This window comes from Gammaproteobacteria bacterium, from assembly GCA_030680605.1.
Classification (GTDB): Bacteria; Pseudomonadota; Gammaproteobacteria; order SURF-13; family SURF-13; genus JAQBXX01.
The window spans coordinates 57,672-115,342 of record JAUXUQ010000001.1 but is presented as its reverse complement, the minus strand read 5'-3'; the positions used below and the strand labels follow the sequence as shown (position 1 = coordinate 115,342).

Annotated in this window: 53 protein-coding genes and 1 other RNA gene (1 of these 54 only partly in view); 14 read left to right on the top strand and 40 right to left on the bottom strand. The window is 59.3% G+C overall.

Features of this window, described 5'->3' with window-relative positions; translation table 11 throughout:
- A protein-coding gene (locus Q8L89_00560) for an outer membrane protein assembly factor BamE (GenBank protein MDP1707561.1) crosses the window boundary here: on the top strand, positions 1–328 show its 3' portion. It extends 62 nt beyond the left edge of the window; 328 of the gene's 390 nt are visible here — the last part of the coding sequence; its start codon lies beyond the left edge, outside the window; the stop codon is at positions 326–328.
- Here the strand turns inward: Q8L89_00560 and Q8L89_00555 are convergent.
- On the bottom strand, positions 325–660 hold the full coding sequence (locus Q8L89_00555) for an RnfH family protein (GenBank protein MDP1707560.1): 336 nt from the start codon (positions 658–660) through the stop codon (positions 325–327). The two genes, Q8L89_00560 and Q8L89_00555, sit on opposite strands and share 4 nt — an antisense overlap.
- Complete coding sequence (locus tag Q8L89_00550; protein MDP1707559.1) at positions 647–1,084, bottom strand: type II toxin-antitoxin system RatA family toxin; 438 nt, start codon at positions 1,082–1,084, stop codon at positions 647–649. Before Q8L89_00550 ends, Q8L89_00555 begins: the two co-directional genes overlap by 14 nt.
- Positions 1,085–1,159: 75 nt before the next feature.
- Between Q8L89_00550 and smpB the strand changes: the two genes are divergently transcribed.
- From smpB to Q8L89_00535, 3 genes are all read left to right on the top strand, one after another.
- Positions 1,160–1,639 carry an SsrA-binding protein SmpB gene (gene smpB / locus Q8L89_00545; protein ID MDP1707558.1) on the top strand — a complete coding sequence of 160 codons (480 nt, stop codon included), beginning with the start codon at positions 1,160–1,162 and terminating at the stop codon, positions 1,637–1,639.
- Positions 1,640–1,691: 52 nt separating this feature from the next.
- Positions 1,692–2,062: a transfer-messenger RNA gene (gene ssrA, locus Q8L89_00540) on the top strand.
- A gap of 362 nt (positions 2,063–2,424) precedes the next feature.
- Positions 2,425–2,763, top strand: coding sequence for a hypothetical protein (locus Q8L89_00535; GenBank protein MDP1707557.1), 339 nt, complete (start codon positions 2,425–2,427; stop codon positions 2,761–2,763).
- A gap of 312 nt (positions 2,764–3,075) precedes the next feature.
- On the opposite strand, the gene Q8L89_00530 is transcribed toward Q8L89_00535, so the two are convergent.
- The 9 genes from Q8L89_00530 to Q8L89_00490 all read right to left on the bottom strand — a co-directional run bounded on the left by Q8L89_00530 (position 3,076) and on the right by Q8L89_00490 (position 14,898).
- On the bottom strand, positions 3,076–5,643 hold the full coding sequence (locus Q8L89_00530; protein MDP1707556.1) for a Mur ligase family protein: 2,568 nt from the start codon (positions 5,641–5,643) through the stop codon (positions 3,076–3,078).
- A gap of 250 nt (positions 5,644–5,893) precedes the next feature.
- Positions 5,894–7,231, bottom strand: coding sequence for a YhjD/YihY/BrkB family envelope integrity protein (locus Q8L89_00525; protein ID MDP1707555.1), 1,338 nt, complete (start codon positions 7,229–7,231; stop codon positions 5,894–5,896).
- 79 nt (positions 7,232–7,310) lie between these two features.
- Positions 7,311–7,871: a SprT-like domain-containing protein gene (locus Q8L89_00520; GenBank protein ID MDP1707554.1), complete on the bottom strand. Its 561-nt coding sequence runs from the start codon at positions 7,869–7,871 to the stop codon at positions 7,311–7,313.
- 368 nt (positions 7,872–8,239) lie between these two features.
- Positions 8,240–8,563: a type II toxin-antitoxin system PemK/MazF family toxin gene (locus tag Q8L89_00515; GenBank protein ID MDP1707553.1), complete on the bottom strand. Its 324-nt coding sequence runs from the start codon at positions 8,561–8,563 to the stop codon at positions 8,240–8,242.
- Positions 8,560–8,772: an antitoxin MazE family protein gene (locus Q8L89_00510; GenBank protein ID MDP1707552.1), complete on the bottom strand. Its 213-nt coding sequence runs from the start codon at positions 8,770–8,772 to the stop codon at positions 8,560–8,562. The genes Q8L89_00515 and Q8L89_00510 overlap by 4 nt, the downstream gene beginning before the upstream one ends.
- Before the next feature lie 109 nt (positions 8,773–8,881).
- Entirely contained in the window at positions 8,882–9,142 is a 261-nt protein-coding gene (locus Q8L89_00505) for a hypothetical protein (GenBank protein MDP1707551.1), read from the bottom strand.
- A 59-nt stretch (positions 9,143–9,201) separates the two neighbouring features.
- Positions 9,202–10,086 (bottom strand): nuclease-related domain-containing protein, encoded by an 885-nt coding sequence (locus Q8L89_00500; protein ID MDP1707550.1) that lies wholly within the window; start codon positions 10,084–10,086, stop codon positions 9,202–9,204.
- A 93-nt stretch (positions 10,087–10,179) separates the two neighbouring features.
- Positions 10,180–12,762: a DEAD/DEAH box helicase family protein gene (locus Q8L89_00495; GenBank protein MDP1707549.1), complete on the bottom strand. Its 2,583-nt coding sequence runs from the start codon at positions 12,760–12,762 to the stop codon at positions 10,180–10,182.
- Positions 12,763–12,765: 3 nt separating this feature from the next.
- The gene (locus Q8L89_00490; GenBank protein ID MDP1707548.1) at positions 12,766–14,898 is read right to left on the bottom strand and encodes a DNA methyltransferase; all 2,133 of its coding nucleotides are present in this window, start codon (positions 14,896–14,898) and stop codon (positions 12,766–12,768) included.
- A 486-nt stretch (positions 14,899–15,384) separates the two neighbouring features.
- Here Q8L89_00490 and Q8L89_00485 point away from each other — a divergent pair, with 486 nt between their 5' ends.
- Together Q8L89_00485 and Q8L89_00480 are read left to right on the top strand one after the other, a co-directional pair.
- Positions 15,385–16,392: a Fic family protein gene (locus Q8L89_00485; protein ID MDP1707547.1), complete on the top strand. Its 1,008-nt coding sequence runs from the start codon at positions 15,385–15,387 to the stop codon at positions 16,390–16,392.
- A gap of 201 nt (positions 16,393–16,593) precedes the next feature.
- Entirely contained in the window at positions 16,594–17,805 is a 1,212-nt protein-coding gene (locus Q8L89_00480; protein MDP1707546.1) for an NAD(P)/FAD-dependent oxidoreductase, read from the top strand.
- Between the two features lie 7 nt (positions 17,806–17,812).
- On the opposite strand, the gene Q8L89_00475 is transcribed toward Q8L89_00480, so the two are convergent.
- From Q8L89_00475 to nirB, 5 genes are read right to left on the bottom strand one after another with little or no spacing between them, the layout of a single operon-like run.
- Positions 17,813–19,489, bottom strand: a complete 1,677-nt coding sequence (locus Q8L89_00475) for a bifunctional protein-serine/threonine kinase/phosphatase (protein ID MDP1707545.1) — start codon at positions 19,487–19,489, stop codon at positions 17,813–17,815.
- Positions 19,490–19,495: 6 nt separating this feature from the next.
- Positions 19,496–20,782 carry a nitrate/nitrite transporter gene (locus Q8L89_00470; GenBank protein MDP1707544.1) on the bottom strand — a complete coding sequence of 429 codons (1,287 nt, stop codon included), beginning with the start codon at positions 20,780–20,782 and terminating at the stop codon, positions 19,496–19,498.
- Between the two features lie 3 nt (positions 20,783–20,785).
- Positions 20,786–23,518: a molybdopterin-dependent oxidoreductase gene (locus Q8L89_00465; GenBank protein ID MDP1707543.1), complete on the bottom strand. Its 2,733-nt coding sequence runs from the start codon at positions 23,516–23,518 to the stop codon at positions 20,786–20,788.
- Positions 23,511–23,849, bottom strand: a complete 339-nt coding sequence (gene nirD, locus Q8L89_00460; GenBank protein MDP1707542.1) for a nitrite reductase small subunit NirD — start codon at positions 23,847–23,849, stop codon at positions 23,511–23,513. Before nirD ends, Q8L89_00465 begins: the two co-directional genes overlap by 8 nt.
- Positions 23,849–26,290, bottom strand: a complete 2,442-nt coding sequence (gene nirB, locus Q8L89_00455) for a nitrite reductase large subunit NirB (protein MDP1707541.1) — start codon at positions 26,288–26,290, stop codon at positions 23,849–23,851. Before nirB ends, nirD begins: the two co-directional genes overlap by 1 nt.
- Before the next feature lie 193 nt (positions 26,291–26,483).
- On the opposite strand from nirB, the gene mobA reads away from it, so the two are divergent.
- From mobA to Q8L89_00440, 3 genes are read left to right on the top strand one after another with little or no spacing between them, the layout of a single operon-like run.
- Complete coding sequence (gene mobA / locus Q8L89_00450; protein ID MDP1707540.1) at positions 26,484–27,170, top strand: molybdenum cofactor guanylyltransferase MobA; 687 nt, start codon at positions 26,484–26,486, stop codon at positions 27,168–27,170.
- Complete coding sequence (gene mobB, locus Q8L89_00445; GenBank protein ID MDP1707539.1) at positions 27,164–27,691, top strand: molybdopterin-guanine dinucleotide biosynthesis protein B; 528 nt, start codon at positions 27,164–27,166, stop codon at positions 27,689–27,691. Before mobA ends, mobB begins: the two co-directional genes overlap by 7 nt.
- On the top strand, positions 27,688–28,911 hold the full coding sequence (locus Q8L89_00440; GenBank protein MDP1707538.1) for a molybdopterin molybdotransferase MoeA: 1,224 nt from the start codon (positions 27,688–27,690) through the stop codon (positions 28,909–28,911). Before mobB ends, Q8L89_00440 begins: the two co-directional genes overlap by 4 nt.
- Before the next feature lie 94 nt (positions 28,912–29,005).
- Here the strand turns inward: Q8L89_00440 and Q8L89_00435 are convergent, their stop codons facing one another.
- The 13 genes from Q8L89_00435 to Q8L89_00375 form a co-directional block, all read right to left on the bottom strand.
- Positions 29,006–29,422 (bottom strand): hypothetical protein, encoded by a 417-nt coding sequence (locus Q8L89_00435; GenBank protein MDP1707537.1) that lies wholly within the window; start codon positions 29,420–29,422, stop codon positions 29,006–29,008.
- A 180-nt stretch (positions 29,423–29,602) separates the two neighbouring features.
- Entirely contained in the window at positions 29,603–30,712 is a 1,110-nt protein-coding gene (gene hemH, locus Q8L89_00430) for a ferrochelatase (GenBank protein ID MDP1707536.1), read from the bottom strand.
- Entirely contained in the window at positions 30,709–31,602 is an 894-nt protein-coding gene (gene galU / locus Q8L89_00425; GenBank protein ID MDP1707535.1) for a UTP--glucose-1-phosphate uridylyltransferase GalU, read from the bottom strand. Before galU ends, hemH begins: the two co-directional genes overlap by 4 nt.
- Entirely contained in the window at positions 31,599–31,790 is a 192-nt protein-coding gene (locus Q8L89_00420; protein ID MDP1707534.1) for a hypothetical protein, read from the bottom strand. Before Q8L89_00420 ends, galU begins: the two co-directional genes overlap by 4 nt.
- A 303-nt stretch (positions 31,791–32,093) precedes the next feature.
- Positions 32,094–33,431 (bottom strand): FAD-dependent oxidoreductase, encoded by a 1,338-nt coding sequence (locus Q8L89_00415; protein ID MDP1707533.1) that lies wholly within the window; start codon positions 33,429–33,431, stop codon positions 32,094–32,096.
- An 89-nt stretch (positions 33,432–33,520) separates the two neighbouring features.
- Entirely contained in the window at positions 33,521–34,168 is a 648-nt protein-coding gene (locus Q8L89_00410; protein MDP1707532.1) for an endonuclease, read from the bottom strand.
- A 12-nt stretch (positions 34,169–34,180) separates the two neighbouring features.
- A complete protein-coding gene (gene rluB / locus Q8L89_00405; protein MDP1707531.1) occupies positions 34,181–35,020 on the bottom strand; it encodes a 23S rRNA pseudouridine(2605) synthase RluB in 840 nt (279 codons plus the stop codon).
- A complete protein-coding gene (scpB, locus tag Q8L89_00400; GenBank protein MDP1707530.1) occupies positions 35,013–35,654 on the bottom strand; it encodes an SMC-Scp complex subunit ScpB in 642 nt (213 codons plus the stop codon). Before scpB ends, rluB begins: the two co-directional genes overlap by 8 nt.
- The gene (locus Q8L89_00395) at positions 35,651–36,472 is read right to left on the bottom strand and encodes a ScpA family protein (protein ID MDP1707529.1); all 822 of its coding nucleotides are present in this window, start codon (positions 36,470–36,472) and stop codon (positions 35,651–35,653) included. Before Q8L89_00395 ends, scpB begins: the two co-directional genes overlap by 4 nt.
- Positions 36,473–36,482: 10 nt before the next feature.
- Complete coding sequence (locus Q8L89_00390; GenBank protein ID MDP1707528.1) at positions 36,483–37,700, bottom strand: tryptophan--tRNA ligase; 1,218 nt, start codon at positions 37,698–37,700, stop codon at positions 36,483–36,485.
- 12 nt (positions 37,701–37,712) lie between these two features.
- Positions 37,713–38,369 carry a site-2 protease family protein gene (locus Q8L89_00385; protein ID MDP1707527.1) on the bottom strand — a complete coding sequence of 219 codons (657 nt, stop codon included), beginning with the start codon at positions 38,367–38,369 and terminating at the stop codon, positions 37,713–37,715.
- A gap of 53 nt (positions 38,370–38,422) precedes the next feature.
- On the bottom strand, positions 38,423–39,046 hold the full coding sequence (locus tag Q8L89_00380; protein MDP1707526.1) for an L-threonylcarbamoyladenylate synthase: 624 nt from the start codon (positions 39,044–39,046) through the stop codon (positions 38,423–38,425).
- Between the two features lie 24 nt (positions 39,047–39,070).
- Positions 39,071–39,916, bottom strand: a complete 846-nt coding sequence (locus tag Q8L89_00375) for a PHP domain-containing protein (GenBank protein MDP1707525.1) — start codon at positions 39,914–39,916, stop codon at positions 39,071–39,073.
- A gap of 141 nt (positions 39,917–40,057) precedes the next feature.
- On the opposite strand from Q8L89_00375, the gene Q8L89_00370 reads away from it, so the two are divergent.
- The 3 genes from Q8L89_00370 to Q8L89_00360 all read left to right on the top strand — a co-directional run bounded on the left by Q8L89_00370 (position 40,058) and on the right by Q8L89_00360 (position 46,797).
- Positions 40,058–40,381 (top strand): ferredoxin family protein, encoded by a 324-nt coding sequence (locus tag Q8L89_00370; protein ID MDP1707524.1) that lies wholly within the window; start codon positions 40,058–40,060, stop codon positions 40,379–40,381.
- A gap of 117 nt (positions 40,382–40,498) precedes the next feature.
- Positions 40,499–43,435 carry a PD-(D/E)XK nuclease family protein gene (locus Q8L89_00365; GenBank protein ID MDP1707523.1) on the top strand — a complete coding sequence of 979 codons (2,937 nt, stop codon included), beginning with the start codon at positions 40,499–40,501 and terminating at the stop codon, positions 43,433–43,435.
- Positions 43,432–46,797: a UvrD-helicase domain-containing protein gene (locus tag Q8L89_00360; protein MDP1707522.1), complete on the top strand. Its 3,366-nt coding sequence runs from the start codon at positions 43,432–43,434 to the stop codon at positions 46,795–46,797. Before Q8L89_00365 ends, Q8L89_00360 begins: the two co-directional genes overlap by 4 nt.
- A gap of 26 nt (positions 46,798–46,823) precedes the next feature.
- Here the strand turns inward: Q8L89_00360 and Q8L89_00355 are convergent, their stop codons facing one another.
- Genes Q8L89_00355 through Q8L89_00345 form a run of 3 tightly spaced genes read right to left on the bottom strand, consistent with a single transcriptional unit; the run spans position 46,824 to position 48,195 of the window.
- Positions 46,824–47,222, bottom strand: coding sequence for a DUF3106 domain-containing protein (locus Q8L89_00355; protein MDP1707521.1), 399 nt, complete (start codon positions 47,220–47,222; stop codon positions 46,824–46,826).
- Positions 47,219–47,608 carry a hypothetical protein gene (locus Q8L89_00350; protein MDP1707520.1) on the bottom strand — a complete coding sequence of 130 codons (390 nt, stop codon included), beginning with the start codon at positions 47,606–47,608 and terminating at the stop codon, positions 47,219–47,221. Before Q8L89_00350 ends, Q8L89_00355 begins: the two co-directional genes overlap by 4 nt.
- Positions 47,605–48,195, bottom strand: a complete 591-nt coding sequence (locus Q8L89_00345) for an RNA polymerase sigma factor (GenBank protein MDP1707519.1) — start codon at positions 48,193–48,195, stop codon at positions 47,605–47,607. The genes Q8L89_00350 and Q8L89_00345 overlap by 4 nt, the downstream gene beginning before the upstream one ends.
- A 664-nt stretch (positions 48,196–48,859) precedes the next feature.
- Here Q8L89_00345 and Q8L89_00340 point away from each other — a divergent pair.
- Entirely contained in the window at positions 48,860–49,225 is a 366-nt protein-coding gene (locus tag Q8L89_00340) for a PilZ domain-containing protein (protein MDP1707518.1), read from the top strand.
- 6 nt (positions 49,226–49,231) lie between these two features.
- Here Q8L89_00340 and radA read toward each other — a convergent pair whose 3' ends face one another.
- The 8 genes from radA to Q8L89_00300 all read right to left on the bottom strand — a co-directional run bounded on the left by radA (position 49,232) and on the right by Q8L89_00300 (position 56,140).
- Entirely contained in the window at positions 49,232–50,590 is a 1,359-nt protein-coding gene (gene radA / locus Q8L89_00335; GenBank protein MDP1707517.1) for a DNA repair protein RadA, read from the bottom strand.
- Between the two features lie 130 nt (positions 50,591–50,720).
- Positions 50,721–51,797: an alanine racemase gene (gene alr / locus Q8L89_00330; GenBank protein MDP1707516.1), complete on the bottom strand. Its 1,077-nt coding sequence runs from the start codon at positions 51,795–51,797 to the stop codon at positions 50,721–50,723.
- Positions 51,794–53,200, bottom strand: a complete 1,407-nt coding sequence (gene dnaB / locus Q8L89_00325; protein ID MDP1707515.1) for a replicative DNA helicase — start codon at positions 53,198–53,200, stop codon at positions 51,794–51,796. Before dnaB ends, alr begins: the two co-directional genes overlap by 4 nt.
- 68 nt (positions 53,201–53,268) lie before the next feature.
- The gene (rplI, locus tag Q8L89_00320; GenBank protein MDP1707514.1) at positions 53,269–53,721 is read right to left on the bottom strand and encodes a 50S ribosomal protein L9; all 453 of its coding nucleotides are present in this window, start codon (positions 53,719–53,721) and stop codon (positions 53,269–53,271) included.
- Between the two features lie 49 nt (positions 53,722–53,770).
- Positions 53,771–54,703: a DUF2232 domain-containing protein gene (locus Q8L89_00315; GenBank protein ID MDP1707513.1), complete on the bottom strand. Its 933-nt coding sequence runs from the start codon at positions 54,701–54,703 to the stop codon at positions 53,771–53,773.
- Between the two features lie 39 nt (positions 54,704–54,742).
- A complete protein-coding gene (gene rpsR, locus Q8L89_00310; GenBank protein ID MDP1707512.1) occupies positions 54,743–54,973 on the bottom strand; it encodes a 30S ribosomal protein S18 in 231 nt (76 codons plus the stop codon).
- Positions 54,974–54,999: 26 nt separating this feature from the next.
- Positions 55,000–55,455: a 30S ribosomal protein S6 gene (gene rpsF / locus Q8L89_00305; GenBank protein ID MDP1707511.1), complete on the bottom strand. Its 456-nt coding sequence runs from the start codon at positions 55,453–55,455 to the stop codon at positions 55,000–55,002.
- A 172-nt stretch (positions 55,456–55,627) separates the two neighbouring features.
- On the bottom strand, positions 55,628–56,140 hold the full coding sequence (locus Q8L89_00300) for a TIGR00645 family protein (GenBank protein ID MDP1707510.1): 513 nt from the start codon (positions 56,138–56,140) through the stop codon (positions 55,628–55,630).
- A 106-nt stretch (positions 56,141–56,246) separates the two neighbouring features.
- Between Q8L89_00300 and Q8L89_00295 the strand changes: the two genes are divergently transcribed.
- The gene (locus Q8L89_00295) at positions 56,247–57,275 is read left to right on the top strand and encodes a sodium:calcium antiporter (protein MDP1707509.1); all 1,029 of its coding nucleotides are present in this window, start codon (positions 56,247–56,249) and stop codon (positions 57,273–57,275) included.
- Positions 57,276–57,671: the final 396 nt, after the last annotated feature.

Below are 57,671 nucleotides of genomic sequence, written 5' to 3'. Positions count from 1 at the left end.
CGCAAGCCTGATTTTGGCCGGCTGCTCCTCGGTCAGCATTCCCGGGGCCTACAAGATCGATATTCAGCAGGGCAATGTCATCACCCAGGAGATGGTCGAAAAGCTCAAGCACGGCATGAGCAAGAATCAGGTGCGCTTTGCGCTGGGCACGCCGCTGCTGATCGACGTGTTTCACCAGGACCGCTGGGATTATGTCTACAGCATCCAGAAGGGAGGCCAAGACCGCCAGCAACGGCGACTGGCACTCTTTTTTGAAAATGACCAGCTGATCCGCATCGAGGGTGATGTGGCGCCTGCACAGGGCGAGCCGGCAGCGCCAGAATCCTAGCCCTTGTCCTCGGCGGCCGGGGCCGCTGCTTCCGCCGCACGACGTTTTCGCACCTGCTTCGGGTCTGCGATCAGAGGCCGCAGGATCTCCGCCCGCTCACCGGCGCGCAGCACATGATCGAGCTTGCTCAGCTTGCCGAACACCGCCACCCGGCTGTGCGCCAGATCGATCTCGGGAAAGCGCTCAAGTATCAGCGAGGCATGAATCGCCTGCTCGATGGTTGATCCGGGCACCACCTCCACCGGTACAATCACCTGCACGTCAGGGCGGGCGTAGGCCACCTCGACCTTGATTAACGGTATCGGTGCCGGTGCCGCGTCAGCGTCTTCCATACACCTCTACCGCACGCTGACAGAAGGCATCCACCAGCGTGTTGGCCACGTGATTGAACACCGGACCAAAGGCCAGCGCCACCAGCTTGTTGCTGAACTCGAAGTCCATATCCAGCCGCACCTTGCAGGCGTTTTCCGCCAGCGACTCAAAGCGCCAGAAGCCCTCCAGATGGCGGAACGGACCCTCCACCAGTCGTATTTCGATCATCTTGTTTTTTTGCAAACGGTTACAGGTCGTGAAGCACTTGTGCAGGCCGCTATGCGTCAATTCCAGCACTCCGCGCACCTCCTCCGCTGTGCGCGACCGCACGCACGATGACGTACACCAGGGCAGAAATGCCTGATACGACTCGATATCATCCACCAGGGCATACATCTCCGCTGCCGAGTAAGGCACAAGCGCGCTTTTGCTGATCGTGGTCACAATGCGGAAGAATTATACGCCAGACAGCGGCTGAAGGGGTCCAACCCTGCCAGATCGGGCCTGTTATACTGGCGCATGGCCCAGGCTAAGGCATCCGCACACTCCACCAGCCGCAATATTGCGCTGAACAAAAAGGCGCGCCACGAATATTTTCTCGAAGATCGCTTTGAGGCCGGCCTTGCCCTGGAGGGCTGGGAGGTCAAAAGCCTGCGCGCCGGGCGCATCCAGCTGAAGGAGAGCTATGTGCTGCTGAAAGACGGCGAGGCCTGGCTGTTCGGCGCCCACATCTCGCCGCTGCCCACCGCCTCCACCCATATCCACCCCGACCCGTTGCGTACCCGCAAACTGCTGCTGCATGCCGATGAGATCAAGAAACTCATCGGTGCGGTCGAACGCAAGGGCTACACCCTGGTGCCCCTGTCCATCTACTGGAAGAAAGGCCGCGCCAAACTCGAAATCAGCCTCGCCAAGGGCAAGCAGGAGCACGACAAGCGCGACGTCGAGCGCGACCGTGACTGGGGGCGCGAAAAGCAGCGCCTGCTCAAATCGCGCTAAGGCTGCCTTGGGAACTCCGGTTGCGCTATACTGTCTATTGTTGTATCTCCATGGGGGCGACCTGGCTTCGACGCGGATTACAAAACCCGAGGGGCATGCCGAGGTGCAGTTCACCTCGTAAATCAAACTGCAAAAAACATAGTTGCCAACGACGACAACTACGCCTTAGCGGCTTAATCCCCGCTAACCTCTGACTGGAGCCGTGCTTGTGCGTTCAGCGTCCGCAAGGGCATTCAGGGGTCGACTCTCACAAGATCGCGCTGCGGCTCGTCCAGGGTCAATGCGCTAAATCCTTACTGGACTCGCTTGCTGTGTTCCCTGCCTGTCGGGTAACAGCCGGCTAAACCCAAAGACCAGGCTACGCATGTAGAACCAACGGTAGCGGATTTGCGGACGCGGGTTCGATTCCCGCCGCCTCCACCATTAGATCGTCCAAAGCAGTCCAAGAAAGTCCACCAAACCCGCATTCCCAAAGGCTTGCGGGTTTTTTCTTGTCCGAACCCCTCCCACCCGTTCCATTGGAATATACCAACAGTCGTCGAGGCTCCAGTTGCCTACCCCGCACTGCCGCTCCATAGCCTCCGGTGGTCAAGGGGCATGCTGATGACTGTTTCAGGTGAGAATTACAATGGAAATTGAAGGATCTTGCAACGAACCAGACTACGGCGTAGTTTAGTGGTGTAAATACCCGATCGTACAATCGGGCAATATGGGCAATCCAGCATGTAATGGGTTCGCCGTCGCGCAGACCCATTACCTGATCATCGTGTTAGGAGGGACTGACTATGAACCTCAGCAATTATCTTGTTAACGCCAGCACCGTGTGCAAGTGGGATGGCGAGAATCAGCTGGCTGCGGACAACCTCAATCGCATTTATCATGCACTGGATATGCGACTCAACCCGATCCTTATCATGGGGGGAGAGCCGCAATGGGATCCTAATCTCTACAGTGAAATTATGGACCATGTACGCGACCATTGGATGTGCAAAAGAGACATGCTGCTCAAGCTCACGGATGAGCAAATTGCAGACTATGTGGAGTCCCAGGCGGAGATCTACCATATCCCGCCGGTTCCACCCCATGCAGTGGACAATGTCGAGATCCTGAGAGCATCACAATAAGGCGATCTCTCACGCTGCGAGCCAAGGCGAGCGAAGCGAGGGCGAGTAGTCCGCGGTAGACTCGGGCGTGGCGAGAACGTAGCAGCCGCCAGCCCATCGCGCCGCTGGAACCGTTGTGTTTGACGGAGACCGGAGGGAGGCTGTGGCGTCCCGGAGCGGAGGGATAACGCTGCGCCGAGGCCGTGGGCGCGCCGGAGACTTGTTCCGCCGCGCTTGTTGAGGGCCGGCGCGCAATCAAACTGCAGAGACAACCTAAAAAAGCCAAGGGGCAACCCCCTTGGCTTTCTTTTTGTTTATCAGCGCTGGATCGGGTTAGCCGCTGGCAAGGGCTTGCGCCTTTTGCCAGGCTTTTACCCCGCTGAAAGTCACCATGACGAGCAGGTCATCCGCTGACGAGCGCGCCAAGGCCAGATCGAGCGCCTCGTCATGGGAGGCTGCAAGATTAATGTGCTCGTCAGTCACCCCGACTTCCCGCAGGCCCCGCGCAAGCAATCCAGCCGCCTCCCCGGCCGGCCGTCCACGCAAATCCTCCCAATCGGAACAGATATACTCTGTGAAAGCACCGGCAACCACTGTTGCCGTGTCCACTATGAACGAATCCGGGCGATTGCCCATCGCACAGAGCATCAGGCGCTTTTCCCCTGAAACCTTCAGCCCGTTAATAAAGTGGGCCAACTCTCTCATTGCCACAGGCCCATCAGCCCAAGTGATACAGACTTGATAAGGCAGGTTTTCGACAAAATTCATCCGCCCAGGGTTGGTGGCGTGAGTGGATTGGAAGCTGCCGAGTGCGGCCCGGATGGCGTCAAACGCGGCCCCGGTTCCATGCGCAATCGCCATGGCAAATAATGCGTTGATCATGCCTGGGCGATATCGTCCGCCCCAGGCAGCAGGAATCTCAGCACCGGGCATGCTGCCGACGCAGTGCTGCCCTTCGTACAATCTCAGTTCGCAGCTTGCACCCGACCCATCAAGATAAGCGACCACCCCTCCCGCCTCTTGATGGGTCTGTACTGCCGGATTCTCTGAAACCGCGCTCACCAGACACAACGTGGGCGCAGTAACGAACTCGCGCATGGCCAGGCACAGGGGGTCATCGGCGTTCAACACCGCCAGCCTGCGCGCTCTTTCAACCACAAGCCGCTTGACGCGGGCCAGGTCTTCCCGGCTTCTGGCACCATCCAGACCAATATGATTGTCATAAACATTCAGCACCGCACCCACGTCCAACGCATCGAGCGTCATCCCTTTCTTGATAAGCCCGCCACGCGATAATTCGAAAACACCTGCTTCGACGCGGGGGTCAAACAGCAGGGTGCTTGCGATGCCTCCTCCTGCGGCATCCCCGAGCCTGATGGTATCTTCACCCACCCAAGCCCCTTGTGTGGTCGAGAGCGCCACACACTTTCCCGATGCGGACAGTATGCTGGCGACCATCCTGCATGTAGTCGTCTTGCCGACGCTACCAGTAATGCCTGCGGTAGGCACCCTGCCATCCGAGCGCGCAGGAAAAAGATGCTCCACGATGGGCCCCACTACATCGCGCCGGGGATTGGAGGCCATGTGTGGCCGCAGCCCCGGTGTCGCGTTGACCTCCAGAATGGCGCAGGGAATATCGCGCCAGGACTGGCTGATATCCGGCGTGAGAAAATCGATACCCGTCACGTTCAGCCCAATCAGCCGGGCAGCTCGTTCCGCCAACAGGCGGTTATCCGGATGGATATGCTCGGTGACATCAATGGCTGTCCCGCCGCGCGCTAAATTCGCCACACCCCTGAGGCGGATACTCAGTCCCGCAGCCGGGATAGAATCAGGTGTCAGCCCGGCATCAGCCAGGAATTTCATGACTTCCTGGTCGATATCGACTTTTTCGAGCAAACGCTCAAAGGGTGCCACGCCCCGACGCGGATCGCGGTTAAGTTCTGCAACCAATTGGCTTACGGTGTGCTGGCCATCACCGGTGATTTCCGCCGGAAGGCGTTTCGCAGCAGCAATCAAGCGCCCGGCGACCACGAGCAGCCGGTGGTCATCACCCTTGATGTATCGTTCAACTATGATGCCACTTTTGTACACCGCTGCGGCCCGAATGGCAGTCATTAACTCCGCTTCATTGGTGATATTTACAGTGACTCCCTTGCCTTTGCCAGAAGCCTTGGGTTTGACCACAACGGGAAACCCCAGCTGCTTCGCCGCCTGCAGCGCTTCCTCAGTGGTAGACACCAATTGCGTGTGGGGAGTTGGCATGCCTTGAGCGCGCAGCAAGGAAGCCGTCTTGAATTTGTCCCTGGAAATTATAACTGCAACGTTGCTGGTATTATCTGTCGCCGTTTCCATCACGCGCTTGCGGTACCGTCCTTGCCCCAACTGAAGAAGCTGGCCGGGTATGTTGATTCGATAGTGCGGAATACCGCGCTGGAGCGCCGACCTTGCCAGCGCCAGCGTCGATTGGTTCAGGCCGAAATGATATGCAGTCTGACGTGCATCTCGGTAATGCGCTTTGAGGTGTGCGAGAAGCTGGCTTTGGTTGAGCTCTGAGAACGATGGGATGACTTGGGCAACCTCCATTGATAGAGTCCACGCCGCCATCCCAATAGCAGGTTCATCGCAAGGCAGAAAAAAGCGCATCTGCCTTTCATCGGAAACCAGCAGGCGACCCAGGCGCGGCTGCGTACAAAAATCACGCATGATGATTTCGGCAGTCGCCAGCACCAGCGCTACGATGGGTACCTTCGATTTACAGATATAGTCAGGTGATGAAAGCTCTATCGACTCCGATACAACCGGAAAAGCCTCACGCAGCAACCAGAGGGTGGGGGCAAGATCAGACGCAGCAGGCCGCCAGGCAAGCGATTCTGCTCCTTTAGCGTCGTAATCAACCACCAGTAACAGCCCCGATGCAGGGCATATGAGATTAGGGCCGCGAAGAAAATGGTGGTGCAAGATTCTTAACATGCGTGTTTTATTCTTCTATGAAAATCTTATGGTATTTGGGTGGCTATAAGCATGCGCCGATGCAAATCATGGCCAAAAAATAGGGGGCTGTTTTGGCATAACTAGTCCTGCATTTCTATCTTCTCCCATTAAGGCCAGGATCACTGGTCTTGGCTTATTTATTTTTATCACCCTCTTGTCAGACCTTAATCTCGCCAGTGCCAGTAAGCTCGCGCAGGGTTTGCTTGCCGAGAGCATCGTCGATCGCGGTGTCGATGCGCGCAATCACGGCATCAACCGCTGGTTCATGCGGCAGGCCATCGGTCACCAGCTGTGTTTCCTCGCCACTGCTGCGCACCGTCTCAAGCAATTCACGCAGCGTCACCGTCTCCAGCGCCCGTGCGGGCAAATAGCACGGCGGCACCTGCGCGGTCTCGGTCAGCAGGCCCCGGCGCGTGAGTGCCGTGAGGAGAGTACCCACCGGGACCAAAGGCACATTAAGCCTGCTTGCCAGCCCTTCCTGCGACCATGCGGGCTGCTGGGTGTGGAAGTGACGGCCGATCAGCGTCATGATCAGCAGCGCCAGCTTTTCCTTCACCCGGTTACTGAGGACCGCCTCGCGCTCACGCGTGGTGAGTTGGGCGGGATACTGGGCGTAAAAGGCGATACTGGCGCCGATGAGCACAATCAACCAGTTGAGATAAAGCCAGATCATCGACACGATCACAATCGCAAAACTGGCATAAATCGCCGTGTATTGGGTCGAGGTACTGATAAAGACGGCGAAGCCCCAGCCAAGGCTCTGCCACAGCACGCCGGCGACGGTAGCGCCGGTCAGTGCCGCGCTGAAACGTACACGGGTATTGGGCATCAACAGATAGAGCATGGCAAAGGCCGCGATCACCAGCAGGTAAGGCAGCAGTCGCGCCGTAATTTCGATCAGCGTGCCAAAGGGTTCGATGGCAAGCAGTGTCTGCATCACCCCTGAGTTCATGAGCGCTGCGGTGATACCGAGCGCCGAGAACACCAGCAACGGGCCGACGGTGAGTACGCTCAGATACTGGCTGAAGCGCTGCGACAAAGGCCGCAGGTGCTTGACCCGCCAGACGTAATTAAACGTAAGCTCGATCTTCTGCAGCAAGGCGGTTACGGTGTACAGCAACAACCCGAGGCCGATGGCGCCGAGTACGCCGACCTGGATATTGCTGACAAACCCGAGCATCTGCTCGGTGATCTCCGCCCCCTTGTCACCCAGCGGGGCGAGAAAGGCCAGCAGTGTCGGGCGAATCTGGTTGTGCACCCCGAAGGCCTTTAACACTGAAAACGACAAGGCCAGCAGCGGCACCAGTGACAACAGCGTGGTGTACACCAGACTCATGGCGCGCAGCGTGAGCTGGCCCTCGCCCAGATCGCGAACCACGGCAGAGAACAGGCGCAGCATGCGCACCAGCCGCGCACGCCAGGGCGTAAGCGCGCTCAGCGCCTCGCCCCATACCAGGTGCTGGAAATTCGTCTTGAGATCTGTCAGCCGTTGCATGCCCTGCCCTCGCTGGTTCAGGCTACATCATACGCAGACTCTTACGGGCATCGCCAGCCCGGCGCCGTATGGCGGGATGTCAGCGACCCGGCTCGCCGCTAAATGCCAGCGGCGCACGGCAGAGCTTGCAGGCATAGCGCCTGCCCTGCTGCTGGCGCTTGTGCAGCGTGCTGGATAGCTGGTGCGTGCGACAGGCGCAGCGGTAACTGTGGCGCTGCTGCCGCCGTACCGGCACGCCGCTGAGGCTGTAGTGTCCGGTGGCCTTCGGGATCACGCCGAGCGCCCGCATCACCTGCTTCCATTCCGGGCCATGGGGTCGGGTGCGGGCGCCATACAGACGATGCACCAGATAATGCGCCACTTCATGTGCCACGGTGTTGGTGAGGTGATGCTCAAAATCGGCCGCGAACACCCAGGGGTTATACCGAATCACACACGGCCGCCACAGCCCCTGCCAGCGGAACTGCCCCGCCGCTACCCCGCTGAGATCAAACCGTATTGGAATAAAGGAAAACTGGCGCTGATACAGCGCAGCGGCTTGCAGAATGCACGTATGCGTACGGTCAACAACGTGCTGTTGCCGTGAGGCGGTGAGGGGCGTTTCGTCGCCGTCAGTGACTTGTTCTGGTTGCAGGATCACGTTGGCCTATGCAGTTTTGGCTTGCCGATGCGTGGGAATCGAACTGGTCACGACGACGCAATGCTCCGCTCGATAATCCCCGCAAACAACACGGGACTCCGAAGAGCCCCATCGTCGTGCAGGACGTCGAATGTGTTGATGCAAGACCCGACCCCGCGCATCACGACCCCGCGCATCACATGTCTGTAACCATTGAGGATATTTAAGCGTGCTTCGCGTAACCAAATGAAGGCCTTTGGATTCTGCTGCTTGTTTCGCTCGATCGGCAGCTACCCTATGAGAAAATGCACCGGGCATATCTTTGCCCCCTTCTATTTTTTCAACTGGTTGCAAGGCTCGTGGCTCATCCCAATAGACCGGTCCTATGGTCAGGCAAATCCCAGAAAAACCGCCAGCGCCCGATTCACCGCCAGCATCGCCTCATCGTCCAGACGGCCAATCACCGCACCGACTTTTTCGCGCGCGACCGATTGTGGCTTATCCACCATCACCTGCGAAGGCTTGGTCAGGCCGTTCAGTTCATTCGGATTTACGGAAATGCGAAATAGCGGTGCGTCGCGCAACTCACCAGTCACTGGCAAAATCGTTACGGAAGGATGTATATCGAACAGATCGGACTGGATTACCAGTGCCGGGCACGGCTTGCCGAGATCACCCTGCAAGGCTACCGTCACCAGATCGCCACGCCTCATTGCCAGCCTTCGCGGTCGGCTGCCGCCTCCAGCCAATCGGCGGTTTCCCGTTCATGCGCATCGCCTTGCAACAACCGCGACTGGCGGCGGCACTCCTCGGCGAAGCCCGCGCGTCGCGTATCCGGCACCCAAATCTGCACCGGGCGCAACCCGGCTTCCCGCAATGCCGCACGATGCTTCTGCACCCGCGCCGATATGTTTGACCTCATAACTACCTCCAATACGCACCGTTACATGAAACGCATGGTAACCAGCTTTTTTGTTACATGCAACGGATATTTGGTGAACTTCCTTTCTGTCTGCAAAGAAACACAGGGATCAGGCCTTACCATTTATATCCATGTCAAATGTAAGGCCTGATCCCTGCTTGTGCTTATCATGCTCGGTGATGCCGCCAAGGGCATGGCGCAATTCGGGGTCGACTTTGTCCGGTTCCGTCCGCTCTGGATTCAGTAAGACCCGCTCCACCCACGCAGCAGGAATCTTGCGCCCGGCCATTATCCCTTTTAATCCCCTCTCCCTCTGGGAGAGGGCCAGGGTGAGGGCAGGTGTCAACTCGTAGCGAATTTTATCTTGCATGTTGTTTGGTTAAGTTGATGCAAGACTTGATCACAGCCCTCGAGTCTCTTCAAGCACGCTTAAACTTCTTGCGCCTTAACGTCACGACAGTGATGCTCCAGAGCCGATGTAATATGGCGCACTTGATCTTCAGATAGAGGCGATTTACCTGCATGAGTGAGGAGTCGCGGATTGCGCGGATTAAACACGAAGACATCGCTCGGCTTCGTAACCTCAACATACCAGCCAGGCAACGCCAAGACAGCTTTTACGTCTATCCGCTCACCCGTGGCGTCTTTCAGCCAGTTCGCCAACCATTGCGCCTGTCGCCGCGCCTGTTCTACCCAGCGTGTTTCCGTCCAGTTGGGGAACAGTAACTTATCGCCATCCACCTTGACGCCTGCACCCGCTTTGCCGCGGTCTGTTTGAAGCTTCGCACGAGCCTTGGTTTCCACAGCAAACACGCCAGCCGATCCGATGACAACATGGTCAATATTGAATCGCTCACACTGAACATCATGGAAAACTGACATGCCATCTTTAAGCAGCTCCGTAAGCTCCTGCCCGGTTGCAAGCTCGCCATCCAGCCCTTGCCTCAGGTAACGGCGCCTGTTCCCGATAGTGATAAGTTTATACAAACACACGAAAAACGCGACGATAGCGACAATGCCATATATCCAAGGTGATGCGCGAACACCCGCCAGATAGAGCTGGGAAAGATACATTGCGTAGAACAGCAAGGGCATCGCCATCAAGACGGCCAGCCACGCCGCGATATCCCATGTTAAGTCGTCAATCTGCTGGCGTAATGATTCGCCGGGGCTTCGTAATAATGCTCGCGTCAAAGGGGAACGACGGGGCTTTCGCTTCCGATACCAATGCCAAATTTGCAGGCATGCGGCGGCTACCAGGAGTGGGATTATGAAGACTACGGACGTAACCAAGGTGGCTGCATACTTTTCCATGAGTCATTTTCTCCGAGCAATTAACCCAATACGAGTGATGTTGCTTTACAGGATATTACCCAAAATATTACAGTCCCATAGATGCTAGTAAGATCAGTAATCTCTCGCTAATCCTCCAGCAAAGAGACTTGCCGCATCCTTCGCAGCGGCAATGCCTTTGCGTACATCTTCGTTAGTCAAATCAAGCACGCGTAGCTTTCCCAACGCCTCTGCAACAGATACGATACGGCGGTAAACCTTGGCGTGCGCCTCGGCGTACAAGGCAAGCCCTTGCAGCTTGGGGAGTGCATCGGCCAAATGGAGGCTGTGCGGGTCAACGATGTCAGCCACTAGCGTTCCATCCGCTTGCGTAGCGAAGAAGATGAAGTCCGGGCGAAGAATGCCATATTGCTCACCAGAGAGGTAAGCAATGCCGAGCGATGATTGCCCCGGCTGTTGCGGATTACGATACCAGAAGCTGAAGTCTTTTCGCTTCATCTCGTTCTTAATGACTTCCACTTCCCAAGTATTCAGTTCTGCAGGGTAATTGCCCTGCACATCACAAAGCAGATGGCTCTTGTAGGTCGGAAGCGCCGCTTCAATGTCATTCACACGTGCCTTTGTTAGCTCGAACTTAGCCTCCGGCTTAACCAGATCAACATCCTGTGGTTCGGTACTCATCTCCCTGATCTGGCGATAAGACTCCTGCCGATCGTGCGATAAGCCCTTAATGACTGCGCTGTATTTCTCCAGCCAAGCCTTGGCCAGCTTGTCCGCCTCGGCATCAAAATAGGGTTGCACTTCCGTCACCAGGCCAAGAGCAGCAGTGGAAACCCGCGCGTCGACAAGCGCTTCCTCGAATTCATCCGCATCATCCGGGTCTGCAACCCTGTAAGCGAGGAAATCGACGTAGGTACGGGAAATGTCGGGGCTGAAGATGCGGGCAGCACGGCGGTAAGCGTCATCAATTACCGCCATGTCGGCGTCTTCAAGAAACTGGTTGAAGGTCTTGGTCCTGCTCTGAAGGTCGGCCACTATAGTCTGGCCGTCAACCGTCATCACGGCTTTACGCTTGGCTTCAATATGCGCCTTGTGGTTCTTCTGTGCAGCATCGAGTACCTTGTGCATTTCGGCATGGGCTAACTTGCCAGCGCCAGGCAGAATATCATCAGAGGCCAGCTCATGCGCCAGTGCGGTCAAGCGCTTGGCTGGTTTGGCGCCACGTTGTGGGCGGGTCTGCGATGGCAGTGATTCGAACTTATCCCATACAGCCTGCGAGGCCGCAGGATTGGGCTTCATTTCCTCCGGATTGATAAGCACACGTCCGCTGGGCGGTGGCAGGGTATCGTCACCCCTCATCAATGCATCGACGACATCTTCAACTGTCTGGACATTGAATTTCGGCAACAGGCAGTCAACAGAATTGAGGCGGTCATTGCCGGGGATGCGGCGCGCCAAGGGCGAGCGCACCATACGGCCCAATAATTGGGTAATATGGGTACGATCTACCGCCGCGCGAAAAGACACCATTACTTCAGCACGCGGGCAGTCCCAGCCCGTGCTGATGGCGTCCTTCGCAATCAGCACACGTACCCAAGTTGAATCCTGCACGTGCTCCGGCGAAATGTAAGGCACGTTGCGATTGCCGAACTGCTGGGTAGTGTGATCACCCAACACATGCGCCACGCTACCACTTGGCAACTCAGGCCATTGCTGATAAATAGTGTCCAAGGCGCGGCCAATGTCGTTCGGATCGGGTGTGTTGGGCACTTGCAGCACCATCAGCGGAATGACGGTATGCGCTTCATCCTGCTGCTTGGCGTACTCGGCCCAGGCATCGGTCGATGCTTTCAGTTTATCGGTCGCACGGCGCACTAGTACGGTATCGAAATCACCGACATCATCAGGGATGTCGAGGATGATGGTGTCCTTGATGAGGCCCGACTCCTGCACCCTGGCCGAGTCCACCACCACATCTGGCAGGGTGATACGATTTTGCGCACCTTCCATAGCCTTTCTGAAGCGCTCCACCGTGGCCGAAATACCCCACACCACCGGGATGCCCGGTACGCCGCTGACGCCATTGATGAGTCGCTGGACGATAGTACTTTTGTCTCTTTGTGCGGCATTGGTGAGATTACCCATGCCTCGATGCGCCTCATCCAGCACCAGATACAGGGTCAACTCCGGGTCTTCGATGGTGTTGCGAATCGTGTCCCAGATCGTGTGCGATCTGAGATCGGGGCGGGTTTCCGGAAACAGGCCACCATCGCCCTCACCTTCGAAGCCACGCACCAGCAGGCTGTTCTTCCCCAGTTTCTGTGTATTCAGAAAATAGATTTTCTTGGCCTCAAACTTGGCCCGATTAAAGGTGTTTTCCACCACCACCATATCCGTATGGCGGATACGGTCAGAAGCTTCCATCAGGCGGAAACGGGTCTGCTCGTTCAAGGAGGGGTCATCACTGAACCAGATCACGACCGCGCCGGGGTCGGCATCAAATTCGTACTCGTCATCCCCGTGGAAAAGCGCCTCGAAAGCGGCAGCAGCCATTACCGTCTTACCTGAGCCAGTCACGGCGGTCAGTGAAAAGGCGTGCTTGTCCGCATCCTCGTGCCAGCGTTTACGGGCTTTCTTCAATCTGGACAAGGCTTCACGCACTGCATCAGCCTGATAATCCTTAAGCGTGAATTTCATCCGCTATTCCCCGTTGGAAAAACTGAAATTGGTTAAATACGACTCGTACAAGCGTATCGGCTCTACGCCATCCGGCAGGCGACGCGCTATGGCCTGAAATCGGCGGTCATCGTCGGTGACGATAAAGGCTATGCACAGGCCTTTGGCTTTGCTCACCGATTTAATGAACGGCGTGGCACGATCCACATCTACCAGCAAACCATAGGCATCTACCACTTGCCAACCGGCTGGCGGTAGTTTGTCGATGCGCCGCCCTCGACTCCCTGCGCGCAGCCACAGCAGCGGCGCAATACGGGAAAATGCACGATTGTGGTTGACGGAAACTGGAGTTTCATAGGTCAGGGTAAAGAATTCGGCGTTTTCCTCGAAGCCTTCAGCCATTGGAAATTCATCGGTGAACTTGTAGGCACCCTTGATAGATTCGCCATCGGGAGTTTTTCCAGTGATCGCAGCTTGCACGCGTGGCTTTGTGATGTAGTCGCAAATGCCGTGTTGTTCCCATTCGGCATCACCAGGTCGTAAGCCTTTCTTGCGTAACGCATCTTGTTCGGCTGCAGCGACTTCGTTGTTGGTGACGGAAATACACTGGCGATTGCCGCCATGCTGCCGATTCAGGCGCATGACTGCGTGCGCAGTGGTTCCAGACCCAGCGAAGAAGTCCAGAACGATTGCATCAGGTTTCTTTGCGACAAAAAATCTCAGTGCATCTTCAACGGCATACAGGGCTTTCGGAAATGGGAATTTCCGCTTGGGTAACATCTCAAAGACCAGCTTGCTCCCATACTCACCAGCATTGTGGGAGGCCATCTTCCATACAGTCTTTGGTTGCGTAACTTTCGTGTTTTCCGGATAGCGAACGATCAACGTTCCATCTGGCTTTCTTCCTACGGTTTCGATCTCACCTGATTCAACGCTGGCCATGATCCCCGAAGAAAGATAGGACAAAGGGAACTTCCCTGATTCGGTATCGATATTGCCAAGCCGCAATGCGCCCTTTAACAAAAGTTCCTTTGCCTTATCTGGGCCTATCCCCCAACGCCCTTCAACGCCGCTGGGGTGGTTTGGAGGCCACACTGACACAGTGCCTTTCGGTGCTTTAACGGATTCCCTTGATTGTTCCCACGGTAGAGCCTCGCCGAAAGAGTGAATCCTAGAATTTTCACAGTCGATAAACACCGGGTAGAAAGCACCTGGACTATCTGTCCTTACGCCCTGCGCCCCCCCGCGAATCAAGCTCGACCATTTCACGCTTTGGCTGGCGGCTTCGTTCTTGCCTTCATCAAGCATATCTCTTACTTCAGCAACAACTCGCGCACCGAAATAAATGACAAATAAATGCTCTTCCACGCGAGAGAAGTCACCTCCTAAAGAAGCCCCTTTTGGATTGATAACTGTTGTTATCATCTGGATACGATTTCCCTGGAACACTTGCTCCAGAAGAAGCGCCAAACGATGGGCTTCATCCTCGTCAATGGTGCAAATGAGCACCGAATCAGATGGATTTAGTAATTCTTTTGCAAGCAGCAAACGACGTTCCATAAAGGCCAGCCATTTGCTGTGCCGGTACAGATCATCTCCCTCGACGTAATCGTTGTTGTATTTCCAGTCCTTCGCCCCCGTGTTGTACGGCGGGTCAATATAGATGGCATCCACCTTGCCACGGTGCGTATAAGTCAACGCCTTCAAGACGTGGTAGTTCTCGCCATTGATGACCGTGTGAAATGGCTTGTCACCACCTCGCTGCACCTTGCCGGTACTGACCAGGCCCGGATAGATGATGTCGCGGAATTCGGCTACGACCACCAAGTCATCCAGCGCCACAGTCTGCGTCTGCGCTTCTTCCGCGCCCAGCAGTTCCAGCTCAGCCACCTTGCCGTTACCGGTCTTGTGGATGGCCTTCACCTGCCAAAGCCGCTGGTCGCCCTTCTTGGTTGAGCCGCGCTCCGGCAGCACGCGTACCTTGTCGCCTTTGCGGATGGTGCGCTGCGGCAGTTCCACGGCCTCCGGGCGGTGACGCTCGAAATTCAGGCCAAAAGACAAGCGCGAAGACAGCACCTTGTACTCGCGCTCCAGGTCTGCCCCCATCTGCGGGTCCTTAGCCTTGGCTTGGGCAATGAGATCTGTAAGCCGTGACACTGGATATCCTCAGCGGTGAAAGGTGTAGACGATGGTGGTCGCTTCCTGCACCCTGCCACTAGCGGCATAGCAAACCGACCCGCCTGTTTGTTTCAGCATGTGCTTAGGACTCCCCTTGGCTTTGATTCTTTTGTCATTTTTAGCCTGATTTCAAGCGATTGTAGCGTAATTCTGCCCAGCCACAATTATAATGGAGGCTTATTTCAGGGTATTTTCCGGCATTGAACGGGCCTCGGGCCGGAATCCGCGCCCAGGCACGCCTGCGGCTACCCTGCCCTGCCGTTTAACAACGGCCTGAAACCTCCGACTCATGGACGCTTACCCCATGCGCTTTGATGTGATCGTGATTGGCGCCGGCGCTGCCGGCATGATGTGCGCAAGCGGAACCTTTTGAATTAAACATCTGCAGCACGCCCTCTGTGATCAGCAGGGTGGCGGCTTGACACATGACTTGACTTATACTTGACTATGAATTAGTCTTTTTTCATGGTTTATATTCCTCAGTTCACCATCACCCCTGCCCTGCTTGCCGAAGTTGAGCAGATTGCGGCGCTGCGCGAGCGTATTCAAAGTGCCGTAGTGGATATTGCGTGGATACCTGCGCTCCAGAAAGATACCCGCACACGCAACGTGCATGCCTCGACGGCTATCGAAGGGAATCCACTGACTCTCGAACAGGTGCGCGCCCTCGAGGAAGGGCGCGCGCTTTCCGGGTCGGACGCACGCTCCAAGCGGGAGGTGCTGAACTATTTTGCCGGGCTGCGCTATGTGGAAAAGAATGCTGTCAAAAGAAAAATTGGGCACGCGGATATTCTGCAGTTGCACCGGATACTGGCCGGGGAGGTCATGGATCAAGGCGAGGCCGGAAAATACCGGATGATCGCCGTCAGGGTTGGCCAGTATCGCCCTCCTCCGGCGAATGCCGTTTCGGGCCTGATGTTCGAGTTGCTGGAGTGGTGGAACACGGCTGCTAAAAACCTCTCTCCGATTCTCAGCTCGGCGATTCTGCATTACCGCTTCGAGGCCATACATCCGTTCGCTGACGGCAACGGTCGTACCGGTCGTGCGCTCGCTTTGTGGGAGTTATACCGGCGCGGTTTTGATACGCATCACATTTTTTCGGTAGACGAACATTACTGGGAAGATCGGCCAAAATACTACGCCGCGCTGCAAGGTGTGCGCGAGGCTGGTGATGATATGAGTGCCTGGCTGGAATACTGTGCAGCGGGCCTGCGGGAAACTTTGGAGCGGGTATGGCTGCGAATACAAACCTTACAGGTAAAATCTGTGCAGAAACTTGTTTTGCGCCCGCGGCAAGAACAGCTTCTGCATCTGCTGCGCGATCATGGCGGTATGGCACCCGCAGAGATATGGGGGAAATTGAGAGTATCCCGTCAGGGTGCGATGGATTTACTGCGCCCGCTGCTGGATGCGGGCGTGGTTGAGAAGGTCGGCGGAAACAAGACCGGCCGGTATGTCTTGAAAAACTCATGAACGAAGCCGAAACACGCGCTGCATACATCGCTCTCGGCAGGCCAGAAGAGATTGGTAAGGTGTTTTCCGGTTGCCGGAAGCATCTTCGTCAGCAGTGGGTCATAATCTGATCCTTGGCCATCGTCCACGGTTTGGGGTGCGATCGCCCTGCCCTACCGTTTAACAACGGCCTGAAACCTCCGACGCTTAGACACCTACCCCATGCGCTTTGATGTGATTGTAATTGGTGCCGGTGCCGCCGGCATGATGTGCGCTGCCCAGGCCGGGGCCCGTGGGCGGCGGGTGTTGCTGATTGATCACGTGGAGAAACTCGGCGAGCGCATCCGCATTTCCGGCGGCGGGCGCTGCAATTTCACCAACCGCAACGTCAGCGCGGAGAATTTCCTCTCGCAGAATCCGCATTTCTGCCGCTCGGCGCTCGCCCGCTATTCGCAGCGTGACTTTATTGCACTGGTGGAGCGTTATCGCATCGCGTATCACGAGCGCGAGCACGGCCAGCTTTTCTGCGATGATTCGGCGCAGGCCATTATCGCTATGCTCAAGGCCGAGTGCGACGCGGGTGGCGTACAGTGGATGCTTCCATGCGCGGTGCAGTGCATCGAACCCATCACAAGTGACGACGGCATGCGCTTTGCGCTCGCCACCAGCCGTGGCGGCTTCCACTGCCGGTCGCTGGTGATTGCCTGCGGCGGCCTCGCGGTGCCGAAGCTGGGCGCTACGCCTTTCGGCTACAAGATTGCCGAACAGTTTGGTCTGCGCATCGTGCCGCCCAAGCCTGCCTTGGTGCCGCTCGCCCTCGCGCCAGAGGTGCTCACGCCGTTGCAGCCGCTTTCCGGAGTGGCGTTTGAGGCCGTCACACGTTGTGACAGTGTGCAATTCCACGAGAACGTGCTCATCACGCATCGCGGGCTTTCCGGCCCAGCCATTTTGCAGATTTCAAGTTACTGGCAGATGCAGGACTATCGGGAGATGCGCGATATCAAGAAACAGCCGATCACCATCGACCTGTTGCCCGGCACTGATGCCGCCGCCTGGCTGGCAGAACACCGCCACAGCAAGGTGCTGTTACACACGCTGCTCGCCGAACGCCTGCCGCGCCGCTTCGCGCAGGAATGGTGTGCCCTGCTCGGCTGGGAAAAACCCCTGAATGAATGCTCCAGGCGCGAGCTCGACGCCATGGCGCAGGCACTCAAGCATTGGACGCTGTTGCCTGCGGGCACGCTGGGCTATGCCAAGGCCGAGGTCACACTGGGTGGGGTGGATACCCATGCGCTTTCCTCCAAGACCATGGAGGCCACCGCGGCGCCGGGGCTGTATTTTATTGGTGAAGTGGTGGACGTGACTGGCTGGCTGGGCGGCTATAACTTTCAGTGGGCCTGGTCGTCGGGCTGGGTGGCGGGGCAGACTGTCTGAGCGGCAGCTATTGCAACAACACAAACAGCAGCAGCAGATTCAACAGCAGCGAGATGACAAACAGCGTTTTCCAGTGCTCGGGCCGGATGCGTTGCAGCAACGGCGGTTTGCGCTGTGCGGTGCGGGGCTGACGTGGCTGTGACAAGGCGACAGCAAAATCGGCCGCGTGCGGGTAGCGCTGGGTGGGGTCGGGTGTACAGGCCTGCCGCAGCACGTCTGACAGCCAGGCCGGGATATCGGGGTTATAGCGCTCGGGGGGCGTAAAGCGGCTGTAGCTGGGGTGGGTGAACGGCTCGATCTCGCCGTAGGGAAATTTCCCGGTGAGCATTTCGTAGAGGGTGACGGCGGCGGAATAGACGTCGGCGCGCTCGTCGGCATCGTGACCGGCGATCAGCTCCGGGGCCATGTAGCTGGGCGTGCCGATGGGTGCGGCCGATGTCGGGCTGTCCACCCGCTCGATGCGGCTGACGCCGAGGTCGAGCAGGCGCACCTGCTGGTTTTCATCGATCAGGATATTCTCGGGCTTGATGTCGCGGTGAATCACGCCCTTGCGGTGCAGGTGATCGAGACCGGTGAGCATCTGTTGCGCGATACTCAAGGCGTCGGTGACGCTGAGGCCGCTCTTGCGTTTGATGCGCGCGGCCAGTGTTTCACCTTTGTGCAGCATCATCACCGAATACAATGCACTGCGCCGCCCCGGCGGCACCGGGAGGATTTTTACGATGTAGGGACTGTCGATGCGCCGCCCTATCCACTCCTCGCGCATGAAGTAGTCCACAAACGCGGCATCCTCGGCATAGCGCGGGTTGGGAAACTTGAGCGCCACGGCCTGCTGGTTTTCGCTGTCCTCTGCGGCGAACAGGGTGGACATGCGGCCATGATGCAGGCGCTCGCCGATGACAAAGCCGTCCACCACGTCACCGGCCCTGGGCAACGGACGCATGGGCAGCGCAGTCACGTTGGCGCCGATATCGGTCACGGTTTCGGCGGGCAGTTTTACAACCCGGGCGATACTGATGCTGACGTTGTCGTTGCTGCCCTCTGCCAACGCCTGCCGGGTAATGGATTCGGCGATTTCCTGCATGCTGTGGGGGCTGTTTTGCAGCAGTGCCGTCAGTGCCTGAGGCGTCAGGGTTTCGTGCACGCCATCGCTGGTGATGAGAAAAATATCACTCTCGACCAGTTCCCCGCTGCCGCTGTCGCTGTTGAGCACGACATCGAGGCCGCAGGCACGAATGACGACAGAGCCCACATCGACGTGCGAGCGGCTGTGATCGGTCGTCAACTGCTGGAGCTGCTGATTGCGATACAGCCAGATGCGGGTATCGCCCGCATGCGCGAATGTCCAGCGCCGGGAGCGCAGCACCAGTGCCGAGAGCGTGGTCGCCCGCCCCTTGGGCTCGCCTTGCAGCACCGCACGATTGACGGCGGCAAAGCAGTCGGTCAGCGCGCGTTGCAGGTTCCAGGTTTCCGGCGTGGCGTAATAGGCGTCACGCAGCGTATTGACGGCGCACTCAGAGGCCTGCGCGCCACCCGGAATACCGCCTACGCCATCGGCCACCGCGAGCAGCGCACCGTATTCCTGATGCTGGCCCGTGCTCGGTGTGATAACGAGACAACTGTCTTCATTGGCTCTGCGCTTACCCTGCAGCGAGGAAAAACCGGCGTCCAGTATCAGCGGCATGCGCCATTATACTTTAGCTGTGGTGACCGAGGAGGCACCCCAGGTCGTGCGCCAGCGGGTCTTCACCCAGCCCAGGCCCACCAGACCAAACAAGGCCAGCGCCGCAAAGATCCAGAAGCCGAGGGCAAAATCGCCGGTCAGACCTTTCGACCAGCCGAGCGCCTTGGCGAGAAAGAAGCCCCCTATGCCCCCGGCGGCGCCGACCAGCCCGGTGACGATGCCCATTTCACGCCGGAAGCGCAGCGGCACCAACTGGAATACCGAGCCGTTGCCCATGCCGAGCGCCACCGCGCCGACAAAGAAGATCAGCACCGCAAGCCAGGCTATGGCAGGCAGCTCAAACAAGCCCCAGCCCGCCATCTTGCCTTCTACGGTCGCCAGGGTCGGCGGTACCGGGCCTTCCGGCATAAAGGCGATACTGATGTAGGCCAGCGCTACCACGACAAACAGTATTTGCAGCGCGCGGATACCACCGATGCGATCGGCGAGCCAGCCGCCGACCGGGCGGAACATCGAACCGGCAGCGACCACGATGGCCACCATCATGCCTGCCGCAATGCCTGAGGCGTGATACCAGGTGGAGAAATACAGCGGCAAGGCATTGGCCAGCCCGACAAATCCGCCGAAGGTGATGGAGTAGAAAAACATGAACCACCAGGTGTCAGGGTCACTCAGCACCAGGCCGTAGTTTTTCCAGCTCACCGGGGCGCGCTCGTCCGGCGCGTCCTTGGCCAGGATGCTGTACAGGATAAATACCAGCAGCACCGGAATCAGCAGAAAGCCGAAGACGTTCTGCCAGCCGAAGGTCTCGGCGAACCAGGGTACCAGCAACGCAGAGAGCACTACCCCGCTATTGCCCGCGCCGGCGATGCCGAGCACGATGCCCTGATACTCGGGCGGATACCAGCGGCTGGCCTGCGGTATCGCCACCGCAAAGCTGGCACCGGCAAAACCGAGCAACATGCCGAATACCTGCACATCAAATTTGCTGTGCAGCCCGAACAGCCAGGCCCACACCAATGCCAGCATCACGATGATCTGCCCCGACTGCCCGGCACGCTTGGGGCCGATATGATCCGCCAGCAGGCCCATGGGTACACGCAACAGGGCGCCTGCCAGTATCGGTACCGCCACCAGGCCGAATTTTTCTTCAATGCTGAGGCCGAGATCGGCGGTGAGGTAGACGGCGAGCGGCCCCAATACCACCCACACCATGAAGCTGATATCGAAGTACAGGAAGGCGGACAGCAAGGTCGGCCAGTGGCCGGTTTGCAGAAATTTTCGAGTGTTCATGCGTTACAACTCCATGGATGATGGTGAAACAACAGGGTTGTTGCCAGTCTGTGCAATCAGGGCTTTCAGCTCCGGGATGCACGAACCGCAATTGGTACCCGCCTTGAGCCTGTTTCCAATCGCTTCGGCGGTGCGCAGGCCTTCGTTCTGGATGGCCTGCAGCAGGGTATTGCGTCCGACACTGAAGCAGGCACACACGATCGGCCCGGTGTCTTCGGCCAGCGTGGCGCGTGCGGCCAGCAGATTGCTGCGCTCCTGCGCCGAGAGTTCGTCTGTTTGTGCAAACAGGCCCATCAGCCATGAGCGCGAAGGCAGCTCGGGTGTCGGCGCCACAAACAGACAGCTCTCAATACGACGATTGAGCAGGCGTGCCCCGCGGTAGCGCTGTGCGCCACTGTCGAGATAGTCGATCCATTCCACCTTGTCGTCGGCGTGATCCTTGGGCATGCACAACACGTCACGCGCCCACACCGACCAGTCTGGCGGCAGCTGCTCACCGGCCAGTTCATAACGCCACAGCCCCTGCCCGCGCGCCCGCACCCAATAACGGGCGTCGTTGACCGGCAGTTCGCGGCGGGACAACAGAAAGCCGTGCCACGCCGGGCGGTAAGGAGTGGCACGCACCGGGGTATGTTTGGACTCGGGCTGGCCCGAGATCGGATCCACGACCGGATTCACCAGCGTATCGATCCGCGCCTGGCGGGCAAACTGATCGGTCCAGTGCATGGGCACGAAGACACTGCCTTTTTGCTGTGTGGGTGTGAGTACGGCCCGCACCACCACCTCGCCCCGGCCACTGGTGATCCGGGTCAGCGCGTTGTGTTGCACACCGAGGGCTGCCGCATCGTCCGGATGCAGTTCGGCACAGGGTTCGTAGCTGTGGTTCGACAACCGGGGGGATTTACCGGTGCGGGTCAGGGTGTGCCAGTGATCGCGCACGCGACCGGTGTTCAGCACCAGCGGGAACTCGTCGTTCGTGGCAACCTGTGGCGGGCGCGGCAGAACCGCAATAAAACGGGCCTTTTGGTTAGGGGTAGCGAAGCGGCCCTCACCGAACAGGCGGGCGGTGCCTTGTATCCTGCCATCGTCTGTGCGCACGACCGGCCACTGTATCGGTTGCAGGGCGTCGTAGGCCGAGACCGTACTGAAGTGCAGGCCGGAAATATCAAAGGTGCGTTCGCCGTCGTTCTCAAACCCCGACAAGGCGGCGTGCTCAAAAAACACATCGGCGCTGTGGTTGTAGCGAAACGCCTCGTGATAACCCAGGCGCCTGGCGACCTCACTGATGATCCACCAGTCGGGCCTGGCCTCGCCGGGTGCAGGCAGAAATGCGCGTTGCCGCGAGATGCGTCGTTCCGAGTTGGTCACGGTACCGTCTTTTTCCCCCCAGGCCAGGGCGGGCAACAACACATGCGCCAGCGCGGTGGTGTCGGTATGGCGTACACAATCGGACACCACCACCAGCTCGCAGCGCTTGAGCGCCTCCCGCACCGCGTCGGCATCCGGCATGCTGTCCACCGGGTTGGTGGCCATGATCCAGATGGCCTTGATGCGCCCCTCGCCCACGGCACGAAACATGTCTACTGCTTTCAAGCCGGGCCGGGCTGCCATGCGCGGGGCATTCCAGAAGCGCTGTACCCGCTCACGGTGCACGGGGTTTTCCAGCTCCATGTGTGCCGCCAACTGATTGGCCAGACCGCCAACCTCGCGCCCGCCCATGGCGTTGGGCTGACCGGTGAAGGACAGTGGCCCCATGCCCGGCCGGCCGATGCGGCCGGTCAGGAGATGGCAGTTGATGATGGCGTTGACCTTGTCGGTGCCGCTGGAGGACTGGTTAATGCCCTGGGAATAGACGGTGACTGCCTTTTCGGTGTTCGCAAACAGCTCAAAAAAGCACGTGACGTCAGCGCGGTCCAGATTGCATTTTTCCGCTACGGTGGCCGCATCCCCGGCACTGTCGCGCGCCGCTTGCAGCGCGGGCTCGACACCCTCGGTATGCGCTTGCAGGTAATCGCTGCGGGCATGGCCGTGCGCATGCAAATACTGCAGCAGGCCATTGAACAACACCGCGTCGGTGCCGGGCTTTACTGCAAGATGCAGAGCGGCGCCGTCACAGGTTGCTGTGCGGCGGGGGTCGATGACAATTATTTTCGGCGCCGGATGTTCGCATCCGGCGGCCGTTGCGCGCTGAAACAATACCGGATGACACCAGGCGGCATTGGATCCCACCAGCACGATCAGCTCGGCCTGCTCCAGATCTTCGTAGCAACCCGGCACGCTGTCGCTGCCGAAGGCGCGCTTGTGACCGGCAACGCTGGAGGCCATGCACAAGCGTGAGTTGGTGTCGATGTTGGCGGAGCCGATAAAACCCTTCATCAATTTGTTGGCGACGTAATAATCTTCGGTCAGCAGTTGGCCGGAGACATAAAACGCCACGGCATCGGGACCATGCTCGGCAATGACGCGCAGAAACTGCTGCGCAACGACATTGAATGCCGTACCCCAGGAACAGCGTTTTCCCTCCACCTCCGGGTACAGCAGCCGATCGTCCAGCGCCAGCGTCTCGCCCAGCGCCGCACCCTTGGAGCACAACCGCCCCTTGTTGGCGGGGTGAGCCGTGTCACCACTGATGTGTACGTCATCCGGCGCCATAGTGCTGGCCACGATGCCACAACCCACGCCACAGTACGGGCAGGTGGTTTTGACGCTGCGCGCCTGGGTGGCACGCTCAGGCATGCTGCAACGCTATGCTGATCATGCTGTGTTCGACCTTGACCGGGTAGCAGGCGGTCTGGCCTTGATCCGGGGCAGCGGCGGTACCGTCGTTCAGATCAATGATCCAGTTGTGCAACGGGCAGGTGACGCGGGTGCCATGCACAATACCCTGCGACAGCGGGCCACCTTTGTGTGGACAGGCATCGCGCAAGGCAAACACCTGATCGCCGGCGGTACGAAACAGTGCGATATCGCCCTGCACGGTGCGTATGACCCGCGAACCCCGGCGCGGAATGTCGTCGAGTTGCCCGACTTCGATCCACTGTGGTTCAGCAATGCTGGAGGCAGGCATCACACCACCTGCTTCAGCGGGATGTATTCGTGGCGGTCGGCCTCACCTTGTGCGCGTTCGGCCCACGGATCGACCTGGGCATATTTCTGTGACTCGATAAAGCGCTGATACAAATGCTTGCGGCCCTCGCCATCCTCTACTACGCGCTGTTTGACATAGGCGAGACCGACACGCTCGATCCACGGTGCGGTGCGATCGAGATAACGCGCCTCTTCGCGGTAAAGCTGGATAAAGGCACAGCAGTATTCCTCGACCTCGTCTTCTGTCACCACCTTGCACAGCAAATCGGTCGGCCGTATCTTCACGCCGCCATTACCACCGACGTGCAGCTCCCAACCGGAGTCAACAGCGACGATGCCAAAATCCTTGATCGTGGCCTCGGCACAGTTGCGCGGACAACCCGACACCGCCATCTTGAATTTGTGCGGCATCCACGAACCCCAGGTACGGTGCTCCAGACGCACGCCCATGGCGGTCGAGTCCTGGGTGCCGAAACGGCACCACTCCTTGCCGACACAGGTTTTGACGGTGCGCAGCGCCTTGCCATAGGCATGGCCGGAGACCAGGCCGCCCTTGTTGAGATCGCCCCAAACGGCGGGCAGGTCTTCCTTTTTCACCCCCAGCAAATCGATGCGCTGACCACCGGTGACCTTGACGGTGGGTATCTTGAACTTGTCGACCACATCAGCGATGGTGCGCAACTCATTCGACGTAGTCACACCCCCCCACATGCGTGGCACCACGGAATAGGTACCGTCTTTCTGGATATTGGCGTGTACGCGCTCGTTGATGAAACGCGACTGTGGATCGTCCTGGTATTCCGCCGGCCAGGCACATAGCAGGTAATAATTGAGCGCCGGGCGACACTGGTGACAGCCATCCGGCGTGCCCCACTCAAAGTAGCGCATCACCGCATTGATGTTGAGCAGGTGTTGCTCGCGGATAACAGCCCGCACCTCATCATGGGTATGTTCCGTGCACTTGCACAACGGCTTTTCCTTGGGCGCTGCGCTGTAGCCACCGCCCAGCACCGAGGCCATGATCTGCTCGACCAGGCCGGTGCAGGAGCCGCAGGAGGATGAGGCCTTGGTGTGGGCGCGCACCTCTTCCAGCGTGAACAATCCCTTTTCGCTGATGGCCTTGACGATGGTGCCCTTGCAGACGCCGTTGCAACCGCAGACCTCCATGGCATCACTCATGGCCGCGGCCTTGTTCTGGCCGCCATGGCCCGCGTCACCGAGATGGGCCTGGCCAAACATGAGCTGATCACGGAAGGCACCGATGTCGGTGCCGTCGCGCATGAGCTGGAAATACCAGGCGCCATCGACGGTGTCGCCGTACATGACGGCGCCCTGGATGCGGTTATCACGTACCACTACTTTCTTGTAGGTGCCCTGCGAGGCGTCCTTGAGCACGATCTCCTCACTGTGCTCGTCGCCGGTAAAGTCGCCGGCGGAGAATAAATCGATGCCTGTCACCTTGAGTTTGGTGGAGGTGACCGAACCTTCGTAACGCGCATAGCCGAGATGGGCGAGGTGATTGGCGCACACCTTGGCCTGCTCAAACAGGGGTGCGACCAGCCCGTAGCTCTGACCGCGGTGCTGCACACACTCGCCTACGGCATACACTGCCGGGTCATAGGTTTGCAGGGTGTCATTCACCACAATGCCGCGTTCGCAGTAAATGCCGGATTTCTGCGCCAGTTCAATATTGGGCCGGATGCCCACGGCCATCACGACCAGATCGGCATACAATTCGCTGCCATCCTTGAAGCGCACCCCACGCACCCGTTCCTCACCCATGATCTCAACGGTTTGGGCAGGCATGTGGAAGTGCATACCGCGCTGCTCCAGCGACTTGCGCAGCAACAACCCGGCGTTCCTGTCCAGCTGCCGCTCCATCAGCGTGTCGTTGATATGCACCACGGTCACACTCATGCCCTGGCGCATCAGCCCGTTGGCGGCTTCCAGACCGAGCAGTCCGCCACCTATGACCACCGCATGCTGATAGTCTTTTGCCGCAGCGGTCATCAACTCTACATCGTGGATATCGCGAAAGGTCACGACACCGGGCAGGTCATGCCCCGGCACCGGAATCATGAACGGATTGGAGCCGGTGGCGAGCAGCAAGCGGTCATACTGTGCTGTCGTGCCATCGGCGGCACGTACCCGATGCTTGCTGCGGTCTATCTCCACCACATTTTTTCCTGCATGCAGGGTAATGCCGTGCTCCGCATACCATGGCCGATCGTTCAGCATGATCTCAGGCAGGGTTTTCTCTCCGGCCAGCACGGGGGAAAGCAGAATGCGGTTATAGTTGCCGTAGGGCTCGGCCCCAAATACGCTGATTTCATATTTGTCCGGCGCGAGCTTGAGCATCTCTTCCAGCGTGCGCACCCCCGCCATGCCATTACCGATCAACACCAGTTTTTCTTTCTTCATCATTACAGCACCTTGAACACAGTTAAGCCCTGTTCAGCAAGTTGCAGGCCAACAGTGATTTATCGCTGCATCTCAATGTTATTACTGGTGTTTTCATGATTGCGCGAGGTCTGTGGCGGGAAATATGCACCAAATGTATACAACCGTGCTGCGCCGCTCACACTATTGGTGCATATCTGCACACAATGTGACGATGACAGCCCGTACGGATGCGGATTTTTCGCGTGGTACGGCATTTGCTATAGTGCGGCGTGTGGATACCCATCGCCCTGACACACGGCCCATGACTGTGACTGCTGTTATTCTCGCTGGCGGACAGGCGCGGCGCATGCACGGGATTGATAAAGGGCTGCTTGCTGTCGCGGGAAGACCATTGATCGAGCACCTGCTGATCACCCTGCGTGGGCAGACCGATGATATCGTGATCAGTGCCAACCGCAATCTCGCACACTACGCGACCTACGGCGTGCAGGTCGTCAGCGATGCAAGGTCAGGTGCACAAGGGCCACTGGCCGGCATCTACCGCGCCCTTTGCTGCACGACAACCGAATACCTCCTCAGCGTACCGTGCGACACACCCTGCCTGCCGCGCGACCTGGTCCAGCGCATGATCACGACGGCACGGCAGCAACAGGCCGCCGTGTGCGTCGCGCACGACGGTGTGCGTCCGCAACCCGTTATTACCCTGCTGCATCGCGCATTGAGAGCAGATTTATGCCAGTATCTGGATGCCGGACATAGAAAAGTGATGGATTGGCTGCTGCGTCACAACCCGGCCCTTGCCGATTTTTCAGATCAGCCAGAGGCCTTCGTGAACCTGAACACGCCCGATGATTGTCGCAGACTGGAGTTGAGCTGCAACACCCCCATCGCATGCTGAAGGCAGGCAATACTCCTGTATTGGGCTTTGTCGCGCCCAGTGGTACCGGCAAGACCACCCTGCTGACGCGCTTGCTGCCCTTGCTGAAAGGGCACGGCTTGCGTGTTGGCGTTATCAAGCATGCCCATCATGCCTTTGATACGGACATCCCCGGCAAGGACAGCTATGAACTGCGCAAGGCCGGCGCCCGCCAGATGCTGGTGGCCTCACGTCAGCGCACCGCACTCATCACCGAACATGCAACGGACAAGGAGCCGGTACTGACTGAGTTGCTGCAGGCGCTGAAGCATGACAGCCTCGATCTGGTACTGGTTGAGGGTTTCAAACACACGCCCTACCCCAAGATCGAGCTGCACCGGCAGGCCATGGGTCAGCCCCTGCTCTATCCACATGACACCAGCATCATCGCACTGGCCACCGACGATGCAACACTCGCACCCCTTACCCTTGCCCTGCTCGACATTGATAATGTGCAGGAAATGGCAGGTTTTGTACTGGCTACACTGGATCAACTACGATGAAACACAGTTTACTCAGCGTCGATGACGCACGCCTGCACATACTCAGTGCCATCACGCCACTCACGCAACAGGAGACACTCCCGCTGGCCAATGTCCTCGGACGGGTGGCCGTCGAGGTGTGTTCTGCGCTCGATGTACCCCCCAGCGCCAACTCGGCTATGGATGGTTACGCCCTCAGCGCCGCCGACCTGCCCGCCTCAGAAACATCTGACCTGGTATTGGCGGGTATCGCCTATGCCGGTAAACCCTATACCGGCAACAGCGTACTCCCGGGTCAATGCATACGCATCATGACAGGCGCAGTACTGCCCGCAGGCACGGATACGGTCATCATGCAGGAGCAGGTCGAGTGTCACGGCGACATGGTGCAAGTCGGGGCAGGACATGTACCCGGCCAGAACGTACGACTGGCCGGTGAGGACATCGCACGGGGTCAGACGGTCATGCAGGCGGGCAGACGTATAACGCCTGCCGATATCGGCTTGCTGGCTTCCCTCGGCATTAGCCATGTCACCGTGCTGCGTCGCCCGCGCGTTGCTTTTTTCTCTACCGGTGACGAGCTACGCGCACCCGGCGAGGTGCTTGGCCAAGGTGATATCTATGACAGCAACCGCCCTGCCCTGCGCGCGATGTTGCAGCGCCTGGAGGTGGAAGTGCACGACCTGGGTACCGTGCGCGATCAGCGCAGTTTGGTGAAAAATGCCCTGCTGGAGGCGGCAGGGAGGGCTGATGTAGTCATCAGCACGGGCGGCGCTTCCGTAGGTGATACGGACTTTATCAAGGACTGTCTGGAGGAGTTGGGGCAAGTCGACTTCTGGAAAATCGCCATGAAGCCCGGCAAGCCGCTGGCCTTTGGCCGGGTCGGTGCAGCACTGTTTTTCGGCCTGCCCGGCAACCCGGTTTCTGCCATGACGACGTTTTATCAGTTTGTACAGCCAGCACTGCGCCGTATTGCGGGTGAAGTTGTTACCACGCCATTGCTGCTGAAGGCCATCTGCACCGAAACCCTGAAAAAGGGTCCGGGCCGCACTGATTTTCAGCGGGGCATCGTCGATACTCGGGAGGACGGACAGCTGCGGGTGCGCAGTACCGGCGAGCAAGGCTCCGGCATACTCACGTCCATGAGCAAGGCCAACTGCTATATTGTTCTGCCGGCAGATCGCGGCACTGTTCAGGCCGGCGAACAGGTAGATGTACAGCCCTTTGCAGGACTGATATAAGCCCCGACGTCACCGGGCCGCTGTTCCGGCCCGATGTTGTCTGCTTCAGGTCGAGTCCGACACACCTCCGTGGCCGGACTGGATCGCGCTGAGCTTAGCCGAGGCGGGCAGCGCGGCGGGCAGCACGCGCCATTTTTCTGCGCTTGGCGGCTGCACGGCGGGCGGCACGACGGGCTGCGGCCTGTTTTTTGGCGTAGGCACGCTCCCATTTGCTGGCGAAGGCGGCTACGGCCTTGGCCTTGGCGGCCTTGATGCGCGCAGCGGCCTTGGCGGCTACTTGTTTGGCACGACGCTCGGCCTTTTTGGCCTTTACTTCGGCGGCCCGCTTCTTGGCGGCTATCCGCTTCTCAAGCTTCAGCTTGGCGGCCTTGAGTTTGGCGCGCGCAGCCTTCACTGTTGTCTTCTTCTTGGCGGTTGGGCGTCCGCGCCTCTTCACTACTTTCTTCTTGGCTTTGGTTGCTGCTTTCTTAGCTTTCGTTTTCTTAGCTGCTGTCTTTTTTGCTTTAGCCATGATGGTGTTAACTCCCTCCAATAAGTTAAGAGCAATTTACATTATAAACACAAATGTTATGAGTGCAATCAAGTTTATTTTACGGTGACGTTAGCGTGGGTCAGGGTGAGTATCATCTCACCACTCGGCGGGCACATATTTCAGTGCGCTGAATATGCCGGATAGTGCGCTAAAATTATTTCAGCGCACTGCGCCAAATGTAAGTGCGCGCTGACGACTCTCTTCGTTCTCAATCGCTGACTGTTCGGGCTGCCAACCTGCATCGGCTTCAGGCCAGCCTTGCATATGTCTTTGCGCCAGATCGCAGAGGGCGGCAATGTGCGCCGGATTGTCATTCAAGGCAGGAATATAGTGGTATTCCCGTCCGCCCGCGCCAAGAAAAATATCACGGTTGACCATCGCCACCTCTTCCAGCGTTTCCAGACAGTCAGCCGAGAAGCCGGGGCACACAACATCGACACTGGCCACACCCTCTGACGCCCACTGCCGCAGTGTGTGATCGGCATAAGGCTGCAACCACTCCTCGCGACCAAAGCGGGACTGGAAAGCGACTTGCCAGCGTTCCGTGGAGAGCTGCAGTCTTGCCGCAACAAGACGGGCAGTTTTCAGGCACTCACAGTGATAGGGATCCCCTTGCGTGAAAAAACGTTTGGGAATGCCATGAAACGAAAACAACAGCCGCTCCCCGGGCGGGCGCTGTCGCCATGCCTGCCGGATGCTGTTCGCCACCGCATCAATATAGCCGGCATCATCGTGATAATGACTGATCATGCGCAGCTCGGGGAGCCAGCGCCAGCGCTTCAGCTCGTCACTGACGGCATCGAATGTGGAGGCCGTGGTTGATGCCGAATATTGAGGGTAGAGTGGCAGCAGCAGTATGTGGCGAACATTCTGCTCGCGCAGCTGCTGCAAGGCGGAAGCGATTGAGGGATTGCCGTAACGCATACCCAGGGCAACCGTCACCGGACCGGGCAATCGCTGCCGCAACGTTGCCTGCAGGGCTTCTGCCTGACGACGGGCTATCGCCAGCAAGGGTGATCCCTGTGGCGTCCATATTTTCTGATAGGCATGCGCCGAACGTGCTGGGCGGATGCGCAAAATCACGCCGTGCAGCACACACCACCACAGGGCGCGATTCATCTCCACTATCCGTGGATCCCACAGAAACTCCGCCAGGTAGCGGCGCAGGGCCGCCGGTGTAGGCGCATCAGGCGTGCCAAGATTGGTCAGTAGTATCCCGACACCCGACTGCACACCATGTGCGTAGTTTTCACTGCCCTGAAACATCATGATGCTGCCTTGGGATTGGCGCAGTAGTCGTTCAGACAGGCGCTGAATTCCTTGCCCAGTTGTGGATGGCGCAGGCCATAGGCTACCGTGGCTTCCAGATAGCCCAGCTTGCTGCCGCAGTCATAGCGCTTACCCGTAAACTGGTAGGCCAACACCTGTTCTGTTTGCAGCAGTCTGGCGATGGCATCCGTCAGCTGAATTTCACCCTGGGCACCGTCGTTCTGGGACTCCAGCAGACTGAAAATCTGGGGTGACAGGATATAACGGCCTACCACCGCCAGCGTCGAACGTGCATGGGCGGCTGCGGGTTTCTCCACGATCGCGGTAACACGCCCCAGCCCTGGTTCAATGGCATCAACATTCACTATGCCGTATTTGTCTGTGTCCGAAGCCGGAACCTCTTCCACCGCAACCATGGAGCAGGCGTGTTTACGGTACTGTTGCGTCATTTGCGTAAGACAACCGTGATCACCACCATCAATCAGGTCATCGGCCAGTACGACGGCGAAGGGTTGCGCGCCGACGATTTCCTTCGCACACCATACGGCGTGCCCCAGGCCCAGGGCCTGTGGCTGGCGTACATAGGCGCAGGACACGCCTTTGGGAAGAATGTCGCGCACCACCTTGAGCAGCTCGGTATTACCGCGCTTTTCCAGCTCCTGTTCCAGTTCATAGGAGTGATCGAAATGGTCTTCGATCGCCCGTTTGTTGCTGCTGGTGACAAAAATCATCTGGGTGATGCCTGCCGCTGCCGCCTCTTCCACGGCATATTGGATCAAGGGCTTGTCAACGATAGGCAACATCTCTTTGGGGTTTGCCTTGGTGGCGGGAAGAAAGCGGCTGCCCAAGCCGGCAACAGGAAAGACTGCCTTGGTAACCTGCACGCTCATGCCTTGGCGATGTCAAATGTGATCGCGTTAAAGCGGTCTCGCGGCAGCGTTGCGTGCAGTTCCGCTATCCGGCACCGGATCGGCTGGCGCAGTTCACGCTGACCAGGGCCGACACATGCCCGCCCCTCTTTATCCGGCAGACCATGCAGCAGGGCTGCAACGCACCGTCTCAAGGCCGTCAAAATCATTTGGATGCTCCTGCAGATGGCATGGCGTTACCTAATCCAGTATGCGCTAAGGGCATCAGGCCAGCCCCGTCGCAGCGCATTGCCGCACATCCATACGGTAAGCAGGGCGCAAAAACAGCTGCAACAGTCATCCGGCAGTGAGCGGGGCGCGTGGTGCGAGTCACACCGTCGCCTGCCGCTCGCAGACAGGGTGGGCTTGCGTTATTGTTTGCCCGGAAATAATACCGAAACCAGGAAGGCAAGAAACAGCACCAGCCCAAGTACACCAAACATTATCCAGGTCAAATCCATAACATCCACTCCTCAGGTAAACATGTCAGCGTACAACGTCTGCGCCCAATCAAGCGCGGCTCCGCCCTTGGCAGGGTCGCGCGATTCATCCGTGCCGGTACTGTCCTTGGCCGGGCTGAAGGCCTTGGTAGCCTCATCGTAATTGTAGCTCACCCACATACTGATCGCCTCGTTCGGTTCGGTATTCACCAGCGAGTAGCACACGCTGGCAGGGCTGGCCCAGTCAATCACCTTGCCTGCTTCATGCGCGGCAATGACCTTGGCCACGTATTTGCCTTCACTGTTGGCGAGATGCGCACTCTTGGGGAAACCCATCGGCCGGCTGTCGCCAGCCACGTACACGCGCGGGTCACCCGGCACGTGGTATTTCAGCACATCAATGTTCGCTTCCTTTTGCGGGCTCTTGGGATCTACCAGGCCTGCTACCTCAATCAGCATGGAGGCACGCACCCCGGGGTAAATCGCCGCCGCATCAAACGGGTAGGAGTCAAATTCGGTTTCAATGGTTTTCGTGTCCGCATTCACGCCGGTGATATTGACCGAAGGAACATAGTCTATATAGCCCTTGTACAGGTCATCAAACGCAGCGCGGAAGCCTGCTTTCTTGACTGCGATATCGGGATTGTGATCCAGCAACAGCACCTTACCCTTGATCTTGTGCTGTTTGAAGTAAGACGCAATCATGCAGGCACGCTCATACGGCGCGGGCTTGCAGCGGAAGTTTCCGCTGGGCACGGTCTGCACAAAAATCCCGCCCTTGAAGGTTTCGATCTTGTGTTTGATCGAAACGTGTTCGGTACCCATCATCCAGCCTGCCGGATGCTCGGTACGCAGGCGATATTCGGTTTCCGGATCCTTGATGCCAATACGAGTGTAGTCGTAATCTATGCCAGGCGCCAGCACCAGATAATCGTAGCTGATCTCGCCCTGGTCGGTGTATACCTTGCGCGCGCTGCGATCCACGCCGGTACAGGTGGCACTGAAAAAGATGTAGCCGCCATTTCTGGCCGCGTCGAGAAAGCTGTGCCCGGCGAGAAACTCAAGATTGATGACGCCCGAATACCACAGATTGCTGGAAAAACAGGAGCTGTACATCGCACGTTTTTCCACCACCACGACATCCAGCTTGGCATTTTCCTTTTTGAGATATTTGGCTATGGTTAACCCGGCGGTACCCGCACCGATTACCACTACCCGCGGGCCTTTGGGTTTTGGCAGATAGGCCTTGGTGCGCACCACGGCGGCCGATTTCGGGGCCGCTTCTACCTGTGCTGCGTGACCACCCATTCCCACCGCAGCTATTGCAGCACCCGTCAATTTTACAAAATCGCGTCGTGATATCTTGCTCATGGCTGACTCTCTCGCGGCAGATGAAAGGGTGATGCGCTGTGCAGTAGCCTATACCAAGCCGGTCTTTATGAAAAGAGGAAACAATGTTGTCATGATGTTGCAGCAGGACAGCGGCGCGCAACACAACAGTGCGTGCATGCAGGACGTGGTTTACACACGTGTTTCGCGTGCATGACAATCAAGGCATGGAATTCGTTGAACAGCGCCAGCCGGTCAGCCCTGCCCAGCTGCCCTTCTATGGTGGCGCGCAGGGTTTCATAGCTCTCGTTGCCCTGGATTAACGCCAGCCGGCTGAGCAAACGACGCGTATAGGCATCCACCACGAACACGGGGCGCTGAAAGGCATACAGCAGGATGTCATCCGCTGTCTCGGGACCAATGCCGTGTACCGCCAGCAGGGCTGTGCGCAAGCGCGCTGTATCCAGGCGGGTCAGCGCATCGAAGCCGCCCTGCTCGTTATACCAGCGGCAATAGCTGTGCAGGCGGCGCGCCTTGACGTTGAAGTAACCCGAGGGCCGAAGCAGCTGTGCCAGCCGCGCGTGCGGCGTGCCGGTTATGGCCGTGGGGCTGAGCAGTTGAACCGCACGCAGATTGGCAATGGCCCGCTCCACATTGCGCCATGCGGTATTCTGTGTCAGTACCGCACCCACCATCACCTCAAACGGCGTCTCACCCGGCCACCAGTGCTGCGCGCCGTGCTGCCGATAGAGACTGCGATAGAGTGTCTGCAGCCGCATCTGTATCAGGCATTATCCGCCGCGAGATCGGTGTCTCGCGTGCGCTGCACCTGGTTGTTGCGGCCTTTGGCGCTGTCCGCTGCGCGGTTTTTCAGCAACCCGCACTATCGGCTCAATCTCCAGTCCGGCGAGCTCACGCAGGCTGTTTATTTCTTCAGGCGTCAGATCCTTGTGCTGTCCACGCCGCAGGCTGCGTGCAAGCAGAATGTCGCCATAGCGCACCCGGGTGAGCCGACTTACCTTGAGACCCTGCGACTCCCATAGACGCCTCACTTCGTGTTTGCGGCCCTCTTTCAGCACCACGTGGTACCAGTGATTGGCACCTTCTCCACCGGCATCGACGATGCTGGTGAAATGCGCCATGCCATCTTCCAGCATGACGCCACGCTGCAGGCGCTGCAGCATGTCGGCATCGACCTCGCCCAGTACCCGCACGGCATACTCGCGCTCGATCTCACGTGACGGGTGCATGAGGCGATGGGCCAGTTCGCCGTCGGTGGTCAGCAGAAGCAGGCCGGAGGTGTTGATGTCGAGGCGGCCGATGGTAATCCAGCGCGCAGAACGCAGCACTGGCAGCTGTGTAAAGACGGTCGTACGCTGCTCCGGGTCGTCGCGGGTACAAATCTCGCCCACGGGCTTGTGGTAGGCCAGCACGCGGCACTTCCCGCCACTGAGCCGGTGCTGTGGCACCGGTTGACCATCAATCAGGATTTTATCCTGCGGTGTTGCGCGAGCACCCACAGTCGCAGTCACGTCGTTCAGGGTGATGCGGCCCGCTTCGATCCAGGCCTCGATCTCCCTGCGCGACGCATAACCTGCACGCGCCAGCACCTTTTGCAGTTTTTCACTCACCGGAGGACGCTGCGTTGGCCACCTCGCCGCTCACACCAGCAGAAGCTCCTGTATCCGCAGACTGCGTATCTGCCGGATCGTTTTCCAGCATAGCGAACATGTCCGCATCCGGCGCATGGATTTCCGACAATGGCGGTAACTGATCCAGGCTGGTGAGGCTGAAGTGGTCCAGAAACTGGCGCGTCGTACCATAGAGTACGGGCTTTCCCGGCACATCACGATGGCCGATGCTCCGTATCCACTCGCGTTCAAGCAGTGTCTTGATGATGGAGGTACTTACTGCGACTCCACGCACGTCTTCAATTTCACCGCGCGTAATGGGCTGACGGTAGGCAATCAAGGATAGTGTTTCCAGCAGCGCACGCGAATAGCGCTGCGGACGCTCTTCCCACAGCCGTGCCAGCCAGGGACTCAACTCCTGTCTGGCCTGAAAGCGGTAGCCGCTGCCGACCTCGACCAGCTCGACACCCCGCGTGGCACACTCCTCTCCCAGCATGCCCAGCAGTTCACCCACCTGCTCGCGTGATGGCCGCCCCTCGTCGTTGAACAGCGTTAACAGCCGTTCCACGCTGAGCGGCTCTTCTGCCACATACAGCGCTGCCTCGATCACATTTTTCAATTGACTGGTATTCATTGGTTTGTGCTTGCGGCCCTTACGTAAATGGGCGCCCATGCCTCATTCTGGGTGAAATCGATCAGCGACTCCTTGACCAGTTCGAGCAGGGCGAGAAAGGTAACCACCACGCCACTGCGGCCATCGCTGATGTTGAACAGCGTGCTGAATTCGACAAACCTGTCTCCACGCAACTGGCTCAGCACCTGCGACATGCGCTCCCGCACCGACAGTGGCTCACGCTGGATGTGGTGATGGGTAAACATCACGGCACGCTGCATCAGCTCTCTGAAGGCGTGCAGCAACTCATCGAGGTTTACCGTCGGCTGAGGCCGGGTGTGTTGCGCCAGCGTCACTACTGCCAGCGCATGAAACACGTCGCGCCCCAGCTGGGGCCGCGCATCGAGTTGATCTGAGGCCTGCTTGAAGCGTTCGTATTCCTGTAGCCTGCGCACCAACTCCGCCCGCGGGTCGTCCTCTTCAGTGATCTGGGGCGGACGCGGCAGCAGCATGCGCGACTTGATTTCGGCCAGTATGGCGGCCATCAGCAGATATTCCGCCGCCAGCTCCAGTCGCAGGCCCTGCATCAGATCCACATATACAATATATTGCTCGGTGATGCGTGCAATGGGAATATTGAGGATATCCAGGTTCTGGCGCTTGATGAGGTATAGCAGCAGGTCCAGCGGGCCCTCGAAGGTGGTTTCAAGAATGATCTCCAGCGCGTCTGGCGGTATATAGAGGTCTTGTGGCAGGCGCGTCAGCGGCGCGCCCTGGATGATCGCCAGTGGCAGTTCGGCCTGGACCACGTCAACGCTGCCTTGAGTATCGATCTGCATCAAAATGCCCTCAGCGATACACAAGGCCCATGGCCTGACGTACTTCATCCAGCGTACTGCGAGCCACGTCGCGTGCTGCGTCGCAACCTTCAGCGATGATACTGCGCACCAGCCCGGGGTTTGCTGCGAACTCCTGCGCCCGCTCCCGAATCGGCGCCAACTCCGCCTGTATCGCCTCGATCAGGGGTTTTTTGCAATCCAGGCAGCCGATGCCTGCACTGCGACAACCCTGCTGCACCCAACCCTTGAGTTCGTCACTGGAATATACCTGGTGCAGCGACCATACCGGGCACTTCTCTGGGTCGCCCGGATCTGTTCTGCGCACGCGGGCAGGATCGGTGGGCATGGCGCGCAGCTTGGTTTCAACCACTTTCGGCTCTTCCCGCAAGGATATGGTGTTGTTGTACGACTTCGACATCTTCTGACCATCCAGTCCCGGCATCCTGGAGGTGGGTGTGAGCAAGGCGTGTGGCTCCACCAGAATAATGCGCCCACCGCCCTCGAGGTAGCCGAACAGGCGCTCACGGTCGCCCAGCGTGATGTTCTGACGTGCCTCGACCAGGGCGCGCGCGGTCTCGATCGCGGAATGGTCACCCTGCTCCTGATAGCGCTTGAGCAGTTCCTTGTAGTGCGCAGCATTCTTGGCCCCCAGTTTCTTGATGGCCGCCTCCGCCTTTTCCTCGAACCCACGCTCGCGGCCGTACATGTGGTTGAAGCGGCGCGCCACTTCGCGCGTCAACTCCACATGCGCCACCTGGTCCTCCCCCACTGGCACCTGCCCGGCCTTGTAGATCAGTATGTCGGCACTCTGCAACAGCGGGTAACCGAGAAATCCGTAGGTGGCAAGATCCTTCTCCTTGAGCTTTTCCTGCTGGTCCTTATAACTCGGCACACGCTCCAGCCAGCCTAATGGCGTAATCATCGACAGCAGCAAATGCAGCTCGGCATGCTCGGGTACGCGCGACTGGATAAACAGCTTGGCAGCACCGGGGTTGATGTCCACCGCCAGCCAGTCGATCACCATGTCCCACACACTTTCGCTGATGATCGACGGGTCTTCGTATTGTGTAGTGAGTGCGTGCCAGTCGGCAATAAAGAAAAAGCATTCGTACTCGTGCTGCAGCCGCAGCCAGTTTTTCAGCACGCCATGATAATGGCCAAGATGCAGCTGGCCAGTTGGGCGCATGCCAGAAAGCACGCGCTGATGTTGTGTCGGTATCGAACTCAAGTAACAGTCTCCTCAGAGTCCGGCCAGATAGTAAAGTGCACCTTGTATGGCCTGCACCGGGGGGTAAAGAATGCTGCTGAGCAGCCCGCTCACCAGCAACAACACCAGTATGATCATGCCATACGGCTCGACACGGTTAAGCTGCCATGCCCATGGCCCCGGCAACAGTCCGGAGAGCACGCGACCACCGTCGAGTGGCGGTATCGGCAGCAGGTTCAGCACCAGCAGAATCACATTGATGAAGATCCCCGCGCCACCCATATAAATCATGAACTGCGCCACGTCACCAGGCATGGATCCGAGACTGATGCCGAGTTTCATTATACCGGCCCAGAACACGGCCATCAGCAGATTGGAGAGCGGCCCCGCCACGGCTACCAGTGCCATGTCGCGTTTCGGGTGCCTGAGATTTTCCCAGGTCACGGGCACCGGCTTGGCCCAGCCAAAGATAAACGGCAGCTTGAACACCAGCATCAACAGGGGCAGCAGGACGGTGCCGACAGGATCGATGTGCTTGATCGGGTTGAGTGTCAGGCGCCCCAGCATCATTGCAGTCGGGTCACCGAGTTTGCGTGCCGCCCAGCCATGGGCGACTTCATGCACCGTGATGGCAAACAACACCGGCAGCGCCCACACGGCAATGCGCTGCATCAGACTCAATTCTTCCATCTGTGGATTATACCTGCTTTGGTGCGGCCCCTGAAATTTGAATCAGACCCGCCTCAGCCACCCATGACCGCCTGTACGTCGCCCTTGCCGTGGCGCGTGATCTCTGGTACCTCACCCACCATATCCACCACCGTGGTAAGTTCCAGCCCGCAATTACCGCCATCAATGACCACATCTATCTGGTGCGCCAGCACGGCCCGGATCTCTTCGGCATCGTTCAGCGGCAAGCCGGTGCCCGGCATGATCAGCGTAGAACTCATCAGCGGCTCACCCAGCGCCTCCAGCAAGGCCTGGCTGATGGCATTGTCAGGCACGCGCAGGCCGATGGTCTTGCGCTTTGCGTGCTGCAGGCGGCGCGGCACCTCGTGCGTCGCACCCAGGATAAAAGTATACGGGCCCGGCGTGAGCTTTTTCAGCAGGCGGTAGGCCACGTTATCGACCTTGGCGTAGGTGGCAATTTCCGAAAGATCACGACAGACCAGGGTGAAATTGTGCTTGTCGTCCACCGCGCGAATACGGCGGATGCGCTCCATCGCCGTCTTGTCGCCGATGTGGCAGCCGAGTGCGTAACATGAGTCGGTGGGGTACGCGATCACCGCGCCCGCCCGTAGCGCGGCCACCACCTGATTGATCAAGCGCGATTGCGGATTTTGCGGATGAATATGGAAGTACAGCACGCAGCGGTCTCCCGGATGGTGTGGTCAATGTGCTGCATTCTGCCAGTCACTCCAGACCGGCGTACAGCCTGACGGTAGCGGTGGCAGTTTGCCCAGTTCCAGCCACGACTGCTCCGGACCATGGTAGTCAGAGCCTGCAGAGGCCAGCAGATCAAACTCCCTGGCGTAATTCGCCATGGTGTAGTAGTCGTTGCGACTGTGACTGCCCGACACAACCTCAATCGCAGCACCGCCATGCTGCTTGAATTCGCCCAGCAGTTGACGCAGGCGTGTGGCGGTGAGTTTGTAGCGTGCCGGATGCGCGATCACGGCCTGCCCGCCAGCGCTGTGTATCCAGTGCAGCGCCTCCGGCAAGGTAGCCCACTCGCCTGCGACATAGCCCGGCTTGCCTGGCGTGAGAAACTTCTTGAATACCTGCCCTATATCCTTGGCGTGTCCGCACTCCACCAGATAACGGGCAAAGTGGGTGCGGCTCAGGATCGTGCCGTGGGCATACGCACTGGCGCCCGCATACGCATCCCTGATGCCGCGCTTTTCGAGACGGCGCCCCATCTCCTCCGCGCGCCAGCCGCGAAAGCTGCGCATGGCCGCCAACCCTTGTTGTAACACAGTATTGCTGGGGTCTATACCCAGTCCCAGGATGTGGATCGTCTTGGCTTGCCATGTCACCGATATCTCGACGCCGGGCAACAGCGTAATGCCCGCCGTGACGGCGGCAGCCAGCGCCTCGTGCAGGCCATCGGTGACATCGTGATCCGTCAGCGCCAACACATCCACCCCCTGCTGTGCGGCACGCATTACGAGCTCGACAGGGCTGAGCGTGCCATCGGAGGCAGTGGAGTGGCAGTGCAGGTCGTAACGCAGACTCATTAACGCTGGCGGATCAGAGGGAAAGGTAATCGTTAGTATGCACTATCCGGCCTCGTTTGGGCAGGCCGCCTGGCTACGATGCGGCGCAAAAAATGTTATAATCGGCACCTTGCATGACATCAGGATTGGAGCTCGGCCGGTATGACTTTCGTTGTCACAGAAAATTGCATCAAGTGCAAATACATGGATTGTATAGAGGTGTGCCCGGTGGATTGCTTTCACGAGGGGCCCAATTTTCTGGTCATTGACCCGGACGAATGTATCGACTGTACCCTGTGCGAGCCGGAGTGTCCCGCCAACGCCATCCTTGCTGAAGATGCCGTGCCCGATGACCAGAAACATTTCACTCCACTCAATGCCGAGCTTGCCAAACTGTGGCCGGTAATTACCGAAAAGGGTGAGCCACCCGCCGACGCCAAGGAATGGGACGGCGTTCCCGACAAGCTCAGCCATCTTGAGCGTTAAGCATGGACAGCGCGCGCTGAAGTCGTCCTGCTGCCTGGCAGCGCACTCACCACAGTCAAGAGCTGTGGTACGCTGCTAGTCTAAGTTTCCAGCATCAGACTCGAGCGCATCAAGGCTATGGCTGGCGCAGCGTTTCCCGAAACGATTCCCTCGCCGCTCCTGGTACCCTACCACCAGGATCCGCTACCGCTTCTTGCCGAACTCATTATCCACCGCCACACGGCCGACCTGAGCCAGGTGGTCATTCTGTTGCCGCAGTGTCTGCAGGCCTCCCGCCTGCGTCGCTGCCTGCTGCACGCCGCCCGCCAGCGCCAATGTTCAGCCCTGCTCGGACCACGCATCACGACCTTGCGTCAGTGGGCCGAACGCCACTCCGCCGACACATCCGTGCTGTCACGCCATGCCGCCGAGCTTATGCTGGCAGAGGCCTTGCTCCAGCACCCCACCTTGCTGGGTGATGATCAGCCGTGGCGACTGGTCGACAGCGTGCTGCAGCTGTTCGACGAGCTGACACTGCACGCGGTGCATCTGCCGGCTGAGCTCGAGCAGTTCACGCAACAACTGCTCACTGCGTACGGCATGTCGTCGAGCACCGCCGGGCTCAGCCGCGAGGCGAGGCTGGTACATACCCTCTGGCACGCCTGGCACGAACAACTGCATGCGCAAGAGACGCACGATGCCAGCAGCGCCTATCTGGCTACGCTCGGTGCAAGCCTGTCTGCGGCAGGCAGCGCTGCTGAAACACATTTTTATCTGCTGGCCAGTCTGGAACTGATGCCTGCCGAAATCGCATGGGCGACTGCGCTCGTCAGGCAAGGCCGGCTGACCTGGGTGTGTCACGGCCTGCCCGGGGACGCGGTCGACAGCGCGGACTACCACCCCGATGCGCCGCTTAAGGACTTTCTTATTAATGCAGATATTAAATATAAATCAAATATATATGATGATAATTTAACCTTATTAATTAACTGTATTTATAATCCCGAGGCCAGCGCACTCAAGGCCCGGGCGGAGGCCTATGCAGCACAGCAACCGGTCAGCCCGGCACAGGACCGGCTCCGCCTGTTGCATGCAGGTGACGCCGAGCAGGAGGCCCAAGCCATCGCCTTGCAAGTCCGGCGATGGTTGCTGGCTGGTGTCTGCCGCATCGGCATCGTTGCGCAAGACCGGCGGCTGGCACGCCGGGTACGGGCATTGCTGGAGCGGGCCGAGGTCGCGGTACAGGACCACGCCGGCTGGGCCCTCTCCACCACCAGTGCAGCCAGCGTACTGGAACGCTGGCTGCAGACAGTGGAGGAAGATTTCGCCGCGCTGCCACTGCTCGATGTACTCAAGTCTCCTTTTGTATGCGCCGGCCAGGAGCGTGTCGAGTGGTTGGCCGCCACCTATCGCTTTGAACAGGATGTGGTACAGCATGAAAATATCGGCCGCAATCTCGCGCGCTACCGCAAACATCTGGGCTATCGTCAGGCACGCTTGCCGGCCAACCTTGCAGCAGCTTCACGTGCCGTGGCCGGGCTGCTCGACAGAATTGAGCACGCCGCCACACCTCTGCTGCTGTTTCAGACGGGCAAGTCACACCGGCCTGAAGACCTGTTGAATGCCGTTGAGGAAAGCCTGCACCGGCTTGGCATTGTTGCGGCCTGGGCAACAGACGCCGCAGGCCAGTCGGTGCTGCGCGAACTGCGCAGCCTGCGCCAGGCACTGCCCGGCCGCTCGCTGCGCATGCGTTGGCCGGATTTCAGGGCCTGGCTGGGGGGAGGGCTGGAGCGCGCCAACTTTATACCCACCGTGAGTGATGAGCGGGTACAGATACTCACACTGCAACAGACGGCCTGTGCCCACTTTGATGCCTTGGTGATTGCAGGCGTCGATGCCGCCAACTGGCCTGGGCCAGTTGATACCTCACCTTACTTCAACAGTGCAGTACGTCACGAACTTGCGCTGCCTACTGCGCACATCACCCGTACGCTGCGCTTTCACCACTTTCGCCGTTTGCTGCAAAGCGCACCAGCCGTGTTGCTTACAGTCTGCCGCGAACAGCAAGGGCAACCGGTGCAGCCCAGTCCCTGGCTGGAGTTGCTGCAAACATTTCATCAACTGGCCTACCGGCAGTCGCTGGAAGATCACACGCTGGTTGCGATGCTGCAGGACAGGCGCAGCGAGGTATTTTGCGCCGACACCGCCGAACTGCCGGTACCCCTGCGTTACCCGCAACCCAAGGTACCGGCTACGCTGCTGCCCGCCACGCTGTCTGCCCATGCGTACCAGCAAATGATTGACTGCCCTTACCAGTTTCTGGCTGCCCGCTGTTTAGGACTCAAGCCGGTCGAGGCCTTGCGTGAGCGGCTGGAAAAATCGGATTACGGCGAACGCATCCACCGCATCTTGAGCGCCTTTCATCGCGGCCAGCGCGGCCTGCCCGGTCCGTTCGGCGAGGCCTTGACGCCCGTCACCCGCGGCAGCGCCGAAAAATTGCTGGGCGAGATTAGTCGTGCCGTCTTTGCGCAGGATCTGGAGGACAACTTCGAGCACCGGGGCTGGCTCAATCAGTGGCTCGCAACACTGCCTCACTACCTCGACTGGCAGACCGAACGTACACAACACTGGCGGGTGGCAGACTGTGAGATTGAATTGCAGCGCAGCTGGCCGGAACTGGACATCAAAGGCCGCATCGACCGGATTGATCACGGTGATGATGGTTGCGCTGTACTGGATTACAAAACCGGAGCAATACTGCCGTCGCAAAACGACATCGAGAGCGGTGAGGCGATCCAGCTGCCGTTTTATGCCTTGCTGGCGCAGGAGCATGAACGACCTGTAACACACGTTGCCTACGTCGCCATCGGCAATGAAAAAGTGTCCACCGCTGCCCAACTCGGCGGCACGACCCTCGATCAACTGACCCAGGCCACTGCCGAGCGTCTGCATCAGATCATGCAGGATCTGCGTAGCGGGCAACCGCTGCCCGCGTGGGGTGATGAGAAGGCCTGCCGTTACTGTGCGATGACGGGGCTGTGCCGCAAACAGATGTGGCTGAGCGAGCCACCATGAATCATCTGAATGCCATCACACCCGCCTGCAATGCCGTGGTACTGGCCTCGGCCGGCACCGGCAAAACCTGGCTGCTGGTGGCACGTCTCATCCGTTTGCTGCTCGAGGGCACCCCGCCTGCAGGCATTCTCGCCATCACCTTCACCCGCAAGGCGGCACTTGAAATGCAGGAACGGCTTTCGCAGCGCCTGCTTGAGCTTGCCTGCCTGGAACAGGCAGAGCTCGATGCGGCGCTGGCAGTGCTGGGGTTGACTGCTGACGCAATCCAGCGGCAACGGGTTCGTGATGCGTACGAAACCCTGCTCAAAAGTGAGCACAGCCCACGCATCACAACCTTCCATGCCTTTTGCCAGGAGCTGCTGCGCCGGTTTCCGCTGGAAGCCGATGTCCCACCTGGTTTTGATCTGATCGAAAATGCCGGTGTGCTGTCACAGGCCGCGCTTGAGGCCTTGTTGAGCGAGGCCACAAAGCTGCCGGACAGCCCGCTGGCACACGCGCTCGAGTGCCTCATGCGGCATACCCGCGGCGCCGACGCCGTACGAATGCTGCTACTGCGGTTTCTGGAGCACCGCAGTGACTGGTGGGCCTGCACCGAAGGCAGCCCTGATCCGGCAGCGCATGCCACACGGATGCTGGCCCAACAACTCCAGGTTGATAGCCCGGGCACACCGGCAAGAGATTTTTTTGTTGCTGAAACGCTCGCCCAGCTGGATGAATTCGCCACCCTGTTGCTGCAACACCCCAACGCGTCCAACACGCGTGACGCGGAACTGATTCATGCGCTGCTGTCAGGCAACAACGCAGTAGCTGATTTTGATGCCGTCTGCAGGGTATTCCTCACCGCCGACGGTGCACCGCGCGCGCGCAAGCTGACCCGGACACTCAGCGACAAACTCGGCAGCGCAGGTGCGGAACGCCTGCTCGCATTGCATGGGCAGTTGTCTGATCTCGCATTGCAGGCGCTGGAACTGGAGGCGCGTCGCCTGACGCTGGCACTGTCATCGGCCTGGTTCAGCGCCGGCGCACGCCTGCTGCAACACTATCAGCGCATCAAGGCCGAGCAGCGCCTGCTCGACTTCAGTGACCTGGAATGGAAGGCCAGCCAGCTCCTGCAGCACTCCGACAATGCCCAGTGGGTACAGTACAAGCTGGATCAGCGTATCGACCATCTGCTGGTGGATGAATTTCAGGATACCAATCCAACCCAGTGGCGCCTGTTGCTGCCGCTGCTCGAGGAATTGGCTGCCGGCCAGAGCGGTCGCGCACGCAGTGTATTTCTGGTGGGCGATCTCAAGCAATCCATCTACGGTTTCAGGCGCGCCAACCCCGAACTCTTCACGACCGCCGCGCTCTGGCTGGAGAAAAATCTCAACGCCCCCAGCTACCCGCTGGATGTTTCCTGGCGTTTTGCACCCGTGTTGTGCGATTTCTTCAACCAGGTATTTGAGCAACGCCTGCCCGCCTTTCACCCCCACAGCACGCACCGCACGACTCTCTGGGGCCAGATCGAACTGCTCCCGCTGATACGCCCGGAGGCCGCAGAACAGCAACGACCCGTGACCCATCGTCTGCGCAATCCATTGCAGCAGCCGCGCCCTGCCGCCAGCGAGCAGCAGCATTTACTGGAAGGCCGGCAGATTGCACAGCGCATCTGCGACCTCGTGGAAACCCGCACGCCGGTTCAGGATGGTGCCCACACGCGGGTGATCAACTATAACGACATCCTGATTCTGGTACGTAACCGTACCCATGTGTCCGCCTACGAAAGCGCATTGCGCGCTGCCGGTATCCCCTTTATCGGCGCCACCCGCGGTACCCTGCTCGATACCCTCGAGGTGCAGGACATGATCGCCCTGCTCGATGTGCTGATCACACCCTATGATAATCTGGCGCTGGCGCAGGTAATGCGTTCTCCGCTGTTTGCGTGCAGTGATGACGACCTTATCCAGCTGGCCACCGACACCTCCACACCCTACTGGATAGACCGGCTTGCCACGCTTGCCAGCAGCCTTGCCCCAGGGGCGCCGCTGGCACGGGCGCAGCGCTGGCTGAGCCGCTGGTGCAAACGTGCCGGCCAGGTTCCAATGCACGACTTGCTGGACAGCATCTATGCCGAAGGCAATGTACTCGCACGCTATGAGGCCGCCTTTCCGCCCGGACTGAAAACGCGGGTGTGCGCCAATCTCATCCGTTTCCTGGAGCTGGCGCTGGAGGTAGACAGCGGACGCTATCCCAGCCCGGGGATGTTTCGGGCGCGACTGGACACCCTGCGCGACAGTGCTCAGGAAGCGCCCGACGAAGCGCCGGCACCCGCCCATGAGGCCCGGGTGCGCATCCTCACCGTGCATGCCGCCAAGGGGCTGGAAGCAGCCGTGGTATTTGTCGCCGACGCCACAGCCACCGCTTCTGCACGCGGTTCACAACCCCTCATCTACTGGCCAGCCGAAGCCGACCGGCCCAGCCATTTTTTCCTGCCCGCCAAAAGCGGGATAGAAACGCAACTTGGTGGGAAGATTCAACGGCTGCTGGATGCCGCCGCCCAACGCGAGGAGATGAATCTACTCTATGTGGCACTGACGCGCGCCCGCCAATACCTGTTTATCTCCGGCTGCGCCCCCCGCAAGGGAAGCGCACTGGGCTGGTATGAAATGATTGCCCAACGCCTGCAACCGGATGGTGACCCGCTGCTAGCCGGCTGGTTGCAACGCTCCGCCATCCCACCCGCACCCTTGCCTGCATCATCATTGCCGACTGAGGTGGTCATACCACCCGACATCGACAGCCGCCTGTCACAGCCAGTGCCTGCAATCCGACCCTCCAGGTTGAGCCCCAGTCATACCGGGGACGCAGCCACACTGCAGCAGGTGCGCGATGCAGATGCCGTGTTGCGTGGCACCGCCATCCACCGCCTGCTGGATCGGCTCAGCCTGGGGGCTGCAGTGTCGCGTGGCCACGTACTGCGCCAACTGGCCACTGACTTGTTGCTGCACGACAGCGACGCGCGCTTGCCCATCTGGTGGGATGAGGTTCAGCGGGTACTGCAGGCACCGACACTACAGTTCCTGTTTGCTGACAACACTATTGAGGTCGCATACAACGAAACACCGCTGTATTACGAGGCAGATGGACAACACATCTCCGGGGTGGTGGATCGGCTGGTCGTAACGCCGGACACGGTATGGATAGTCGACTACAAAACCCGCGCTACGGTGCAGCCAGATCACTTGGCGCAGGCGGCAGCGCCTTACCAGGCGCAAATGCGCCTGTATGCACACGGTGCCATGCGCCTCTGGCCACAAAGGCAGGTACGGCCCGTGTTGCTGTTTACGGCCTGCGCCGGTCTGGTTGAGGTCGCGCCCTGATTGCGTATCGCCCTGCCCCTGAAGGATTACTCCTCCTGGCTATGGCGTTCGCGGCGCTTCTTGTTGAGCGCCTTGCGGCGCTCTTCCGGCGACATTTTATTCCACTGCTCACGCAGCTCCTCCTGCTGCTCCGGTGGCAACTGGTTGAAGTGCTCGTAACGTTCACGGATACGCGCCTGCTCCTCCGGTGACAGTTGCTTGAAATGCTCGTAACGCTCGCGTGCACGGGCGCGCTGCTCCGGTGTCATGCTTTTCCAGCGCTGTTCGCCTCCGTGCTTGTCTGCAACCAGGCGCATGTAAGAATGCAGTTGTTCCGGATACAGTATTGCCGCATCGCCGGCTACAGCGACCTGCTGTGCGCAGAGCAGCAACAGCGAAAGCAGCACTGTGCCAAGCATGTGATCCAGCGATCTGGGTTTGCTCATGCGCGAGATATGGTTGCAGTGTAGGCTCCGGCCCGTGTTTGCTCGTCGAGCCAGCGATAAAAGTCGAGGTCGGTCGCAATCTCCAGATTCTCCTCCGAGCCCACGATCTCCGTGATCTCGGGGGTTATCACCACAAGGCTGTCGGTCGGCTGTGTCGTCCACATCTCACCACCCAGCACAAACACCAGCGCGGCGGCGGCAGCCATTGCGCCTGCAGGCAACCACCAGCGCGGCGCATGCCATGCCGGCTGAGCCTCCAGGCTGTCCAGCGCACGGCTGCGGGCGCTGTGCAAGCGCGACAGCGTGTGCGCATCCAGCGTGTTCACGCTTTCCTCCAGACGGGCGCGTGCAGCCGCCAGAAAGTCCTGCTCATCGTGTGTGCTCATGGTTGGTAGTCCTCCAGCAATATGCGCAGAGTATGCACTGCGCGCGAGTAATGCGTTTTGACACTGCCTGCCGAGCAGCCCATTACATGTGCAGTTTCGGCAATATTATAGCCTTCCCAAGTGCGCAGCAAAAAGGCCTGCTGCTGGCGCATCGGCAGTTTTTGCAAGGCCTGATCGAGCGCGCCCCGTGCGCGCTCGCCCGCAACCTGTTCCGCAGGGCCGATTGCATCAGGGTGGGCCAGCTTGTCCAGCGGATCTTCTTCGCCTTCCTCAATACCCAGCCAGACGCGCCAGCGATTGCGTACCTTGCTGCGTCGATACCAGTCGCGTATACGGCTCTGGAGTATGCGGTGAAATAACGGCCCCCACTCCTGCTCATTGCGATCGCCATACTGCTGCGCAAGATTGAGCATGGCCTCTTGCACCAGATCAAGGGCGTCTTCGGCATTGCCGGTAGCGAGCTGGGCCATGCGAAAGGCACGTCGCTCAATGTTGGCTAAAAACCGGTCCAGCGCTTGGTGAGTGTCCAGCGTACCTCGCTCCCTTGACTCGGAAATACTGCCCAGTAGTTTGGTTGCAGCCCACATGGTGACCTTCCGTCTGTGATTATAGCGTGTTCATGCCAACCACTTGGCAACCGTGGCATCGACTACCTGTGCAGATGGGGCCCGTGGCGCCGCTGAGCGAAGGCCTGATGTTGGCCATGGTGTGGATGTGACCAGCGCACACTGCACTCCCGGTCGCCGTGTCTTCGATACTGCTGCTGGCGGCAGTGCTGGGCATGCCACCGAGCGTGGCTCCTGTGTTGATACACGTGCCTGCCCTTATTTGTCGTGACGCTGTGGTTATGTCTGTATTGCTTGTGTCGTCCTGCATGCTCATCATGCTGCTCTTTCCGTTGGGCACTACGCCCGTTGTAATGATGATTGCGGTCAGCTCTATCCTGTGTGCCGTGGGCAAACTTGTCGCCCGACCTGCCCTCTTCATGAGCGAGCACAGGATTGATTACGAACAGGGTCAACAGACTGGCAACTGCAATGCTTGTTTTCATGCGGGCATCCTTGTGTGAGTGTCAGGTAAGCATTAGGTTTAACGCAGTATTCGGCCCAGGGTTGACACGCCCTTGGCAGGCACTGGCTCTATGACGTACCTGACGGCCTGCGGGGGGCTAAAGTTGCGGCAGCAGGGCAAGGCTATGGTAGGATAAGGCAACAACCCTGGTTAACGGATATCACCCTCGGGGCGCAGCCCATGACACGCAATGCAAGCGAAGAGCACCGGCACTACACCCGGATACAGTTTGACGCCAAGGTGTCTCTGTCACAGGGGGCGCGTCGCTGGGACAGCGGTCTGATCGACATTTCACTCAAAGGGGCCTTGTTCAGCAAACCGCAGGACTGGGCCGGCACGCTGGGCGACAACCTGCTGGCCGAATTGCAGCTGGACGGCGATATCGTCATTCGCATGCAGGGAACCGTGGCCCATATGGAAAATGGGCACATCGGGTTGCGTTGCGATCACATTGACCTCGACAGCATTGCGCACCTGAGACGCCTCGTCGAGCTTAATCTCGGCGACACAGCACAGCTCAACCGCGAGCTTTCCTCCCTCGGTTAACCCGCACTAACCGCGCAACACCTCCAGCGCTTCCGTTAAACGCTCCACCGCATGGATCTCCATGCCCCTGAGCCCACCCTTGGGCGCGTTGGCGACGGGGATAACGGCCTGCTTGAAGCCGTGCTTCACCGCCTCGCGCAAACGCGCCTCGCCACTTTGCACCGGCCGCACCTCACCTGCCAACCCCAACTCGCCGAACACCACCAGGTCGCGCGGCAATGGCCGGCTGCGCAGACTGGAGAGTGCCGCCAACACCACGGCGAGGTCGGCGCCGGTCTCGGTGACACGCACGCCACCCACCACATTCACGAACACATCCTGATCGTACATGGCAATGCCGCCATGACGGTGCAGCACCGCAAGCAACATGGCCAGCCGGTTCTGGTCCAGCCCCAGCGTCACCCGGCGCGGGTTGGCGCCGTGACATTCGTCCACCAGCGCCTGCACCTCCACCAGCAGCGGGCGATTGCCCTCGCGCGTCACCGTGACCACGCTGCCCGGCACCGGCTCGGCATGGCGTGAGAGCAGAATCGCGGACGGATTGCTCACCTCGCGCAAGCCCTTCTCGGTCATCGCGAACATGCCGATCTCGTTTACCGCACCAAAGCGGTTTTTTACCGCCCGGATAACCCGGTAACTGCTCGCACCGTCGCCCTCGAAATACAGCACCGTATCGACCATGTGCTCCAGCACGCGCGGGCCGGCGAGCGTGCCCTCCTTGGTCACATGCCCGACCAGAAACAACGCCGTACCGGTGTGCTTGGCATAACGCACCAGTTGCGCCGCGCTCTCGCGCACCTGCGCCACCGCGCCGGGCGCGGATTGCAGCGCCTCGGTATACACGGTTTGAATTGAATCGATCACCAGCACCCGCGGCCGCTCACGCCCGGCACTGGAAATAATACGCTCCACATTGGTTTCGGTGAGCAGCCGCAGCTCAGCAACGGATAATCCCAGTCGCTGCGCACGCATGCTCACCTGTTGCAAGGATTCCTCACCCGTGACATACAGAACCGGCTGGCGCGCGCTCAATGCCGCCATGCACTGCAGCAGCAAGGTGGATTTGCCAATGCCCGGATCGCCGCCAATCAGTATCACCGAACCCTCGACCACCCCGCCGCCCAGTACCCGGTCGAGTTCGGCCAGCCCGCTCGACTGCCGTACCTCGCTGCCCGCCGCAATTTCCTGCATGTCCTGCACACTGGCCGGCGCATAATCGGCAAAACGCGCAGCACGGGGTGTGGCCGGGCTTGCCAGCGCCTCTTCCAGGCTGTTCCAGGCACCGCAGTCGGCGCACTGCCCTGCCCATTTCGGCGCCTGCGCACCGCACTGGCTACAGGTGTAGAACAACTTATCTCTGGCCACGGAGAGTGCTGCCTCTAAAAATGATGGATTTTTCTGAAAGACAAGCTGCAACGGTCGCTTCCTGCGCGTCCTCCGCTCGCGACATTCGTACGTCCTTGTACAGCACCGTATTGGAGCAAAAGACGCATTTTTAAACCTCTATGCAGCGCACACGGCGCGCCACACCGCACAACAATTCATAGGCCAGCGTGGCGGCGTGCTCGGCTATTTCTTCCACCGGCAGGCCCGCGCCCCACAACACCACCGGGTCGCCGACACGCACATCGCGCAACTCACTCAAATCCACGCTGATCATGTCCATCGAAACCCGCCCTATCAATGGTACGCGCTGGCCGTTGACCAGTACCGGCGTGCCCGTCTGCGCGTGGCGCGGATAACCGTCGCCATACCCGATTGCCACCACGCCCACCGGCATGGCCTGCGGACACACATAGCTGGCGCCATAGCCGATGGCATCACCGCGCTGCAACTGATGCACTGCAATCAAGGAGGAACGCAGGGTCATGACAGCTTGCAGGCCGTGCGCCTGTGCCCGTTCGCCGGCAAATGGCGATACGCCGTAGAGCATGATGCCGGGACGCACCCAGTCACCATGGGTCTGCGGCCAGGCGAGTATCGCTGCGGAGTTGGCGCTGGAGCGCTCCCCGGACCAGCCGGCAGTGGCCTGCCCGAAGCACTCCTGTTGCCGTTGTGTGGCGCTATTATCGCGCTCGTCGGCACATGCAAAGTGCGTCAGCAGGCCGCTGGGTTGCCTGACCGCAGCGCACGCCGACAGGCGTTGCCAGGCCGGTTGCACCTGTGTCGGCGCAAAACCGAGGCGGTGCATGCCGCTGTCAATCTTGAGCCATACCGGGATGGGGGCACCCGTCGTCGTCGCCTCGAGCATGTCGATCTGGGCGGCATGGTGCACCACCATGCTCAAGCCATGCTGCCTGACCAGCGTGAGTTCAGAGGCCTCAAACACACCCTCAAGCAGGGTAACCGGATGTGTGACGCCCGCCTCGCGCAGCACGATGGCCTCGTCGATGCTCGCCACACCAAAACCGTCGGCGGCGGCCAGGGCGCGGGCCGCACGTACGATGCCGTGGCCATAGGCGTCGGCCTTGATGATGGCCATGACCCGGCTTTGCGGGGCGGCGTTTTTTACACAGCGGAGGTTATGTTGCAGGGCCTGGATGTCGATCAGCGCCTGCGCCGGGCGCGTCATGCATAACCCTCGTTGGAATAGACGCTGGGGATGAAGTTTTCAAACCGCGTGTACTGACCGAGGAAGGTCAGCCGCAGACCTCCGATGGGGCCATTACGCTGCTTGACGATGTTGATCTCGGCCGTGCCCTTGTCCGGACTGGTCTCGTTGTAGACCTCGTCGCGGTAGATCATCATGATGAGATCGGCGTCCTGTTCGATACCACCCGACTCACGCAGATCGGACATCACCGGCCGCTTGTCGGTGCGGCTCTCCAGGTTACGGTTGAGCTGCGACAGGGCGATCACTGGAACATTAAGTTCCTTAGCTAATGCCTTGAGTGACCTCGATATTTCTGATATTTCATTGGCCCGCGTCTCTTTCGTGCCGGGTACCTGCATCAACTGCAGGTAGTCGACCACAATCAGACCCAGCCCGCGCTCGCGCTTGAGTCGGCGCGCCCGTGCCCGCAGGTCCATCGGCGTCAGCGACGGGGTGTCGTCGATATACAGCGGCGCCTCGCCCAGTATGCCCACGGTGGAACTGAGCCGCGGCCAGTCATCGTCTTCGAGCTTGCCGGTGCGCACCTTGTTGTGGTCGAGGCGACTCAGGGATGACAGCATGCGCAAGGCCAGTTGTTCGGCCGACATTTCCATACTGAAGATTACCGAGGGCACGGCGTACTTGATCGCCGCATGCTCGGCGATGTTCATGGCAAAGCTGGTCTTGCCCATGGACGGCCGGCCTGCGACGATGATGAGATCGGACGGTTGCAGCCCGGCCGTCATTTTGTCGAGTTCATTGAAGCCACTCGAGATACCGATGATGGGATTGTCCTGCTGCGCCAGCAGGTCTATCCGGTCCATCACCAGACCCATCAGTTCCTTCATGGGCACGAAGTTGCGGCGCCCGCGCGTACTCTGTTCGGCGATCTGGAACACACGCTGCTCGGCATCGTCGAGCATCTGCGCAACACTGCGCCCGTCGAGGCTGAAGGCGCTGCTACCGATCTCGTTGGCGACGCGGATCAACTGGCGCTGCACCGAACGCTCGCGCACGATGTCGGTGTAGGCGCGAATATTGGCGGCGCTGGGGGTATTTTTGGCAAGCTGGGCGAGGTAGGCCAGACCGCCTGCATTATCGAGCTCGTTGATACCGCCCAGCGATTCGGACAGTGTAACGACATCGAAGGGCTGGCTGCGTGACGCCAGATCGTGCAGGGTGCGGAATATCAGGCGGTGTGCGTTGCGGTAGAAATCTTCCTCTACGATGCGGTCGACAATAAGATCCCATGCGCTGTTATCGAGCATGAGGCCACCGAGCACCGCCTGCTCGGCTTCAATGGAGTGTGGGGGAACCCTGAGGGCGGCAGTCTCCGGATCCGGCACATTTCCTGTCGCAAATGGATAGGCTAGCTCATGCATGTGCTGACACCACTCAAAAACATGGGAACCCGACGGCATCCCTGCCGTCGTGGTCTACTGCGGAGTGTTCAGGCCTCCGCGACGATGGTGATTTTTACCGCAACGTTTATATCCGGGTGCAAGTGAATCAGCACCTCATGCTCGCCTGCCTCACGCAGCACCCCATTCGACAGCCGCACCTCGTGCTTTTCGACCGCCACGCCGGCCTCGGTCAGGGCCTCGGCGATGTCCGGAGTACCTACCGAGCCGTAGAGCTTGCCTTCGTCGCCGCCTTTGCGGGCGAGGGACACCCCCCCCAAGGTGGTCAACGCCGCAGCGCGTGCCTGGGCCTGCGCGAGGGTCTCTGCCTCCGCCTTTTCCAGCTCGGCGCGGCGTGCCTCGAATTTTACGATGTTGGTTTCCGTGGCAGGTGCGGCCTTGCCGCGCGGAATCAGATAGTTGCGGCCATAACCCGCCCTGACACGCACGCGGTCACCCAGCGCGCCCAGATTATGTACCTTTTCCAGCAAAATTACGTCCATGAATCACCTCTTGAAAATATAAAAATCCGCTTGCCGTCTGCGGGCACCGTCACACCGGGGTGGGCCGGTCATTGGAACCATTGCCCGCCAGCCCGGCACTGTACAACAGCCCGACAAGTGCCAGCAACACCACCATCTGCGGGAGCATCAGCACCAGCAAACCATACAAGGCTGCCAGCCACGCCGTATGGGCGTTGCGCTGGGCCACAAGCCGGTGCGCAAAGGCCAGCCCCTGAATCATATACACGACAACCAGTACCGCCAGCACTTCCAGCAACCACTGGCGCATCCCTCCCTCTGCCAGCAGGGCCATCCCCAGCAACAGCAGCACCGGCAACACACATGCGCGCGCAAGGCGCAAGCCATGAAACTCGCGCTGGAAACCGCCTGCATTATACAACAGGCCCTGCCACCAGCGTGCCACGAGCAGGCTCACGGTCACGGACAACATCAGCGAAATCGTCAGCAGTCCCGTCATGGCCTGCGCCATTTCATCCAGCAGTCGCTCCATTTGCGCCGGCTCAGGCAGTGCCGCAAGCTGTTCCAGGGCAGGCCTCAGGCTGATCTCCAGGGCCGCGCGCCAGGCCTCGGCCGGATTCTCCACCCAGAGATGCACACCGCTGACAAACAGCACACCCAGCAGGGCTGCACCACCCAGCACCCATGCCAGCGAGCCGGTGCTCGCCAGCACCAGCGCCAGGCCCCACACCGGCAGCCAAAGCACCAGCGCAAACACCAGACCCAGCAGGGGGCTGCCTGATAACAGCATACCCAGCAGGGCCAGGGCCGCGCCCGCGCCTGCCATAACGACGACACCCTGCCGCGCGCCTATGCGCAACGTCACCAGACCTACGCCGGCCGCGCTGAGCCAGGCCAGTGGCCCGGTAATCGGCGGCAACAGCAGCGAAAACCCGGCACAGACCGCCACTACGCCGCCGGCCTGCATGCGTCCGCGCATGATATAGGCAACCAACGCTTTCATGGCAGCCTGGCGCCGGAATTCAACCGTCGCGGCGGCAGCTCAGGGGTGATGTGAGTCGCAATAGGGAATCAAGGCCAGCAAGCGGGCGCGCTTGATGGCGGTGGAGAGCTGGCGCTGGTAGCGCGCCCTGGTGCCGGTAATGCGACTCGGCACGATCTTGCCGTTCTCGCTCAGGTAATTCTTGAGCACGGCGAGATCCTTGTAGTCGATTTCCTTGACATTCTCGGCGGTAAAACGGCAAAACTTTCTGCGGCGAAAAAAGCGTGACATGGTTATATCCTCTCAGCAATGTCGGCCTAAGCAGCGTTCGAGGGGGCGGCTGTCGCTTCTTCCTCGTCACCGGCGGGCTCATCTTCGGTTGATTCTTCGCTGGCGGGAGCGTCTTCAACTGCATCATCGCTGCCGCTACGGCGCATGCTCTCTTCCCGCTCGTCCTTGGACTTGATCAGCGGTGACGGCTCGGTGATGGCCTCATCGCGCACAATCACCAGGTTGCGGATCACGGCATCGTTAAAGCGGAACGCGCTGGTGAGTTCGTCCAGAACCTCCTGGTTGCACTCGACATTCATCAGCACGTAGTGTGCCTTGTGTATCTTGTGGATGGGGTATGCCAGCTGGCGCCGACCCCAGTCTTCCAGACGGTGAATCTTGCCGTCCTTGGACTCGATGAGCGCGCGATAGCGCTCAATCATGCCGGCAACCTGCTCGCTCTGGTCAGGGTGGACCAGAAACACGATTTCATAGTGTCTCAATGCAATGCTCCTCAGGGCTCAGTAGCCTCCCGCATAGGGCGGTGAGGCAAGGAGTGTGGTTGGGTAAAGCTGGCTATTTTAAGGCGGAAACAGATCACTTTGCAATCAAAACCCCTGCATACAGGGCACAACAGGCCCCTGTCCTGCATGCCTGTCACGTCGCGTCGGGGTGCTACTTCGCGTGTACCGGCTGGCTGATCAGGCGGTCAGTATAGGCCAGCGCAATGGCGGAAATCAGGAACGTCACATGTATAATCACCTGCCACATCAGCACGCTCTCGGCGATCTGCTCGGCGTTGATAAAGCTCTTCAGCAGATGAATCGAGGAGATGCCGATCAGGGCCATGGACACCTTTACCTTGATGGAGCCGGCGCTGACGTGCTCCAGCCAGTCCGGCCGGTCGGGGTGCACCTGCAGGGCGAGCCGCGACACAAATATCTCATAGCCGCCGATAATCACCATGATCAGCAGGTTGGCGATCATCACCACATCGATCAGCCCCAGCACCATGAGCATGATCATGTTCTCCGTGAGGCTGGGCACGGAGGTAACCAGATGGAACAGCTCCACCATGAAGCGATAGACATAGACGCCCTGCGCGATGATCAGGCCGACATACAGCGGTGCCTGCAACCAGCGGCTGGAAAATATGAATTTGCCCAGAAGATCAGTGCCCTTGTTCACGGCTGTTGCTATCCTTGAATTAACGTTAAAAAACGCGTGTATACTACCACAATCGCAATGCATCACAGCCACCCCATCGAACACACCCCGGCACAGGCACCCACCCATGATCTTTGTCACCCTGGTTTTCATGTTGCTGCTGATACTGGTAGCGGCGGAAGTCTTTTGTAATGCGCTGGAACACTTGGGCGAGCGGCTGAAGATATCCGAAGGGGTGGTGGGCTCGCTGTTCGCCGCCGTGGGCACCGCCCTGCCGGAAACCATGGTGCCGATACTCGCCATTTTCGCGGGCACGGACAACATGGAGCTCAACCATGAAATCGGCGTGGGTGCCATCCTCGGCGCGCCGCTCATGCTCTCCACCCTCACCCTGTTCCTGCTGCTGGTCGTCACCGTGAAAACCCGCGGGATAAACGGCCACTTCACGCCGGAAAAAACCGGCCTCACACGCGACCTCAACTTCTTTCTGCTGGCCTTTTCACTCGCCGCCGTCGCCCTGTTCATCCCGCGCGAGTTCGACATCGTCCGCATTGCCATCGGGTTCGGCTTGGTGCTGGTGTATTTTGTCTACATCCTGCTCACCCTGCGCGCCTCAAGCAAGCTGGTGCAGGACGGCCACGCCACAGCGGCCCAGGGCGCCATGCTGCTGTGCCGTCTGGGGCTGCCACTCAACTTCCCGGTGATTTATCTGCAGCTGGTGCTGGGCCTGGCGCTGCTGATACTGGGCGCCAAGGGCTTCATCCATGGCATTGAGGAGGTCGCGCCGATTATCGGCATTTCGGCCTTGCTGCTGTCCATGTTGATCATCCCCGTCGCCACCGAGCTGCCGGAAAAGGTCAACAGCATATTGTGGATACGCAAACGCAAGGACACCCTCGCCTTCGGCAACATCACCGGCGCCATGGTGTTTCAGGGCACCCTGCTGCCCGCCATTGGCATCATGCTCACCCCGTGGGGCCCGCGTCTTGATGTCGTGCTAGGCGTCTTCGTGACGCTGGCGGCCGCCCTCTGGATACGCCTCATGCTCCAGCGCGGCCAGCTGCGTGTCTGGCACGTGGCCGTGAATGGGGTTTTATACGTAAGCTATATCGCGGTAGTGCTGAGCATCAGCCCGTCCGGCCCTGTGGCAAGCTAACTACCACTGCGAATCAATGGGGTCAGACTCGATTGATTCTGCATGAACATCACAGCCGTGTTTGTCGCAAGCTAACTGTAATTTTTCAAGGTAGAAGCGGTAATCTGCCTCGGCACCGAAGATTTCAGTACGATTGTTGCCACGCAGGATGACGTGTTGCGGCTGGCCGGGAATCACAAATCTGGGTAAGCGCACCATTGGCGGCCTCGAAGTTTATATCAATGGACACTGTACGAGGTGTTTAATCAAGAATCAATCGAGTCTGACCCCATTGATTCTGTAGAGTCTGACCCCATTGATTTGATTGATTTGTGTGACCCCATTGATTCTGTGTGACCCCATTGATTCCATTGATTCACCATTGATTCATCGAATCTGACCCCATTGATTTCTGAT

What these genes read in the sequence shown, in the direction of transcription:
- Q8L89_00355 (MDP1707521.1), bottom strand. Translation starts at nt 47,222, where the DNA reads ATGAGCAAACCCAGATCGCTGGATCACATGCTTGGCACAGTGCTGCTT.
- smpB (MDP1707558.1), top strand. Translation starts at nt 1,160, where the DNA reads ATGGCCCAGGCTAAGGCATCCGCACACTCCACCAGCCGCAATATTGCG.
- nirD (MDP1707542.1), bottom strand. Translation starts at nt 23,849, where the DNA reads ATGCCTGCCTCCAGCATTGCTGAACCACAGTGGATCGAAGTCGGGCAA.
- Q8L89_00535 (MDP1707557.1), top strand. Translation starts at nt 2,425, where the DNA reads ATGAACCTCAGCAATTATCTTGTTAACGCCAGCACCGTGTGCAAGTGG.
- Q8L89_00485 (MDP1707547.1), top strand. Translation starts at nt 15,385, where the DNA reads ATGGTTTATATTCCTCAGTTCACCATCACCCCTGCCCTGCTTGCCGAA.
- alr (MDP1707516.1), bottom strand. Translation starts at nt 51,797, where the DNA reads ATGACGCGCCCGGCGCAGGCGCTGATCGACATCCAGGCCCTGCAACAT.
- Q8L89_00345 (MDP1707519.1), bottom strand. Translation starts at nt 48,195, where the DNA reads ATGTGGGCTGCAACCAAACTACTGGGCAGTATTTCCGAGTCAAGGGAG.
- Q8L89_00360 (MDP1707522.1), top strand. Translation starts at nt 43,432, where the DNA reads ATGAATCATCTGAATGCCATCACACCCGCCTGCAATGCCGTGGTACTG.
- Q8L89_00475 (MDP1707545.1), bottom strand. Translation starts at nt 19,489, where the DNA reads ATGCCGCTGATACTGGACGCCGGTTTTTCCTCGCTGCAGGGTAAGCGC.
- Q8L89_00295 (MDP1707509.1), top strand. Translation starts at nt 56,247, where the DNA reads ATGATCTTTGTCACCCTGGTTTTCATGTTGCTGCTGATACTGGTAGCG.
- rpsR (MDP1707512.1), bottom strand. Translation starts at nt 54,973, where the DNA reads ATGTCACGCTTTTTTCGCCGCAGAAAGTTTTGCCGTTTTACCGCCGAG.
- Q8L89_00415 (MDP1707533.1), bottom strand. Translation starts at nt 33,431, where the DNA reads ATGAGCAAGATATCACGACGCGATTTTGTAAAATTGACGGGTGCTGCA.
- nirB (MDP1707541.1), bottom strand. Translation starts at nt 26,290, where the DNA reads ATGAAGAAAGAAAAACTGGTGTTGATCGGTAATGGCATGGCGGGGGTG.
- Q8L89_00480 (MDP1707546.1), top strand. Translation starts at nt 16,594, where the DNA reads ATGCGCTTTGATGTGATTGTAATTGGTGCCGGTGCCGCCGGCATGATG.
- Q8L89_00510 (MDP1707552.1), bottom strand. Translation starts at nt 8,772, where the DNA reads ATGAGGTCAAACATATCGGCGCGGGTGCAGAAGCATCGTGCGGCATTG.
- Q8L89_00500 (MDP1707550.1), bottom strand. Translation starts at nt 10,086, where the DNA reads ATGGAAAAGTATGCAGCCACCTTGGTTACGTCCGTAGTCTTCATAATC.
- Q8L89_00465 (MDP1707543.1), bottom strand. Translation starts at nt 23,518, where the DNA reads ATGCCTGAGCGTGCCACCCAGGCGCGCAGCGTCAAAACCACCTGCCCG.
- Q8L89_00435 (MDP1707537.1), bottom strand. Translation starts at nt 29,422, where the DNA reads ATGGCTAAAGCAAAAAAGACAGCAGCTAAGAAAACGAAAGCTAAGAAA.
- Q8L89_00410 (MDP1707532.1), bottom strand. Translation starts at nt 34,168, where the DNA reads ATGCGGCTGCAGACACTCTATCGCAGTCTCTATCGGCAGCACGGCGCG.
- galU (MDP1707535.1), bottom strand. Translation starts at nt 31,602, where the DNA reads ATGAGCGTGCAGGTTACCAAGGCAGTCTTTCCTGTTGCCGGCTTGGGC.
- Q8L89_00555 (MDP1707560.1), bottom strand. Translation starts at nt 660, where the DNA reads ATGGAAGACGCTGACGCGGCACCGGCACCGATACCGTTAATCAAGGTC.
- Q8L89_00350 (MDP1707520.1), bottom strand. Translation starts at nt 47,608, where the DNA reads ATGAGCACACACGATGAGCAGGACTTTCTGGCGGCTGCACGCGCCCGT.
- scpB (MDP1707530.1), bottom strand. Translation starts at nt 35,654, where the DNA reads ATGAATACCAGTCAATTGAAAAATGTGATCGAGGCAGCGCTGTATGTG.
- Q8L89_00370 (MDP1707524.1), top strand. Translation starts at nt 40,058, where the DNA reads ATGACTTTCGTTGTCACAGAAAATTGCATCAAGTGCAAATACATGGAT.
- Q8L89_00385 (MDP1707527.1), bottom strand. Translation starts at nt 38,369, where the DNA reads ATGGAAGAATTGAGTCTGATGCAGCGCATTGCCGTGTGGGCGCTGCCG.
- Q8L89_00365 (MDP1707523.1), top strand. Translation starts at nt 40,499, where the DNA reads ATGGCTGGCGCAGCGTTTCCCGAAACGATTCCCTCGCCGCTCCTGGTA.
- mobB (MDP1707539.1), top strand. Translation starts at nt 27,164, where the DNA reads ATGCTGAAGGCAGGCAATACTCCTGTATTGGGCTTTGTCGCGCCCAGT.
- Q8L89_00315 (MDP1707513.1), bottom strand. Translation starts at nt 54,703, where the DNA reads ATGAAAGCGTTGGTTGCCTATATCATGCGCGGACGCATGCAGGCCGGC.
- Q8L89_00375 (MDP1707525.1), bottom strand. Translation starts at nt 39,916, where the DNA reads ATGAGTCTGCGTTACGACCTGCACTGCCACTCCACTGCCTCCGATGGC.
- Q8L89_00340 (MDP1707518.1), top strand. Translation starts at nt 48,860, where the DNA reads ATGACACGCAATGCAAGCGAAGAGCACCGGCACTACACCCGGATACAG.
- rplI (MDP1707514.1), bottom strand. Translation starts at nt 53,721, where the DNA reads ATGGACGTAATTTTGCTGGAAAAGGTACATAATCTGGGCGCGCTGGGT.
- Q8L89_00525 (MDP1707555.1), bottom strand. Translation starts at nt 7,231, where the DNA reads ATGCAACGGCTGACAGATCTCAAGACGAATTTCCAGCACCTGGTATGG.
- dnaB (MDP1707515.1), bottom strand. Translation starts at nt 53,200, where the DNA reads ATGCATGAGCTAGCCTATCCATTTGCGACAGGAAATGTGCCGGATCCG.
- Q8L89_00505 (MDP1707551.1), bottom strand. Translation starts at nt 9,142, where the DNA reads ATGCAAGATAAAATTCGCTACGAGTTGACACCTGCCCTCACCCTGGCC.
- mobA (MDP1707540.1), top strand. Translation starts at nt 26,484, where the DNA reads ATGACAGCCCGTACGGATGCGGATTTTTCGCGTGGTACGGCATTTGCT.
- Q8L89_00515 (MDP1707553.1), bottom strand. Translation starts at nt 8,563, where the DNA reads ATGAGGCGTGGCGATCTGGTGACGGTAGCCTTGCAGGGTGATCTCGGC.
- Q8L89_00470 (MDP1707544.1), bottom strand. Translation starts at nt 20,782, where the DNA reads ATGAACACTCGAAAATTTCTGCAAACCGGCCACTGGCCGACCTTGCTG.
- hemH (MDP1707536.1), bottom strand. Translation starts at nt 30,712, where the DNA reads ATGATGTTTCAGGGCAGTGAAAACTACGCACATGGTGTGCAGTCGGGT.
- Q8L89_00420 (MDP1707534.1), bottom strand. Translation starts at nt 31,790, where the DNA reads ATGATTTTGACGGCCTTGAGACGGTGCGTTGCAGCCCTGCTGCATGGT.
- Q8L89_00495 (MDP1707549.1), bottom strand. Translation starts at nt 12,762, where the DNA reads ATGAAATTCACGCTTAAGGATTATCAGGCTGATGCAGTGCGTGAAGCC.
- Q8L89_00395 (MDP1707529.1), bottom strand. Translation starts at nt 36,472, where the DNA reads ATGCAGATCGATACTCAAGGCAGCGTTGACGTGGTCCAGGCCGAACTG.
- Q8L89_00440 (MDP1707538.1), top strand. Translation starts at nt 27,688, where the DNA reads ATGAAACACAGTTTACTCAGCGTCGATGACGCACGCCTGCACATACTC.